The sequence below is a fragment of the Micromonospora sp. ZG13 genome (assembly GCF_059359355.1).
Genome location: NZ_JCADBQ010000012.1, coordinates 112,816 through 170,486, shown reverse-complemented (window position 1 = coordinate 170,486; position 57,671 = coordinate 112,816). Strand labels below are relative to the sequence as shown.

General features: G+C 73.7%; 47 protein-coding genes and 2 tRNA genes (2 of these 49 only partly in view). 36 read left to right on the top strand and 13 right to left on the bottom strand.

What is annotated here, in order from left to right:
- Nucleotides 1-193: the 3' end of a pyruvate, phosphate dikinase gene (ppdK, locus tag AC5L34_RS22795; RefSeq protein ID WP_494826873.1), read on the top strand. The gene continues 2,543 nt to the left of window position 1, outside the view; the window shows 193 of its 2,736 coding nt (coding positions 2,544-2,736); its start codon lies beyond the left edge, outside the window; its stop codon occupies nt 191-193.
- Nucleotides 194-324: 131 nt separating this feature from the next.
- On the opposite strand, the gene AC5L34_RS22790 is transcribed toward ppdK, so the two are convergent.
- Nucleotides 325-810 (bottom strand): roadblock/LC7 domain-containing protein, encoded by a 486-nt coding sequence (locus AC5L34_RS22790; protein WP_441175124.1) that lies wholly within the window; start codon nt 808-810, stop codon nt 325-327.
- A 194-nt stretch (nt 811-1,004) separates the two neighbouring features.
- On the opposite strand from AC5L34_RS22790, the gene AC5L34_RS22785 reads away from it, so the two are divergent.
- From AC5L34_RS22785 to AC5L34_RS22760, 6 genes are all read left to right on the top strand, one after another.
- A complete protein-coding gene (locus tag AC5L34_RS22785; protein WP_494826871.1) occupies nt 1,005-1,358 on the top strand; it encodes a VOC family protein in 354 nt (117 codons plus the stop codon).
- Nucleotides 1,348-2,625, top strand: a complete 1,278-nt coding sequence (locus AC5L34_RS22780; protein ID WP_494826869.1) for a deoxyguanosinetriphosphate triphosphohydrolase — start codon at nt 1,348-1,350, stop codon at nt 2,623-2,625. Before AC5L34_RS22785 ends, AC5L34_RS22780 begins: the two co-directional genes overlap by 11 nt.
- Nucleotides 2,626-2,667: 42 nt before the next feature.
- Nucleotides 2,668-3,504: a siderophore-interacting protein gene (locus AC5L34_RS22775; protein ID WP_441175121.1), complete on the top strand. Its 837-nt coding sequence runs from the start codon at nt 2,668-2,670 to the stop codon at nt 3,502-3,504.
- A 111-nt stretch (nt 3,505-3,615) separates the two neighbouring features.
- Nucleotides 3,616-5,250, top strand: coding sequence for a BCCT family transporter (locus tag AC5L34_RS22770; RefSeq protein ID WP_494826867.1), 1,635 nt, complete (start codon nt 3,616-3,618; stop codon nt 5,248-5,250).
- Between the two features lie 113 nt (nt 5,251-5,363).
- Nucleotides 5,364-7,256, top strand: coding sequence for a DNA primase (dnaG, locus tag AC5L34_RS22765; protein ID WP_494826881.1), 1,893 nt, complete (start codon nt 5,364-5,366; stop codon nt 7,254-7,256).
- A complete protein-coding gene (locus tag AC5L34_RS22760; protein WP_441175119.1) occupies nt 7,257-7,793 on the top strand; it encodes a hypothetical protein in 537 nt (178 codons plus the stop codon).
- Nucleotides 7,794-7,802: 9 nt separating this feature from the next.
- Here the strand turns inward: AC5L34_RS22760 and AC5L34_RS22755 are convergent, their stop codons facing one another.
- From AC5L34_RS22755 to AC5L34_RS22735, 5 genes are all read right to left on the bottom strand, one after another.
- Nucleotides 7,803-8,771 (bottom strand): TAXI family TRAP transporter solute-binding subunit, encoded by a 969-nt coding sequence (locus AC5L34_RS22755; RefSeq protein WP_357722256.1) that lies wholly within the window; start codon nt 8,769-8,771, stop codon nt 7,803-7,805.
- A complete protein-coding gene (locus tag AC5L34_RS22750) occupies nt 8,768-9,160 on the bottom strand; it encodes a roadblock/LC7 domain-containing protein (RefSeq protein ID WP_088998933.1) in 393 nt (130 codons plus the stop codon). Before AC5L34_RS22750 ends, AC5L34_RS22755 begins: the two co-directional genes overlap by 4 nt.
- Nucleotides 9,157-11,574 (bottom strand): sensor histidine kinase, encoded by a 2,418-nt coding sequence (locus AC5L34_RS22745; protein WP_494826866.1) that lies wholly within the window; start codon nt 11,572-11,574, stop codon nt 9,157-9,159. The genes AC5L34_RS22750 and AC5L34_RS22745 overlap by 4 nt, the downstream gene beginning before the upstream one ends.
- A 68-nt stretch (nt 11,575-11,642) precedes the next feature.
- Complete coding sequence (locus AC5L34_RS22740) at nt 11,643-12,662, bottom strand: TAXI family TRAP transporter solute-binding subunit (protein WP_441175117.1); 1,020 nt, start codon at nt 12,660-12,662, stop codon at nt 11,643-11,645.
- Nucleotides 12,659-14,827, bottom strand: coding sequence for a TRAP transporter permease (locus tag AC5L34_RS22735; protein ID WP_441175154.1), 2,169 nt, complete (start codon nt 14,825-14,827; stop codon nt 12,659-12,661). The genes AC5L34_RS22740 and AC5L34_RS22735 overlap by 4 nt, the downstream gene beginning before the upstream one ends.
- A gap of 488 nt (nt 14,828-15,315) precedes the next feature.
- On the opposite strand from AC5L34_RS22735, the gene AC5L34_RS22730 reads away from it, so the two are divergent.
- The 21 genes from AC5L34_RS22730 (at nt 15,316) to AC5L34_RS22630 (ending at nt 42,241) form a co-directional block, all read left to right on the top strand.
- Entirely contained in the window at nt 15,316-16,248 is a 933-nt protein-coding gene (locus AC5L34_RS22730) for an ABC transporter ATP-binding protein (RefSeq protein ID WP_363626684.1), read from the top strand.
- A gap of 93 nt (nt 16,249-16,341) precedes the next feature.
- Complete coding sequence (locus AC5L34_RS22725; protein ID WP_441175116.1) at nt 16,342-16,887, top strand: hypothetical protein; 546 nt, start codon at nt 16,342-16,344, stop codon at nt 16,885-16,887.
- Between the two features lie 103 nt (nt 16,888-16,990).
- Nucleotides 16,991-17,791: an ABC transporter permease gene (locus AC5L34_RS22720; RefSeq protein WP_441175153.1), complete on the top strand. Its 801-nt coding sequence runs from the start codon at nt 16,991-16,993 to the stop codon at nt 17,789-17,791.
- A 10-nt stretch (nt 17,792-17,801) separates the two neighbouring features.
- Nucleotides 17,802-18,611 (top strand): ABC transporter permease, encoded by an 810-nt coding sequence (locus AC5L34_RS22715; protein ID WP_441175115.1) that lies wholly within the window; start codon nt 17,802-17,804, stop codon nt 18,609-18,611.
- A 132-nt stretch (nt 18,612-18,743) separates the two neighbouring features.
- Entirely contained in the window at nt 18,744-19,787 is a 1,044-nt protein-coding gene (locus AC5L34_RS22710) for a YihY/virulence factor BrkB family protein (RefSeq protein WP_441175152.1), read from the top strand.
- Between the two features lie 412 nt (nt 19,788-20,199).
- Nucleotides 20,200-21,378: an ROK family protein gene (locus tag AC5L34_RS22705; protein WP_363626681.1), complete on the top strand. Its 1,179-nt coding sequence runs from the start codon at nt 20,200-20,202 to the stop codon at nt 21,376-21,378.
- A 237-nt stretch (nt 21,379-21,615) separates the two neighbouring features.
- Entirely contained in the window at nt 21,616-23,127 is a 1,512-nt protein-coding gene (locus AC5L34_RS22700) for a sugar ABC transporter ATP-binding protein (RefSeq protein WP_441175151.1), read from the top strand.
- Nucleotides 23,124-24,248, top strand: a complete 1,125-nt coding sequence (locus AC5L34_RS22695; protein WP_363626680.1) for an ABC transporter permease — start codon at nt 23,124-23,126, stop codon at nt 24,246-24,248. Before AC5L34_RS22700 ends, AC5L34_RS22695 begins: the two co-directional genes overlap by 4 nt.
- 169 nt (nt 24,249-24,417) lie before the next feature.
- The gene (locus AC5L34_RS22690; protein ID WP_441175114.1) at nt 24,418-25,473 is read left to right on the top strand and encodes a substrate-binding domain-containing protein; all 1,056 of its coding nucleotides are present in this window, start codon (nt 24,418-24,420) and stop codon (nt 25,471-25,473) included.
- 53 nt (nt 25,474-25,526) lie between these two features.
- Nucleotides 25,527-26,750, top strand: a complete 1,224-nt coding sequence (locus AC5L34_RS22685) for a Gfo/Idh/MocA family protein (RefSeq protein WP_441175150.1) — start codon at nt 25,527-25,529, stop codon at nt 26,748-26,750.
- A gap of 485 nt (nt 26,751-27,235) precedes the next feature.
- Entirely contained in the window at nt 27,236-28,396 is a 1,161-nt protein-coding gene (locus tag AC5L34_RS22680; protein ID WP_441175113.1) for an inositol-3-phosphate synthase, read from the top strand.
- Entirely contained in the window at nt 28,380-29,300 is a 921-nt protein-coding gene (locus tag AC5L34_RS22675) for an SCO3242 family prenyltransferase (protein ID WP_441175112.1), read from the top strand. The genes AC5L34_RS22680 and AC5L34_RS22675 overlap by 17 nt, the downstream gene beginning before the upstream one ends.
- On the top strand, nt 29,297-30,244 hold the full coding sequence (locus AC5L34_RS22670; RefSeq protein ID WP_441175111.1) for a sugar phosphate isomerase/epimerase family protein: 948 nt from the start codon (nt 29,297-29,299) through the stop codon (nt 30,242-30,244). The genes AC5L34_RS22675 and AC5L34_RS22670 overlap by 4 nt, the downstream gene beginning before the upstream one ends.
- Nucleotides 30,245-30,279: 35 nt before the next feature.
- Nucleotides 30,280-30,882 (top strand): EboA domain-containing protein, encoded by a 603-nt coding sequence (locus AC5L34_RS22665; protein WP_441175110.1) that lies wholly within the window; start codon nt 30,280-30,282, stop codon nt 30,880-30,882.
- Nucleotides 30,882-31,751 carry a TatD family hydrolase gene (locus tag AC5L34_RS22660; RefSeq protein WP_441175109.1) on the top strand — a complete coding sequence of 290 codons (870 nt, stop codon included), beginning with the start codon at nt 30,882-30,884 and terminating at the stop codon, nt 31,749-31,751. Before AC5L34_RS22665 ends, AC5L34_RS22660 begins: the two co-directional genes overlap by 1 nt.
- Nucleotides 31,751-32,953, top strand: a complete 1,203-nt coding sequence (eboE, locus tag AC5L34_RS22655) for a metabolite traffic protein EboE (protein WP_441175108.1) — start codon at nt 31,751-31,753, stop codon at nt 32,951-32,953. The genes AC5L34_RS22660 and eboE overlap by 1 nt, the downstream gene beginning before the upstream one ends.
- Before the next feature lie 76 nt (nt 32,954-33,029).
- Nucleotides 33,030-34,505 carry an alkaline phosphatase family protein gene (locus AC5L34_RS22650; protein WP_441175107.1) on the top strand — a complete coding sequence of 492 codons (1,476 nt, stop codon included), beginning with the start codon at nt 33,030-33,032 and terminating at the stop codon, nt 34,503-34,505.
- Nucleotides 34,502-35,566, top strand: coding sequence for a polyprenyl synthetase family protein (locus AC5L34_RS22645; protein WP_441175106.1), 1,065 nt, complete (start codon nt 34,502-34,504; stop codon nt 35,564-35,566). The genes AC5L34_RS22650 and AC5L34_RS22645 overlap by 4 nt, the downstream gene beginning before the upstream one ends.
- Nucleotides 35,567-35,874: 308 nt before the next feature.
- Nucleotides 35,875-38,742: a PQQ-dependent sugar dehydrogenase gene (locus AC5L34_RS22640; RefSeq protein ID WP_441175105.1), complete on the top strand. Its 2,868-nt coding sequence runs from the start codon at nt 35,875-35,877 to the stop codon at nt 38,740-38,742.
- Nucleotides 38,743-38,818: 76 nt separating this feature from the next.
- Entirely contained in the window at nt 38,819-40,927 is a 2,109-nt protein-coding gene (locus AC5L34_RS22635) for a ThuA domain-containing protein (RefSeq protein ID WP_441175104.1), read from the top strand.
- Nucleotides 40,928-41,233: 306 nt separating this feature from the next.
- Complete coding sequence (locus AC5L34_RS22630; RefSeq protein WP_441175103.1) at nt 41,234-42,241, top strand: sugar phosphate isomerase/epimerase family protein; 1,008 nt, start codon at nt 41,234-41,236, stop codon at nt 42,239-42,241.
- Between the two features lie 151 nt (nt 42,242-42,392).
- On the opposite strand, the gene AC5L34_RS22625 is transcribed toward AC5L34_RS22630, so the two are convergent.
- Nucleotides 42,393-42,797: a hypothetical protein gene (locus AC5L34_RS22625; RefSeq protein WP_101412308.1), complete on the bottom strand. Its 405-nt coding sequence runs from the start codon at nt 42,795-42,797 to the stop codon at nt 42,393-42,395.
- A gap of 272 nt (nt 42,798-43,069) precedes the next feature.
- Between AC5L34_RS22625 and AC5L34_RS22620 the strand changes: the two genes are divergently transcribed.
- The 8 genes from AC5L34_RS22620 to AC5L34_RS22585 all read left to right on the top strand — a co-directional run bounded on the left by AC5L34_RS22620 (nt 43,070) and on the right by AC5L34_RS22585 (nt 52,093).
- Nucleotides 43,070-43,142: transfer RNA gene (locus AC5L34_RS22620), tRNA-Asn, on the top strand.
- Between the two features lie 182 nt (nt 43,143-43,324).
- Entirely contained in the window at nt 43,325-45,445 is a 2,121-nt protein-coding gene (locus AC5L34_RS22615; protein ID WP_494826860.1) for an MMPL family transporter, read from the top strand.
- On the top strand, nt 45,435-46,673 hold the full coding sequence (locus AC5L34_RS22610; RefSeq protein WP_441175101.1) for an NAD(P)/FAD-dependent oxidoreductase: 1,239 nt from the start codon (nt 45,435-45,437) through the stop codon (nt 46,671-46,673). The genes AC5L34_RS22615 and AC5L34_RS22610 overlap by 11 nt, the downstream gene beginning before the upstream one ends.
- A gap of 43 nt (nt 46,674-46,716) precedes the next feature.
- Nucleotides 46,717-47,670 (top strand): hypothetical protein, encoded by a 954-nt coding sequence (locus tag AC5L34_RS22605; RefSeq protein WP_441175100.1) that lies wholly within the window; start codon nt 46,717-46,719, stop codon nt 47,668-47,670.
- Nucleotides 47,667-49,358 carry a M16 family metallopeptidase gene (locus AC5L34_RS22600; RefSeq protein WP_494826858.1) on the top strand — a complete coding sequence of 564 codons (1,692 nt, stop codon included), beginning with the start codon at nt 47,667-47,669 and terminating at the stop codon, nt 49,356-49,358. The genes AC5L34_RS22605 and AC5L34_RS22600 overlap by 4 nt, the downstream gene beginning before the upstream one ends.
- Before the next feature lie 63 nt (nt 49,359-49,421).
- Nucleotides 49,422-49,498: transfer RNA gene (locus tag AC5L34_RS22595), tRNA-Ile, on the top strand.
- Between the two features lie 405 nt (nt 49,499-49,903).
- Complete coding sequence (locus AC5L34_RS22590) at nt 49,904-51,394, top strand: S1 family peptidase (RefSeq protein ID WP_494826857.1); 1,491 nt, start codon at nt 49,904-49,906, stop codon at nt 51,392-51,394.
- 243 nt (nt 51,395-51,637) lie between these two features.
- Nucleotides 51,638-52,093: a hypothetical protein gene (locus AC5L34_RS22585; protein ID WP_494826856.1), complete on the top strand. Its 456-nt coding sequence runs from the start codon at nt 51,638-51,640 to the stop codon at nt 52,091-52,093.
- Between the two features lie 72 nt (nt 52,094-52,165).
- On the opposite strand, the gene AC5L34_RS22580 is transcribed toward AC5L34_RS22585, so the two are convergent.
- The 6 genes from AC5L34_RS22580 to AC5L34_RS22555 form a co-directional block, all read right to left on the bottom strand.
- Complete coding sequence (locus tag AC5L34_RS22580; RefSeq protein ID WP_494826854.1) at nt 52,166-53,266, bottom strand: hypothetical protein; 1,101 nt, start codon at nt 53,264-53,266, stop codon at nt 52,166-52,168.
- Nucleotides 53,214-54,149 carry a hypothetical protein gene (locus tag AC5L34_RS22575; protein ID WP_494826852.1) on the bottom strand — a complete coding sequence of 312 codons (936 nt, stop codon included), beginning with the start codon at nt 54,147-54,149 and terminating at the stop codon, nt 53,214-53,216. The genes AC5L34_RS22580 and AC5L34_RS22575 overlap by 53 nt, the downstream gene beginning before the upstream one ends.
- Nucleotides 54,146-55,294, bottom strand: coding sequence for a 5'-methylthioadenosine/S-adenosylhomocysteine nucleosidase family protein (locus tag AC5L34_RS22570; RefSeq protein ID WP_494826850.1), 1,149 nt, complete (start codon nt 55,292-55,294; stop codon nt 54,146-54,148). The genes AC5L34_RS22575 and AC5L34_RS22570 overlap by 4 nt, the downstream gene beginning before the upstream one ends.
- Nucleotides 55,291-56,025: an NUDIX hydrolase gene (locus AC5L34_RS22565; protein WP_494826848.1), complete on the bottom strand. Its 735-nt coding sequence runs from the start codon at nt 56,023-56,025 to the stop codon at nt 55,291-55,293. The genes AC5L34_RS22570 and AC5L34_RS22565 overlap by 4 nt, the downstream gene beginning before the upstream one ends.
- Nucleotides 56,026-56,147: 122 nt before the next feature.
- On the bottom strand, nt 56,148-57,140 hold the full coding sequence (locus AC5L34_RS22560; RefSeq protein WP_494826847.1) for a hypothetical protein: 993 nt from the start codon (nt 57,138-57,140) through the stop codon (nt 56,148-56,150).
- Nucleotides 57,137-57,671, bottom strand: the final stretch of a protein-coding gene (locus AC5L34_RS22555) for a hypothetical protein (protein WP_441175090.1). Its footprint extends 851 nt past the window's final position; 535 of the gene's 1,386 nt are visible here — the last part of the coding sequence; the start codon falls outside the window, past its right edge — the gene reads right to left on this strand; its stop codon occupies nt 57,137-57,139. Before AC5L34_RS22555 ends, AC5L34_RS22560 begins: the two co-directional genes overlap by 4 nt.

The window sequence follows — 57,671 nt, the reverse complement described above, 5'->3', positions numbered from 1 at the left end:
GGAGGAGGGCCGGGCCGCCCGGCCGGAGCTGAAGCTCGGCGTCTGCGGCGAGCACGGCGGTGACCCGGAGTCGGTGCACTTCTTCCACGAGGTCGGCCTGGACTACGTGTCCTGCTCGCCCTTCCGGGTGCCCGTCGCCCGGCTGGAGGCCGGCCGCGCGGCCGTGGAGACGGACGGCTCCGACAGCCGCTGACGCGGCGGAGGCGACAGGCCGGCGGCGGACCCGGGGGAGCGGGTCCGCCGCCGCTGCCGTGCGGGCGGCCCGTGCCGGCACGACCGCACCGTGGGTCGGGGGCCGGTCGCGACCGGCCCCCGGAGGGTTGCTCAGACCGGCGGGCGACGCCAGGCGTGCGGGCTGACGCGCCGGGGAAGCCTGCCGCCCGAGGTGCGGGCCGCCAGCGCGGCGTGCGCCTCGCGTACCGGCGCCGCACCCACCCGGCGGCTGGTGTCCAGCACCGAGCCGGTGCGCCGGGCCACCGCCCGCGCGTCGGCGTGCAGCTCCTCCAGGTCGGCGCTGGCGTCGGCAACCAGCGTCAGCAGGGCGTTACGCCCGGCGGGGTAGGTGACGACGGCGCCGGCGGAGGTGCGTACCACCGATTCCCGGAACTCGCCGTGCCGCACCGTGTCGGCCACCCGGTGGCCGAGGCCGAAGCTGGCCGCCGCGAGCGCCGCCAGGTGGGTGGCGTCCGTCGCCGGCAGGTCGCTGGAGATCAGCAGGCCGTCGGTGCCGGCCAGCACCGTGCCCGCCACCTCGGGGCGGCGCAGGCGCAGCCCCGACAGTTCCGTTCCCATCATCGTGTCCGCGTCCACGGGTTTCTCCCCCACCGTCGGGCCCTCAGTCTGGTCACGTTCCGCGCTGGGAACGCTACCGGCGGCCATGCCGGATCGCGATCCCGTAACCGTCGGCGATCGGTCGACAACTCTCGACTGTTCGGAGGTTGCGCAGCCGTCGCCCGCGCGCCGGCGGCGAGCCGTACGCGGCGCGCGGGCGTAACCTGATCGGCATGAGCAGCGCCTGGGAGAGCCTGACCGTCGACGCCCGGGACCCCGCCCGGCTCGCCCGCTGGTGGGCCGAGGCGCTGGGCTACCAGGTGGTCACCGAGCAGCCGGACGAGGTGGAGATCCGCCGATCCGCCGACCGGTTGCCGGGCATCGTCTTCGTGCCGGTCGCCGACGACAAGACCACCAAGAACCGGTTGCACATCGACCTGCGCCCCGACGACCTGGAGGCCGAGGTCGAGCGGCTGGTCGACATGGGTGCCCGGCACGTCGACGTGGGCCAGGGCGAGGTGGACTGGACCGTGCTGGCCGATCCGGAGGGCAACGAGTTCTGCGTGCTGCGGCAGCGTGCGCGCTGAGCGTGGCGGGCCGGACGATCCGGACGTCGCCCGTCGGGTCGACGAGCCGCCGAAGGACACCGGGTACGGGCGGTCGGCGTACGAGCGGGACCGTGCCCGGGTGCTGCACTCGGCGGCCTTCCGGCGGCTCGCCGCGAAGACCCAGGTGCACACGGCCGGCACCGACGACTTCCTGCGTACCCGGCTGACCCACTCGCTGGAGGTCGCGCAGATCGCCCGCGAGATGGGGGCGCGGCTGGGCTGCGACCCGGACGTGGTGGACACCGCCGGGCTCGCCCACGACCTCGGCCACCCGCCGTTCGGGCACAACGGCGAGGACGCGCTCGACGAGCTGGCGGCCGGGTGCGGCGGCTTCGAGGGCAACGCGCAGACGCTGCGGGTGCTGACCCGGCTGGAGGCCAAGGTCCTCGCCCCGGACGGCAGCTCCGCCGGCCTCAACCTGACCCGCGCCTCGCTCGACGCGGTCAGCAAGTACCCGTGGCCGCGCCGGCCCGGCGTACGCAAGTTCGGCGTGTACGACGACGACCTCCCGCTCTTCGCCTGGCTGCGGGCCGGCGGGCCGGGTGACGACCGGCGCTGCCTGGAGGCGCAGGTGATGGACTGGGCCGACGACGTCGCGTACTCGGTGCACGACGTCGAGGACGGCATCCACGGCGGGTACGTGGCGCTGCGCCCGCTGCTGCACGACCCGCAGGAACGGGCCGCGCTCTGCGCCGACGTCGCCGCCACCTACTCCGGCGAGTCCCCGGCCGACCTCGGCGACGTGCTGCTGGAACTGCTCGACGACCCGGTGCTCGCCCCGCTGGCCGGCTACGACGGCAGCCACCGGGCGCAGGCGGCGCTGAAGGCGACCACCAGCGTGCTGACCGGCCGCTTCGTCTCGGCTGCGGTGGCGGCCACGCAGGAGCGCTACGGTCCCGGCCCGCACCGCCGCTACGCCGCCGACCTGGTGGTGCCCCGGCGCGTCCGGGCGCGGTGCGCCCTGCTCAAGGGCATCGCCCTGCGGTACGTGATGCGCCGCCCCGGCTCGGGCGAGCGCTACCGGCGGCAGCGGGAGGTCCTGGCCGAGCTGGTGCACGCCCTGGTCGCCCGGGCGCCGGACGGGCTGGATCCGGTCTTCGCCCCGCTCTGGTCGGCGGCGCCGGACGACGCGGCCCGGCAGCGGGTGGTGATCGATCAGGTCGCCTCGTTGACCGACCCGGCGGCCGTCGCCTGGCACGCGCGGTTGGTGCGCGGCGCGGGGGCCGATCGCCCGCCGAGCGGATGACGGGGATGGGCGGGGGAGCAAACTTAGGCTAACCTAACCGGCATGACGGAGCGCCCCATCAAGGTCACGACCGCCCGGGTGCTGCGCACCGGGCGGCCCACCCCCCATCTGGTCCGGCTGGTGCTCGGGGGTGAGGAGCTGGCCGGCCTGCCGGTGGGCGAGTTCACCGACCACTACATCAAGATCGTCTTCCCGGTGCCGGGGGTGGAGTACCCGAGCCCGATGGAGCTGAACGCGATCCGTCGTGACCTGCCCCGGGAGCAGTGGCCCCGGCTGCGCGCGTACACAGTGCGGGTCTGGGACGCGGCGAGCGGCGAAATGACCGTCGACATCGTGCACCACGGCGACGTCGGGGTGGGCGGGCCCTGGGCTGCCGCGCTGCGCCCCGGCGACCCGGTGCACTTCGTCGGCCCCGGTGGGGCGTACGCCCCCAGCCCGGACGCCGACTGGCACCTGCTGGTGGGCGACGAGAGCGCCCTGCCGGCGATCGCCGCCGCCCTGGAGCGGCTACCCGTAGGCGCCCCGGCCGCCGTCTTCGTCGAGGTCGCCGACCGGGCCGACGAGCAGCCGCTGGCCAGCCCCGGCGCCGTACGCCTGACCTGGCTGCACCGGGGCGACCGCCCGGTCGGGGAGGCCCTGGTCGCGGCCGTGCGCGCCCTGGAGTTCCCGCCCGGCGACGTGCACGCCTTCGTGCACGGCGAGGCCACCTTCGTCAAGGAGCTGCGCCGCCTGCTGCGCGTCGAGCGCGGTGTCTCCCGCGAGCGGCTCTCCATCTCCGGCTACTGGCGTCGGGGCCTGGACGACGAGGGCTGGCGTGCCAGCAAGTCCGACTGGAACCGTCAGGTGGAGGCCGAGGAGTCCGCCGCCGTACCGGCCTGAGCGACGCCGGAACCCTGCCCCGGCGCCGTCCCGGTCGCCCGGCAGCGGGTGTTTCGCCCGATGTCGCCCGGTTGCCACCCCCTGCCCCGCACGATGGGCAGGGGGTGGCGCATGAGCGGGCAGGTACGGGACCCGGCGCGGGCCGTGGGCCGGATCGACCGGACGGTGCTGGCGCTCAGCGTCGGCGGCGTACTGGCCGTGGTGGCATGGGGTGTGCTGGCCCGGACCTCCCTGGCCGAGTTCGGCACGTCGGGCCTGGCCTGGGTGATCGACACCTTCGGCTGGTTCTTCGTGGTCGCCGCCGACGCCTTCCTGGGGCTCGCGGTGGTCATCGCGGCGACGAGGTTCGGGCGCGTCCGGCTCGGCGCCGACGACGACGAGCCGGAGTTCAACACGCTGGCCTGGGTGGCCATGATGTTCAGCGCCGGGATGGGGATCGGCCTGGTCTTCTTCGCCGTCGCCGAACCCATCCAGCACTACGCGGCGCCCCCGCCGGCGACCGGTGTCGCACCGCAGACCGGCGCGGCCGGCGCCACGGCGATGCAGTACACCCTCTTCCACTGGACGCTGCACCCCTGGGGGATCTACGCGGTCGTGGCGCTCGCGCTGGCGTACTCGACCTTCCGCAAGGGCCGGGAGAACCGCATCTCGGCGGCCTTCCAACCCCTGCTCGGGCAGCGTGCCGACGGTGCGGCCGGCCGGGCGATCGACCTGCTGGCCGTGTTCGCCACCGTGTTCGGCTCGGCGACCAGCCTCGGCCTCGGCGCGCTCCAGGTCGCCGCCGGACTCGACCTGGTGGCGGGGATTCCGGACACGACCACGGTGGAGCTGGTGGTGATCGGCGCACTCACCCTGGCCTTCGTGATCTCCGCCTTCTCGGGACTGCACCGGGGCATCAAGTGGCTCTCCACCACCAACGTGCTGCTGGCGGTGCTGCTGATGCTCTTCGTCTTCGTGGTCGGGCCGACCATCTACACGCTGGAGGTGCTGCCGGCCTCGGTGGGCGACTACCTGAGCAACCTGGTCTTCATGTCCACTCGCACCGGCGCCTTCTCCGACCCGTCGTGGCTCGGCTCCTGGACGATCTTCTACTGGGCGTGGTGGATCTCCTGGGCGCCCTTCGTGGGCACCTTCATCGCCCGGATCTCCCGGGGCCGCACCGTCCGCCAGTTCCTCGTCGGCGTGCTGCTGGTGCCGAGCGGGGCCAGCGCGCTCTGGTTCGCGGTGCTCGGCGGCAGCGGGCTGCGCGCGCAGGCCACCGGCGCCCGGGACCTGGTGGCCGACGTCGGGGCGGGCACCGAGCAGGCGCTGTTCGGCCTGCTGGACGCGCTGCCGCTGGCGACGCTGACCAGCGTGCTGGCCATGGTGCTGATCGCGCTCTACTTCGTCACCAGCGCCGATTCGGCGTCGCTGGTGCTCGGCTCGCTGACCTCCCGGGGCGCCCTGCGCCCGCACCGCGTGCTGGTGGTGCTCTGGGGGGTGCTGATCGGCGCGGTCGCCGCCGTACTGCTGCTGGTGGGCGGGCTGGACGCGCTGCAACAGGCGACCATCCTCGTGGCCCTGCCGTTCGTCGTGGTGATGCTCGGCCTGGCCGTCGCGCTGGTCCGGGACATGGCCCGGGACCCGGCGGTGCACCCGCCGCCGCGGGTCCGTCGCTCCGGCCTGGCCGCGGCCGTGCGGGCCGCCCGGTCGTACGACGAGGAGGACCCGCCGCCGGTGCGCCGCTACCTGCGTCGCCCCCGCTGATCCGGGCCGGGAGGGCGGGACCGGTCCGGACGCGGGCGCGACCGCCGAGGTGGCGGCGGTCGTCGCCACACGCGGCGTCCCCCGGCGGCGCGGCGTCGGTGCGGCAGGGCAGGATGTACGCCGAGGGGGTGGCGGACATGGCTGGGCGGATCCGGGACGAGGACATCGCGCTGGTCCGGGAGCGCAGCTCGATCGCCGACGTCATCTCCGAGACGGTGACGCTGAAGTCGGCCGGCGCCGGCAACCTCAAGGGGTTGTGCCCGTTCCACGACGAGAAGAGCCCGTCGTTCAACGTCTCGCCCGCCCGCAACGTCTGGTACTGCTTCGGCTGCGGCGCCGGCGGCGACGCGATCAAGTTCCTGATGGACGCCGAGCACCTCAGCTTCGTCGAGTCGGTCGAGCGGCTCGCCGACCGCGCCGGCATCCAGCTGCGTTACGTCGAGAACGACTCCGCCGCACCGCGTCCGCGCCCGCAGCAGGGGCAGCGGCAGCGCCTCGTCGCCGCGCACGCCGCCGCCGTCGAGTTCTACCGCGCGCAGCTCACCACCGCCGGCGCGCGCCCGGCCCGCGAGTTCCTGGCGCGGCGCGGCTTCGACCGGGCCGCCGCCGAGCGCTACGGCTGCGGCTTCGCGCCCGACGCCTGGGACCTGCTCACCAAGCACCTGCGTCAGCGGGGCTTCACCCACGACGAGCTGGTCACCGGCGGGCTGTCCCGGCCGTCGCGCTCCGGCACGCTGATCGACCGGTTCCGCCGCCGCCTGATGTGGCCGATCCGCGACCTGGCCGGCGACGTCATCGGCTTCGGGGCGCGCAAGCTCTTCGACGACGACGACGGCCCGAAGTACCTGAACACCCCCGAGACCCCGATCTACAAGAAGTCGCACGTCCTCTACGGCATCGACCAGGCCAAGCGGGAGATCGCCAAGCAGGGCAAGGTGGTCGTGGTCGAGGGCTACACCGACGTGATGGCCTGCCACCTGGCCGGGGTCCCGACGGCCGTGGCGACCTGCGGCACGGCGTTCGGCGGGGACCACATCGGGGTGCTGCGCCGGCTGCTGATGGACACCGACGACGTGGCCGGCGAGATCATCTTCACCTTCGACGGGGACGCCGCCGGCCAGAAGGCGGCCCTGCGCGCGTTCGAGGACGACCAGCGCTTCGTCGGGCGTACGTTCATCGCGGTCAGCCCCGACAACATGGACCCGTGCGACCTGCGCCTGGCCAAGGGCGACCTGGCCGTCCGCGACCTGGTCGCCCGCCGCGAGCCGCTGGTCGACTTCGCGCTGCGGCACGTGATCAACCGCTTCGACCTCGACACCGTCGACGGCCGGGTGGAGGCGATGCGCCGGGCCGCCCCGCTGGTCGCCAAGCTCAAGGACCGGGAGAAGCGTCCGGAGTACGTGCGCAAGCTCGCCGGCGACCTCGGCATGGAGATCGAGCCGGTGCAGCGGGCCGTGCTCGCCGCCGCCTCGGCCGCGCCGGGCCGGGACGCCCCGCCCGCGCCCCGGCCCGCCCCGGCGGAGCCGGTCGTCGACAACCCGCAGTCGATGGTCGAGCGGGAGGCGCTGAAGCTCGCCCTCCAGGAGCCGGTGCTGGCCGGGCCGATGTTCGACGCGGTCGAGGCGTCGGAGTACCGGCACCCCGTGCACGTGGCGGTGCGGGCCGCCGTCGCGGCCGTCGGCGGCGCCGCCGCGGCGACCGGCGGCGCGGTCTGGATCGAGTCGGTCCGCGACGCGTGCGAGGACCTGGCCGCCCGCGCGCTCGTCGGCGAGCTGGCCGTGGAGCCCCTGCGCATCGACGGCGAGCCCGACCCGCGCTACGTCTCGATCACCATGGCCCGGGTGCAGTGGGGCTCCGTCACGAGCCGGATCAGGGACCTCAAGTCCCGGATCCAGCGGATCAACCCGGTCAACAACAAGGACGAGTACTTCGCCGCCTTCGGCGAGCTGCTGTCGCTGGAGCAGCACGCCCGGGCGTTGCGCGAGCAGGCCGCGGGAGGACTGTAGATGGGACTGTTCCGCCGCAAGCCGAAGCTGCCCCCGGCCGACCGTCCGCCGCTGGCCGCCGACGAGCGGGTGCTCGCCTGGGCCGCCGCCGGCAACGGTGAGGGCGACGGGGTGGTGGTCGCCAGCAACCAGGGGCTCTGGCTGCCCGGCCGGGCGCACCGGCTGGGCTGGCACGACGTCCTCAAGGCGGTCTGGTCCGGCCGGGAACTCACGGTGACGCCGGCCGAGCGGCTCGCCGAGCACGACGGCTACCTGGTCGTGGCCGACTGCCCGGCCGAGCGCTACCTGCTGCTCGACCCGGGTGAGCTGCCGCACCAGGTACGGGAGCGGGTCACCCGGTCGGTGGCGTACACGCGGCACCACCCGGTGCCCGGCGGCGCCGCCCGGGTCGCGGCGCGCCGGGTGCCGGGGGTGGACGGCCTCACCTGGACGGTCCGCCTCGACCCCGGCACCCCGACGGACGCCCCCGAGGTGCTCGCCGAGCTCGACCGCCTCGTGGCCGACGCCCGCGCCGCCACCGCGCCGGCGGACGTCTGAGCGGCGCGGTCACCCCCGCTGGTAGAACCGGGCCGCCCCGGGGTGCAGCGGGATCGGGTCGGTGCCCGAGGCGCTCTGCTGGGTGAAGTTGCCGGCCTCCGGGTGCACCTTGACCAGGTCGGCCTGGTAGGCGAAGAGCAGCCGGGTCAGGTCGTACGCCAGTTGGTCGGGCATGTCGGCGCTGACCAGGATCACGTTCGCCACCGTGACCGTCGGCGTGGCGCTCCTCGTCCGGTAGACCTCCTTCGGCAGCTCCGCCGTCGTGTAGACCGACCCGTGGCGTGCGGTGAGCGGCTCCATCAGGTCGGCGATCGGCAGCAGCGCGTACTTGCCGGGCGCGCTGGCCAGCAGGTCGGCGATGCCCGGCGTGGGCAGGCCGCCGGAGAAGAACATCGCGTCGAGCGTGCCGGCCCGCATCCGCTTCACGGTCTCCGGCAGGGAGAGCGTGGCCCGGACGACGTCCCGGTCCGGATCGAGACCGGCGGCCGTCAGCAGCCGCCCGGCGATGATGTCCGTGCCGGACTTCGGCGAGCCGGTGGAGACCCGCTTGCCACGCAGCCCCGACAGCTTGGTGATCTTCGCGTTGGCGCGCACGATCACGTGGGTGTAGTTGCTGTAGACCCGGGCCAGCGCCCGGACCTGCTGCGGCTGGCCCTCGAAGGCCCCGCGCCCGGCCACGGCGTCCGCTGCCGTGTCGGCGAGGCTGAAGGCGAGCTCCATGTCGCCGCTGGCGAGCCGGTTGATGTTCTCCACCGACGCGCCGGTCGGCTCGGCCCGCGCCTCGTAGCCGGGCAGGTGGCGGCTGATCACGTCCGCGTAGCCGCCGCCGAGCTGGTAGTAGACGCCGGTGGTGTTGCCGGTGGCGAGGAAGATCCGGCCGCCGTGCCAGGGCTGCGGCCCCGCCTCGGCCGCGCCGCAACCGGCGGCGAGTACGGCCGTCAGCAGGGCCGCCAGCAGCCGGAACGAGCGTCCGATCACGCCCGGACCGCCGGCTCCAGGGCCTCCGCCACCCGCTGGACCAGCATGGCGGTCTCGTAGCCGATCTGACCGAGGTCGCAGCCGGGCGCGGCGAGCACCCCGACGAGCGCGCGCTCGCCGACCGCCATCACCAGCATCACCCCGCCGTCCATGTCGACGATCTGCTGGCGTACCCGGCCGGCCGACATCAGCCGGGCGGCGCCGACGGTCAGGCTGGCCAGGCCGCTGATCACGGCGGAGAGCTGGTCCACCTGGTCGGGCGCGAGGTGGGGCGAGGCCGCCAGCCGCAGCCCGTCGCCGGAGACCGCGAGGGCGTGCGACACGTCCGGCACCTGTTCGGCGAAGTTGGCCAGGAGCCAGTCCAGGCCGGCGCTCTCGGATGGGGTCATGGGTTTCTCCTGGGGGGTGTCGTCTGGGTACGTCGGGTCGCGGCGGCGACTCCCTCCGCGAGCGAGGACAGCCGGGACCGTACGACCTCGGGGTCGAGCAGGTCACCCGCCGGCCGCGCCGGCGGGGCCTCGTGCAGCGGGGCCGGAAGCTGCCCGCCCCGGGTACGGCGGGGCAGCCCGGCCCCGGTGAGCGGGGGCGACGCGGGCGGGGCCGACGCGGGACGGGGCGTGGTCGTCGCGCCACCCGGCCCGCCCGGGCGCGCACCCAGCACCGGGAGCGTGATCGTCGGCGCGTGGTGGACGCTGGCCAGGTCGGGCACGACGGCCGGACCGCCCGTACCGGTCCGGGGCCGGAACCAGGCGGTCTGCGCGGGCACGACCGGCGCTGGCGCGGGCGTACGCACCTCCCGGACGGGCGGCACCTGCGCGCGCACCTCCTGGGCGACCGGCGTACGGGCCTCGGGGGCGGAGCGCGGGGCGACGTCCTCGATCCGGGTCAGCGCCGACTCCGGGATGTCCACCTGCGCGACGGTGCCCGCGCCGCTGTTGTGCAGCTGCACCCGTACCCCGTGTCGGGCCGCCAGGTGGGCCACCACGTGCAGGCCCATGCTGCCGGCGGAGGCGCTGGACAGCATCGCGGGGGAGAGCAGGCGCTCGTTGATCGCGGCGAGCCGGCTGTCGCTGATGCCGATGCCCTGGTCGTGTACGCGTAGCGTGAGGCCGTCGATCGTGCGCCGGCCGTCGACGTGCACCGGGGAGTTCGGCGGGGAGTAGACGGTGGCGTTCTCCAGCAGCTCGGCGAGGAGGTGGACCAGGTTGCCCACGGCGGCGCCGTGCACCGCGGCGGTCGGCACGTCGACCTCCACCCGGGGGTAGTCCTCGATCTCGGAGGCCGCCGCCCGGACCACGTCGGCGAGCAGGTGCGCGCCGTCGTGCGTACGGCCGGGCTCCCCGCCCGCGAGGACCAGGAGGTTCTCCCCGTTGCGCCGCATGCGGGCGGCGAGGTGGTCCAGCGCGAAGAGCCGGGCCAACGCGTCCGGGTCGGTCTCCTCGCGTTCGAACTCGTCGAGCAGCCGCAGCTGTCGGGTGATCAGGGTACGGATGCGCCGGGCCAGGGCCTCGGCCATCCGGGTCACGTCCATCCGCACCTCGGCCTGTTCGCCGGCCAGGCGCAGGGCGGCCCGGTTCACCGTGTCGAAGGCCTGCGCGACCTGGGCGATCTCGTCGCGGCCCTGCCCGATGCCGGCGGTCAGCCGGGTGGCCGCGCCGTCGGTCGGCGCGCCGTCGCCGGCCGCGATGGCGGTGATCCGTTCGGGCAGTTCCCGGTTCGCCATGGTGAGCGCCGCGACCCGCAGCCGGCGCAGCCGGCGGCTGGTGCGGACGGCCAGCAGCACGGCCGCGGTCAACGACGCCAGCGCGACGGCGGTGGTCGCGCCGCCGGTGATCAGGGCCCGTAGCTGGGCTTCCCGGGCCAGCCTGGCGGCGTTGCGGTCGAGTTCCTCGGAGAGTTCCCGGCCGAGCAGGTTGTAGCGCCGGATGGCGCCGCTCTGGGCCACGTACCAGGCGTCGCCGTCGGTCTTCAGCCCGGCGGGCTCGGCCTCCACGTTGAGCGCGCTGTCGCGCATCCGGCGGGCGGTGGAGACGTCGGTGCCGGCGACCAGCCGGGTGTACGCGTCCGCCGCCGGCCGGCTGGCGATCCGGGAGAACTCGGCCTGCCGCTGCTCCTGCGCGCCCCGCAACTGGCCGAGGCGGACCAGTTCGCCGTCCACCAGCGCCCCCCGCACGAAGACGGTACGCAGCAGGTCGCGTTCCACGGCAGCGAGGTGCTCCTGGGCGGCGACGGCGGCGACCTCGCGCGCCCCGTTGGCCAACTCCCGGTCGCGCAGCTGGGCCGGCAGCGCGTCGGCGACGGCGAGCAGCGACTCGACCAGCGATAGGTAGGTCGGGTCGGCGGTGGTGCCGCCCAGGGCGGACCCGCGGGCCGTTTCGAGCTGGCCGAGCTGCGCGTCGGCGCCGTCGAGCACCTGGCGCAGGTCGGGGGCGGCACGGCGGGCGTCCCGGCTGGAGCCGCGGTACCGCTCGACGGACGCGTCGACCCGCCGGCGCTGCGCGTCGACGAGAGGGCGTCCGCTGCTGCCGCCCCGCTGGCGCAGGGCCGCCGTCTCGCCGAGTTCCCGTTCCAGCTCGTGCACCAGGCGCACGGTGGCCGTCGCGGTGCCGGCGAGCACCCGGGCGCGGTCCGCGTCGTCGGTGGCGGCCATGGCGATGGCGGTCTGGGTGGACCCCAGCACGACCAGACCGATCGTGGCCACCAGGATGGGCGCGAGCAGCTGGGTGCGTACCGACCACAGGCGGTCGGTGTGGTCGACGGGCCGGTGGTGCCGGCGCACCCGGCCGGGGGTGGGGAGCGACACTCGTGCCCTCCGGGGTGGGGGGTCGGGGGTGCCGGGCCCGGGCGCGAGGCCCGGACCCGGCACGGGGATCAGCGTGCGCCGAGGTCCTGCAACGCCTTGTCCGCGCCGCGGTGCAGCGGTACGGGGGCGGTCTTGCGGGCGTTGTCGAGGCTGATGCCCTTGGCGGCCGGGTTCGCCTGCGCCAGGGCGTCCTTCTTGTCGAACACCGTCCGGGTGATCGCGCAGGCCACGTTCGCGTTGAGGTCCTTGCGGACCAGCAGCACGTTCGGCACCACGATGGTCGGGGTGTCCGCGGCGGTCTTGTAGATGTCCGCGCCGATGGTCCCGGTCTGGTACGCCGGGTTGAGCTCGGCCATCTTGGGCAGCAGCGGGGTGATGTCGATGAACTTCACCTTGTCCCCGGCGGTGGTGAACAGGTCGGTCAGGCCGCCCGTGGGCACCCCGCCCGACCAGAAGAGCCCGTCGACGCTGCCGTCCTTGACCCCCTCGACGCTCTTGGTGAGGTCGAGCCGCTGCGCCTGGACGTCCTTGGCGGGGTCGAGGCCGGCGGCCTCCAGCAGCCGGTTGGCGATGACCTCGGTGCCGGACTTGGGCGAGCCGGTGGAGATCTTCTTGCCCTTCATGTCGGCGACCGAGTTGATCCCCGAGTCGGCCCGGACGACGACCTGCGTGTAGTTGTCGTAGATCCGGGCGAGCGCCTCGACCGGCTGCGGGGACGTGAAGCTGCCCTTGCCCTGCACCGCGTTGACCGCCGTGTCGAACAGCGAGAAGGCGACGTCGTACTGGCCGGCGACGAGCTGCTCGACGTTCTGCACCGAGGCGCCGGTCTCGGCGGCGGTGCCGGTCAGCTTGCCCTCGGTCGCCCCGGAGAGCTGACTGGCCAGCGCGTTGCCGACCACGTAGTAGACGCCCGTGGCGTTGCCGGTGGCGATGCCGACGCGGGTGCTGTCGGTGACCTTGCAGGTGACCTCGCTGGCGGCGTCGTCCTTGGTCGCGCCGTCCTGACGGCCTCCGCAACCGGCGGTGCCCGCCGCGACGAGGGCCAGCGCGCCAACCCCCGCGGCGAGCCGCACGTTGATCCGTCTCACTGTTTTTCCTCCCCATGGTTCACCGTTGGTACTGCTGACGGCCCGCCGTTCCGGCCGGCGGATCCGCGTCTGACGAGCACACCCGCCACCATGACGGCCGCCAGTACGGCGCCGATCGCGACGGGCACGGGTTCGAGCCAGAGCAGCGTCAGCCCGGCGAGCGCGCCGAGGATCCGCTCCGGCGTGCCGGCGGGGCCGACGCCGGGCAGCCAGCCGCCTGCCGCCACCGCCAGCACGGCGACGCTGAGGGCGGCGACCGTCGCGGCGACGGCGATCCGCTGCGCGCCCCCGATGCCGAGCAGCCCGAGGCCGGTCGGGGTGACCACGAAGGCGAGCGGGATGAGGTAGGCCGGCAGGGCGTACCGCAGGGTCTGCCACATGGTGGGCACCAGCCGGCCGCCGGTCACCGCGGCGGCGGCGACCGCGGCGAGTGCAGTCGGCGGGGACGCCTCGGACAGGACCGCGAAGTAGAAGACGAACATGGCGGCGGCGGGAGCGGTGACGCCCAGGTCCAGCAGGGCCGGGCCGATGATCACCCAGCCGATCACGAACGACGCGGTGACCGGCACGGCCAGCCCGAGCAGGGTGAGGGCGACGGCGGCGAACAGTGCGGTGAGCGCCAGCACCACGGCCGGCTCGGAGCTGACGGCCCGGGCGTTGTCGATGAGCAGCGCCGCCGCCTGGGGGCCGAGGCCGGTCTTGGTGGTGGTGGCGGTGATGATGCCCGCGGCGGCGCAGACCGCGCTCACCGCGAGCACCCCGCGCACCCCGGCGCTCAGCGCGGCGAGCAGGCGGGCCGGGGTGAGCCGGTGCCGACGGTCGAGGAAGGACAGCACGGCGGCCAGGATGGTGGCCAGCACCACGGCCTTCGTGGCGGAGAAGCCGACGGCGAGCAGCCCGACGATCGCGAAGAGCGAGAGGAAGTGGTAGCCGAAGCGGGCCAGCAGCCGGCCGGCGGAGGTCGTCTCGATCACCACCGGTCGCACGCCCGAACGCCGGGCGTCGATCTCGACCGAGAGGAGGATGCCGAGGTAGTAGAGCACGGTGGGGACGGTGGCCCAGCCGAGCACCTGGAGGTAGGACACGCCCAGGTACTCGGCGATGATGAAGGCCGCCGCGCCGAGGGTGGGCGGGGAGAGGATCGCCCCGACGCCGGCCGCGGCGAGCATGCCGCCCGCCCGCTCCGGCGGGTAGCCGGCCCGCCGCAGGACGGGCCAGGTGACCGCGCCGATGCTGACGGTGGTCGCCGCGCCGGAACCCGAGACGGTGCCGAGCAGGAAGCCGGAGGCGACGGCGGTGCGCCCGGCGGCCGTCCGCGAGCGCCGGAAGGCGGCGGCGGAGAGCTCCACGAAGAACCGGCCGGCCCCCGAGAGGTCCAGCACCGCGCCGTAGATGGTGAACAGCACGATGTACGTCGCCGCGACGTCGAGCGGGGTGCCGTAGAAGCCGCTGTCGGAGTTGTAGAGGCCGTCGACGATCTGCCCGAAGTCGAGGCCCGCGTGGGCCACCTGCCACGACTGGGGCAGCAGCCCGCCGTAGTAGCCGTAGGCGAGGAAGACCACGCAGACGGCCGGCAGGATCCAGCCGGTGGTGCGCCGGCACGCCTCCAGCAGCAGGAGCAGCACGACGGTGCCCATCGCCACGTCCAGACCGACCAGCAGGCCCTGCCGGTCGAGGAAGGCGTCGTACCCGCCGCCGCCGGAGCCCAGGCCGACGGGCAGCACCGGGTAGAGGCAGGCGACCAGCGCCGCGCCGGCCAGGACCCAGTCCGGCAGGGTGGGACCCCGGCGCTTGGGGCGCTCCGCCGGGGCCGCGTCGTCCGGGCCGGTCGCGCCGGTGCGGCGCAGCCGCCGGGGCAGGCGCAGATCCGCGGGGTACGCCAGGAAGACCATCGGCAGGACGCCGGCCAGGAAGATGATCAGATAGAACTTGCTCCCCTGCGGCAGCGGATTGAACACCTGCCAGAGGGCGAGCAGCGCGATCGCCAATGTCGTTCCGGTGACCAGTACGCCGATCGGTCCGGAGAGTTCCCGCCCGGGCTTTTCGTCCTCGAACTGCGCGGCGAGTTCCCGTGGATCGGGCGCCGGGCCGTGGGGGTCGATCCGATCGCCCGCCTCGGGCGGCAACGGGACCGGACCGTCGTCCGGGGTGGACCCGGTGCCCATGGTGGACGGCTGCGGGGCGGACTCGCCGGATGAACGCACTGGTGGCACGAGGGGGCACGATACGCGAATTACATACCGGGCGGAACATTGCTGATCGTGATTGCGGTCAGTAATAAATTCGGACCTCGATCACACAGAGAGACCACATTCGAGTACGGATTTGCGGCAGGCCGTACGCCATATTTAGTAACAATGCGGCAAGCCGGCGGCGGGTTTGTATCCGATCCGTCCACTCTGGTCCGGTAGCCGCACGTACCGGTCCCCACCTCGCCCCGCCGTCGCCGCACGTTTGGTGGCCGTACGGATCGATGACGCAGGGTAGTTTTCGTCGCTCTCCGTTGCCGGATGGGCCCTGACCAGGGCGCCTGTACCCCTACCGCCACGGCCCCACCCTTACCCCTACCGCCCGGCGACGGACCCGCCCGGAACCGGTGGGGTGCCGCAGCCGTCCGGTGGGAGGTGTCGGAGCCGGAGGTTATGGTCGGGCGATGACGACGGCTCCACCACTCATCCAGGCGCGGGCGCTGGTGAAGCGGTTCGGCGACTTCACCGCCGTCGACGGCATCGACGTCGAGGTGCGGGCCGGCGAGGCGTTCGGCTTTCTCGGGCCCAATGGCGCCGGCAAGTCCTCGACCATGCGGATGATCGGGTGCACGTCGCCACCCAGCGGCGGCGAGCTGCGCATCCTCGGCATGGATCCGGTGCGCGACGGGCCGGCGATCCGGGCCCGCCTCGGTGTCTGCCCCCAGCTCGACAACCTCGATCCCGAGCTGACCGTCCAGGAGAACCTCACCACCTACGCGCGCTACTTCGGCATCTCCCGCCGGGTGGCCCGGGCGCGGGCCGCCGAGCTGCTCGACTTCGTCCAGCTCACCGAGCGGGCCGACAGCAAGGTCGAGCCCCTCTCCGGCGGCATGAAGCGGCGGCTGACCATCGCCCGCGCGCTGGTCAACGAGCCCGAGATCGTCCTGCTCGACGAGCCGACGACGGGCCTCGACCCGCAGGCCCGGCACCTGGTCTGGGAGCGGCTGTTCCGGCTCAAGCAGCAGGGCGTCACGCTCGTCCTCACCACGCACTACATGGACGAGGCGGAGCAGCTCTGCGACCGGCTGGTCGTCATGGACGGCGGGCGGATCGTCGCCGAGGGCTCGCCCCGGGCGCTGATCGACCGGCACTCCACCCGGGAGGTGGTCGAGCTGCGGTTCGCCGCCGAGTCCCAGGAGGCGTTCGCCGGCAAGCTCGACGGGCTGGGCGAGCGTGTCGAGGTGCTGCCCGACCGGATCCTGCTCTACGTACCCGACGGAGACGCGGCTGTCGCCGAGGTCGGCGAGCGGGGGCTGCACCCGGCCAACGTACTGGTCCGGCGCAGCAGCCTGGAGGACGTCTTCCTCCACCTCACCGGCCGCACCCTGGTCGACTGACAGAGCCTTGGGCGGGTGCGGCGGCGCTGGCCGTTACGTAGCATCGGCGGGCCGGCGGCACGTCGCCCGCCCGGCGACGCACACGGGGGTGTCATGTCGAGGTTGGAGTTCCAGTCGCGCCGCCAGGCCGGGCTCGCCGCGCTCTACCTGGGCGTGTTCGCGACCATCTGGTTCAGCGTGCCGGCCGCCCAACAGCCGCTGCGCGCCCTGCTGGTGGTCGCGAGCGGGGCGGCGCTGGTCACGGCGGTGGTCGGGGCCGTCGTCGTGGCCCGCAGCCGGGCAACCGCCGTCGACGTCGCCCGCGACCGCGCCGCCGACCGTCGTTACCTGCTGATCGTCCTCGCCGAGTTCGCCGCCGCCGGGCTGGGTGCCGTCCTGCTCGCTCTCGTCGGGTGGTCGGAGTTCATCCCGGTGCTGGTCTGCGCCGTGGTGGGGCTGCACTTCTTCCCCCTCGTGCCGGTGCTGCGCGACCCGGTGCTGCGGCTGCTCGGCGCGGCGATGTGCGTCGTCGCGCTGGCCGGGCTGGTCACCGCGCTCGCCACGGCGGTGTCGGCGGGGCTCGTGGTGGGCACGGGCGCTGGCCTGCTGCTGCTCGCCTACGCGGTGCTGGTGCTGCTGCGCGCGGCCCGGCAGCCCTGACGGGGCGACGGAGTCGCCGGCCTGTCGTACCCGCGAGGCTGTCGTACCCGCGAGGTAGGAAGACCGTGGTGGACGCGGAGCGAGACGGGGTGGTCGCGTGAGCGTGGCGCAGTCGGCGCGGGAACGGGCGCGCCCGAGGTTGCCGCGGGTGCCGGCGCTGGCGGTGCTGGCGCACCATCTCGTCGGCTACCGGCGCACCTGGCGAGCGGGTCTGTTCTCGTCGTTCCTGCTACCGGTGCTGACCGTCCTCGGCTTCGGCGTCGGCGTCGGCGCCTACGTCGACCAGGGCATCGACGGGGTGAGCTACCTCGACTGGATCGTGCCCGGCCTGATCGCGTCGACGGCGTTGCAGACGGCCGTCAGCGAGTCGACGTGGCCCGTGTTCGGCAACTTCCAGTGGGTCAAGACCTACTTCGCGCAGGGCGCGGCGCCGCTGCGGGTGGGCGACATCCTCGGCGGGCACCTGGCCTTCGTGGTGTTCCGGGTGGTCACCACCGTCGCGGCGTTCCTGCTGGTGACGGCCCTGCTCGGGGCGCTGCGCTCGCCGTGGGCGCTCGTCGCGCTGCCGGTGACGGCGCTGCTCGGGCTGGCGGTCGCCGCGCCTACCTTCGCGTACGCGTCGGTGGTCTCCGTCGACAGTTGGCTCGCGATGCTGCTCCGCTTCGCGGTGATCCCGATGACGCTCTTCGCCGGCGTGTTCTTCCCTGTCGAGTCGCTGCCCCTGGCGCTGCGCTGGCTGGCGTACGCGACTCCCCTCTGGCACGGCGTCGACCTGTGCCGGGCGGCGGCGCTCGGCGTCGCCCCGCAGTGGTCGGTCGTCGGCCACCTGCTCTACCTCGCGGCCTGGGCGGTCGGCGGCTGGCTGCTGGCCCGGCACGCGTTCCGTCGCAGGCTGGTCGTCTAGGAGGGTGGCAGTGGTCGGTCTCGTCCTGCCCAGGCTGGTCGCCGTCTCCGCCGCGTCCCGCCGCTCGGTCTCCGTGGCCGAGCGCAACGTCGCGGCCCTGAAGGCCGTCTACTGGCTGCTGCTCGTCTCCGGGTTCGTGGAGCCGCTGCTCTACCTGCTCTCCATCGGTGTCGGGGTCGGCAGGCTGGTCGGCGACCTCACCCTGCCGGGCGGCGAGGTCGTCACCTACGCGGCGTTCGTCGCGCCGGCCATGCTCGCGTCGTCGGCCATGTCCGGCGCGCTGTCGGAGACGACCTTCAACTTCTTCGGCAAGATGAAGCAGATGAAGCTGTACGACGGGGTGATCGCCACCCCGGTGCAGCCGTTCGAGATCGCGCTGGGGGAGCTGCTCTGGGCGATGCTGCGCGGCAGCGCGTACTCGGCCGCCTTCCTGGTGGTGATGGTGGTGATGGACCTGACCACCGCCGCTCGGGCACTGGTCGCCTTCCCGGCGGCCGTGCTGGTCGGCTTCGCGTTCGGCGCGCTGGGCATGGCGATCACCACCTTCATGCGTAGCTGGCACGACTTCGACCTGATGTCGGCGGCCCAGTTCACCCTCTTCCTCTTCTCCGGCACGTTCGTCCCCGCCGAGTCCTACCCGGCCGCGCTGCGCTGGGCGGTCGAGGTGACGCCGCTCTACCGCGCGGTGCACCTGATCCGCGGCGTCTCGGTGGGCGCGGCCGGCTGGGAGTGGGTGCTCGACGTGCTCTACCTGCTCGTGGCGATGGTCCTCGGGCTGCTGATCGCCTCGCGGCGGATGGGCAGGTTGCTCTACGGCTAGGGGTTAACGGCGGCGGCTGCCTGGGCATGTCGAGGGGACTGACGCCGAGCACGAGGAGGGGCGATGGCCTCCGACGAGTCTTCCGCCCGCGGGCGCGACCGCGACGATCCCGGGGCGGTGGCCGCCGGCCGGATGGCCGACCGCCGGACGGGCCACCCCGACCGGGGGTCCGACGCGCGTACCGAGCGACACCGCCCGGGGCGCGGCCCGGTGGGGCCCGACGAGGGTCCCGACAGCCCGACCGAGCTGCCGGGCGCCGGGTGGAAGGCCGCGCTGCGCCGCACCGCACGGGAGTTCCAGGACGACAGCCTGACCGACTGGGCGGCGGCCCTGACGTACTACGGCGTGCTCTCCATCTTCCCCGGCCTGCTGGTGCTGGTGTCGATCCTCGGCCTGCTGGGTCCGGGCGCGACGCAGGGCGTCAAGGACACCGTCAACCAGGCGGTTCCGCAGGGCGAGATCCGGCAGATCGTCGAGGGGGCGATCGACCAGGCGCAGCAGAGCGGCGGTTTCGCCGGTTTCGCCGCGATCCTGGGTCTGCTGGCCGCCTTCTGGTCGGCGTCGGGTTACGTCGCCGCGTTCATGCGCGCCTCCAACACCATCTACGACGTGCCGGAGGGGCGCCCGATCTGGAAGACCCTGCCGATCCGCGTCGGGGTGACCGCGGTGATCGGCGTGATGCTGCTGGCCAGCGCCGTGATCGTGGTCTTCACCGGCGGCCTCGCCGAGCAGGTGGGGGAGGCGATCGGGCTGGGCTCGACGGCGGTGACCATGTGGAACATCGCCAAGTGGCCGGTGCTGCTGCTCCTGGTGAGCCTGATGTTCGCGATCCTCTACTGGGCGTCGCCGAACGCGCGACACGGTGGCTTCCGCTGGGTCAGCCCCGGTGGCGTACTGGCCGTGGTGATCTGGCTGGTGATCTCGGGCCTGTTCGCGCTCTACGTCAGCAACTTCGGCTCGTACAACAAGACGTACGGGGCGCTCGCCGGTGTGATCATCTTCCTGATCTGGCTGTGGCTGAGCAACATCGCGATCCTCCTCGGCGCGGAGTTCGACGCCGAGCTGGAGCGCAGCCGCGCCATCGAGGCGGGCCACTCCCCGGACAAGGAGCCGTACGTCGAGCTGCGCGACGACCGCAAGCTCAAGAAGAAGCGCAACGCGGCCAACCGCAGCTGACGCTCCGCCCGCAACCGCAACCGTCTCCCGCCGCCCCGCCACCAGTCCGGTGCCGGGGCGGCGGCACGTCCCGCGCCACTGGCACGGCGTGCTGGCCCACCCACCGCCCCACCCGCCCACCCGCCCGCCTCCTGTCGTGGGCGTGCCGCCCACCCGCCGCCTCCTCCGAGGTGATCCCCGGGTGATCAGGACGCGGTGGGCCTTACCCGCCGGCTTTTAGGTACATGGCGTCCTGATCACCGTCGGTAGGGGCCGCTTTTCTTGATCCACCCGAAGCTTTTGCTCGTATGGACAAAAGTTTGCGTCAGATCGGCCGAAGCTCTGGACACGTGACACGGAACACTCCTACTGTGTCGGGCACGACACCTCGGCAGTACGTCGATGTGCACGAGCCCGCGAAGAGGTGAGTCCGGTGCGGACGGTCGACCCCCTGCACGTACGGCTGCTGCGCCTGCTCCGTGACGAGGGTGCGGTGTCCCGGGCCGAGCTGGGCGACCGGCTCCAGATGCCCCGTCCCCGGTTGCTGGCGGAGCTGGAACGGCTCGTCGGCCTCGGCTACGTGGCCGAGGCGGGGCTGGCAGCCTCCCGGGGCGGCCGCCGCTCCACCCTCGTCGAGCTGAGCCCGCGCCTGCGCTTCGCCGCCGTCGACCTCGGCGCCAGCTCCATCGACGTCGAGGTGGTCAACGGTCGGCTGGAGCCGGTCGCCGCGTACGCCGAGGCGGCCGACATCCGCACCGGCCCGAAGGTGATCCTCCAGCGGGTCAACGAGCTGCTGCACAAGGCCCGGGTGGACGGCGCCTACGAGCGGCTCGACGCCGTCGGCATCGGCGTGCCCGGCCCGGTCAGCTTCCGTGACGGCGTGCCGGTCTCCCCGCCGATCATGCCGGGGTGGGACCGGTTCCCGGTGCGCGAGCTGCTCACCCGTGAGCACGGCTGCCCGGCGGTGGTCGACAACGACGTCAACATCATGGCGATCGGGGAGCGGCACGGCGGGGTCGCGCACTCCGTGGACGACTTCCTCTTCGTGAAGATCGGCACCGGAATAGGGTGCGGGATCTACCTCAGCGGCGAGGTCTACCGGGGCACCGACGGCTGCGCCGGCGACATCGGCCACATCCAGGTCGACGCGCACGGCCCGATGTGCTCCTGCGGCAACGTCGGCTGCCTCGAAGCGCTGTTCAGCGGGGCCGCGCTCGCCAAGGACGCGACCGCCGCCGCGCGCAGCGGGGCCTCGCCCGCGCTGGCCGAACGGCTGGCCGCACGCGGCGCGGTGACCGCCCTGGACGTCGCCGGGGGCGCGGTCGAGGGGGACGTGACCTGCATCCAGCTGATCCGCGACGGGGGTCGGCGGGTCGGTGGGGTCCTGGCCGGGCTGGTCAGCTTCACCAACCCGTCGATGATCGTGATCGGCGGCGGGCTCGCCCAGCTCGGGCACATCCTCCTCGCCGAGATCCGCAGCGTGGTCTACCGCCGGTCCCTGCCGCTGGCCACCGGCAACCTGCCCGTCGTCCTGTCCGAACTCGGCCCACGGGCCGGCGTGGCCGGCGCGGCCGTGCTCGCCAGCGACGTCGCCTTCGGGGAGGCGTCGTGAGCGTGAGGAGTGAGCCGGGCCTGCGAGCCCCGCAGTCGCGAACAGGGAAGGCGTCGTGAGCGTGAGGAGTGAGCCGGGCCTGCGAGCCCCGCAGTCGCGAACAGGGGAGGCGTCGTGAGCGAGCGCGAGGAGGAGACCGTGGCCCGAACCGAGGAGACGCCCGCCGCCGGGTCGGCGCCGCTGGCCCCCGCCGGCGCCCCGCTGGTCGAGGCGCCCGCCGGCACCGTCGCGGGCGAGGTGGTGCTGCGCCTCACCGACGTGGTCAAGACCTTCCCGGGCGTACGGGCCCTGGACGGGGTGCAGCTGGAGGTGCGCGCGGGCGAGGTGCACTGCCTGCTCGGGCAGAACGGCGCCGGCAAGTCCACCCTGATCAAGGTGCTGGCCGGGGTGCACCGGCCCGACTCGGGGCTCGTCGAGTGGCGGGGCAGCCCGGTCACCTTCGCCAACCCGCAGGCCGCCATGCGCGCCGGCATCGCCACGATCTACCAGGAACTCGACCTGGTCGAGGACCTCTCGGTGGCGGAGAACGCCTTCCTCGGCCACGAGCCGCGTCGGCTCGGCTTCGTCCGGCGGGGCGCCATGGCCGGGCGTACGCGGCAGATCCTCGGTCGGCTCGGCCACGCCGAGATCCCGCCCGGGCGGATGGTGCGCGCGCTGCCCGCCGCCGGCAAGCAGATCGTCAGCATGGCCCGCGCGCTCTCCCACGAGGCCCGGCTGATCATCATGGACGAGCCGAGCGCCGTGCTGGCCCACGACGAGGTGGGCAACCTGTTCCGGATCATCCGGGAGCTGACCGCGCAGGGCATCGCCGTCATCTACATCTCGCACCGGCTGGAGGAGATCCGCGAGATCGGCGACCGGGTCACCGTACTCAAGGACGGCCGGACCACCGCGGCGAACCTGCCGGCCCGCGACACCCCGACCCGCGACCTGGTCAGCCGGATGACGGGCCGCACCATCGAGTACGTCTTCCCGGACCGCCCGACCGGCGCGGCCGACGGCGCGCAGCTGCTCACGGTCGAGGGGCTGACCCGGGCCGGCGAGTTCGCCGACGTCTCGCTCGACGTCCGGGCCGGCGAGATCGTCGGGATCGCCGGGCTGGTCGGCTCGGGCCGTTCCGAGCTGCTGGAGACCATCTACGGCGCGCGCCGCGCCGAGGCCGGCTCGGTGCGGATGGCCGGCCGGGCACTGCGCCCCGGCAGCGTCGGTGCGGCGGTGCGCTCCGGCATGGGGATGGCCCCCGAGGAACGCAAGAGCCAGGCGCTGCTGCTGGGCGAGCCGATCTACCGCAACGTGACCCTGGCGACCTTCGCCCGCTACGCCCGCGCCGGGTTCACCGACGCGGGGCGGGAACGGGCGGAGGCGGACCGGATCGCCGAGAGCCTGGAGCTGCGCCCCCGCGACGTACGCCGGCCGGTGCGCACCCTCTCGGGCGGCAACCAGCAGAAGGTGGTGGTCGGCCGCTGGCTGCTCGGCGACACCCGGCTGCTGCTGCTCGACGAGCCGACCCGGGGCGTCGACGTCGGCGCGCGGGCGGAGCTCTACCAGGTGATCCGGGGGCTGGCCGCGCGCGGCGTCGGGGTGCTGCTGGTCTCCAGCGAGGTCCCCGAGGTGCTCGGCCTGGCCGACCGGGTGCTGGTGATGCGGGAGGGGCGGGTCGTCCACGAGGCCCCGGCCCGCGAACTCGATGAGAACACCGTGCTCGACCTCGTCATGGCGGGGTCCCTGATGGAAGGCGCGCCGGCATGACCGAGGGTCCTACTCCCACCGTGGCGCCGCAGCCCGCGGCGCACCTGCCGGCGCAGTCGCCGCCGGTGCATCCCGCGCAGACCGGGGCGGCCGTCGACAAGGTGGCGGCACCAGGTCGGATCTCCTGGTGGCGGGGCGACGGCGGCGAGGGCGCCCGCCGCAACCTCGGCCTGATCGGGGTGCTGGTCGTGCTCGTCGTGATCGGCGCCCTCACCCGCTCCGACCTGTACTCGAATCCGGACTGGGTGTGGGACAACGTCCTGAGCATCCTCAAGCTGGCGGCCGTGGTCGGCGTGGTCACCGTGGGCATGACCTTCGTGATCATTGGCGGGGGCATCGACCTCTCCGTCGGCGCGATCGTCGCGCTGGCCGGCGTCTGGTGCACCACGGTGGCCACCCAGAGCTACGGCGCCGGCGGCATGATCTTCAGCGCGCTCACCGTCGGGCTGGCGGTCGGCCTGGTCAACGGGCTGCTCATCTCGTACGGCCGGCTGGTGCCGTTCATCGCCACGCTCGCCATGCTGGTGGCCGCCCGGGGCCTGGCGGCCGAGATCTCCGACAAGCAGACCCAGGTGTCGGAGAACGGCTTCATCAACGGGCTCGCCAGCAACAGCCTGCTCGGCATCCCGCTGCTGGTCTACATCCTCGCCGCCGTGGTGGCCGCCGGCTGGGTGCTGCTCAACCGCACCACCTTCGGCCGGCGTACGGTCGCCGTCGGCGGCAACCCGGAGGCCGCCCGGCTCGCCGGCATCAACGTCCGGCGGCACACCGTGCTGCTCTACGCGCTCTCCGGCCTCTGCTGCGGGATCGCCGCCATCATGCTCACCGCCCAGGCCAACTCGGCGCAGGCGGCGATGGCGAACCTCTACGAGCTGGACGCGATCGCCGCCGCGATCATCGGCGGCACGCTGCTCAGCGGCGGGCGGGGCACCATCATCGGCTCCCTGCTCGGGGTGGTCATCTTCGCCACCATCACCAACCTCTTCGCCATCAACGGCCTCTCCACCGAGGCCCAGAACATGGTCAAGGGCGGCATCATCGTCGCCGCCGTCCTGGTCCAGCAGGTCCAGTTCCGCAGCCTCACCCAGTTCCTGGGCCGCAACCGGCTCACCACCACCTGACCCGTACCGCAGCACACCGGGCCGCACCGCACCGACCCGCTCCGCACCCGACCCGCATCCGCACTCCCGCGACATCCGGGCCACCCGAACGACGGTGGCCGGGCCCCGTACGCCCTCTTCCGTCCCGCACCGCCAGTTTCCTCCACCACCGTCAACCCAGGAGGTCGTCATGACCCAGCACAGTCGCGACATGTCACGCCGCCGACTGCTCTTCGGCGGGGCCGCCGTCGGCGCCGGCGTGCTGCTCGCCGGCTGCACCAGCAACGAGACCAAGCCGACCGAGGCGCAGACCAAGGCGGCGGCCGCGCCGGGCGGCAACAACGAGCCCGGCAAGCGGGTCGTCATCGGCTTCTCCGCGCCGGCTGCGGACCACGGCTGGATCGCCGCCATCACCAACAACGCCAAGGCACAGGCCGGGACGTACTCCGACGTGGAGTTCAAGTCGGTCGAGGCCGGCGCGGACGCGGCGGCCCAGCGGGCGGCGCTGTCCACGCTGATCTCGCAGAAGCCGGACGTGATCGTGCTGCTGCCGCACGACGGTAAGGAGCTCAACGCGTTCGGCCTGGAGGCGATGAAGGCCGGCGTGCCGGTGGTCAACCTGGACCGGGCGTTCCCCGACGCGCGGGCCTACCGGCTGCAGATCAAGGGCGACAACTACGGCATGGGGGTGGCCGCCGCCACCTACATGATCGAGCAGTTCAAGGCCAAGGGCATCAGCAACCCCGTGATCGGCGAGATCGCCGGCATGGACGAGCTGGAGCTGACCCAGGAGCGGTCGAAGGGCTTCGTCGACACCCTGACGGCGAGCGGCTTCAAGGTCGCCAACCGCCGGGCCGCCCGGTTCACGGCCGACTCCGGGCAGCAGGAGGCGGCGCAGCTGCTCCAGGCGCTGCCGAAGATCGACGCGCTCTGGAACCACGACGACGACCAGGGCATCGGCGTGCTGGCGGCGGTCAACCAGAGCGGCCGCAAGGAGTTCTTCATGGTCGGTGGCGCCGGCTCGAAGAAGGCGATGGAGGACATCCAGGCCGACAACACGGTGCTCAAGGCGACCGTGACCTACAGCCCCTCGATGGCCTCCTCGGCCATCTCCCTGGCCCGCCTGATCGGCCAGGGCAGGGGCATGTCCGACCTGGTGGAACTCCAGGTGCCCAAGGAGATCATCCTCGCCTCGGAGACGATCACCAAGGAGAACGCGGGCGACTACCTCAAGCTCGGGTTCTGATACACGGGGGGAGACCCACCTTGTCCACGACAGACAGAGAACTGCGGGTCGGCATGGTCGGCTACGCGTTCATGGGCGCCGCGCACTCGCAGGCGTGGCGCACCGTGAACCGGGTGTTCGACCTGCCGGCGCGGGCCCGGATGGCGCTGATCTGCGGCCGGGACACCGCGAAGGTGGCCGACGCCGCCGGCCGGCTCGGCTGGGACGCGCACACCACCGACTGGCGCGAGCTGGTCGCCTCCGACGACATCGACGTGGTCGACGTCTGCACGCCGGGGGACAGCCACGCCGAGATCGCCCTCGCCGCGCTGGCCGCCGGCAAGCACGTGCTGTGCGAGAAGCCGCTGGCCAACACGATCTCCGAGGCCCGGGCGATGGCCGCCGCGGCGGTCACCGCGCAGGCCGCCGGGGTGCGGTCGATGTGTGGCTTCAACTACCGGCGGGTGCCGGCGGTCGCGATGATGCGCCAGCTCGTCGCCGACGGGCGGCTCGGGGTGATCCGGCACGTCCGGGCGACGTACCTGCAGGACTGGATCGTGGACCCGCAGTTCCCCCTGGTCTGGCGGTTGCAGCGGGACCGGGCCGGCTCCGGTGCGCTCGGCGACATCGGCGCGCACATCATCGACCTGACCCAGTACGTCACCGGCCGGCGGATCACCGGGGTCAGCGCGATTACCGAGACGTTCGTCAAGGAGCGGCCGCTACCGGCCGGGTCGAGCGGGCTGGCGGCGATGGTGGACGGGGCGGCGGTGGACGGGCTGACGGCGGCCGACGCGAACGGCGCCGACGGCCACCGCCCGGCCACCGGGATGGTCACCGTCGACGACGCGGCGGTCTTCGTGGCCCGGCTCGACGGCGGCGTGCTGGCCACGTACGAGGCGAGCCGCTTCGCCACGGGACGCAAGAACGCCCTCCGGGTGGAGATCAACGGCTCGCTGGGCACGGTGGCCTTCGACCTGGAACGCCTCAACGAGCTGGAGTTCTACGACGCGACGCGACCCGCCGCCGAGCAGGGCTTCAGCCGCATCCTGGTGACCGAGGGGGAGCACCCGTACATGTCCGCGTGGTGGCCGCCCGGGCACATCATCGGCTACGAGCACTCCTTCACCCACCAGGCGCGGGACTTCATCGAGGCGGTCGCCACCGGCGTCGACCCGGCCCCCTCCTTCGTGGACGGGTTGCAGGTCCAGCTCGTGCTGGACGCGGTGACCCGGTCGGCGGAGCTGGGCTCCTCGTGGACGGAGGTGGAGCCGGCCCTGGCCACGGTGGCCGCCTGAGCCGACTCCGGTGCCGACCGGCGAGGGACCGGCCGCGGTTGCGCCCCGCGGCCGGGACGAGGTCGGAGCCGGAGGGCGTGCGGCCGGGCCGGCGTGGCCCGGTGCCGCACGAGCAGAACGGTCGTCCGGTGCGGCCGGACCGGGATTCCCCGGTCGCACCGGAGGACCGTCACCACCCGGCGACGCCGCCGGGCCGTGTCACCCCACGACGTCCGGTCGGTGCGCGCCGTCGTCCCGGCCGGCGGACGCGGGGGAGGCAGGGACGGGACGCCGACCGGCCCTGCCTGCCAGCCCCGTCCGTCCGCGCCCGCACCGGGAGCCGGGCCGGGGTCGTCGCCGCCGACGTCGACACCGGACCGGCGGGCTCCACCCGGGGCGGCCGGCGGACGGGGCCCATCCGCATAGATGCGTATCTTTCTGAACAAACTTCTGATATCTATGTAACTCAATGCACGGCTGGTTCCTCCTGATCGGGAAGGAGCACCATGCGTACGGGTGTCTGGCTGGTGGGAGCGCGCGGCTCGGTCGCGACCACCAGCATCGTGGGGGCGCTCGCCCTGCGGTCCGGGCTCACCGGCCCGACCGGCTGCGTCACCGAGCTGCCCGACCTGCGTGGGCCCGCCCTGCCGGCCTTCACCGACCTGGTCTTCGGCGGGCACGACGTCGTCACCACCCCGCTGGCGAAGCGGGCCGAGGCCCTGGCCGCCGCCGGCGTGCTGCCCGGCCGGCTGGTCGCCGCCCTGCCCGACGAGCTGGCCGCCGTCGAACGCGCGCTGCGCCCGGCCCCCGCAGGCGGTACCCAGGCGGACCGGGCCGCCGCGACCGTACGCGACCTGACCGACTTCCGCCGCCGGCACCGGCTCGACCGGGTCGTGGTGGTCAACGTCTCGGCCACCGAACCGGCCGCCCTGCCGCACCCGGGCCACGCCGACCCGGACGCGCTGGCCGCCGCGCTCGCCGGTGGCGACGAGGTGCTGCCACCCAGCTCCCTCTACGCGTACGCGGCGGTGCGCGCCGGCTGCCCGTACGTCGACTTCACCCCGTCCACCGGGCTGCGGCTGCCGGCCCTGACGGCGCTCGCCGCCGAGTGCGGCCTCCCGTACGCCGGGCACGACGGCAAGACGGGGGAGACCCTGGTCAAGTCCGTGCTCGCGCCGATGTTCGCGATGCGGCACCTCGCGGTGCGCTCCTGGTCCGGGGTCAACCTGCTCGGCGGCGGCGACGGCGCCACCCTCGCCGACCCGGCGGCCAACGCGGCCAAGGTGGAGAGCAAGCAGCGGGTGCTCGGCGAGACCCTCGGCCACCTGCCTCAGGGCGGCACCCGGATCGAGTACGTCGAGGCGCTGGGCGACTTCAAGACCGCGTGGGACCTGGTCACCTTCGCCGGCTTCCTCGGCACCGGGATGCGGATGGAGTTCACCTGGCACGGCTGCGACTCCGCGCTGGCCGCGCCCCTCGTGCTCGATCTGGCCCGGCTCACCGCCGCCGCGCACGCCGCCGGCCACGCCGGCCCGCTGGTGGACCTCGCCTTCTTCTTCAAGGACCCGCTCGGCGCGCCCACGCACTCGCTGGCCGAGCAGTGGACCCGGCTGTGCGACTTCGCCCGCCGGCTGCACGCGGGGGACACCGATGCCACGCCTCGCTGACCTCGCCGAACTCGTCCGGGCACCGGCCGCGCTGTCGGTACCCGGGGACGTCGTCGCCGGCGCGGCGGCCGCCGGCACGCTCGGCCGGCGTACGCCCGCGCTGGCCGCCGCGTCCGTCCTGCTCTACTGGGCGGGGATGGCGGCCAACGACTGGGCCGACCGCCGACTCGACGCCGTCGAACGCCCCGAGCGGCCCATCCCCAGCGGCCGGGTGGCCCCCGCAGCCGCGCTCGGCCTCGCCGCCGGGCTCACCGCCGCCGGGGTCGCGCTCGCCACCGCCGCCGGGGGCAGGCGCGCCGCGGCGGTCGCCGTCCCGCTCGCCGCCACCGTCTGGGGGTACGACCTGGCGGCGAAGTCGACCCCCGCCGGCCCGGCCGTGATGGCCGCCTGCCGGGGGCTGGACGTGCTGCTGGGTGCCACCGGCGGACGGGTGCTGCGGGCGGTGCCGGCGGCGCTCACCGTGGCCGCGCACACCGTCACCGTCACCGCGCTCTCCCGCCGCGAGGTAACCGGCGCCGACGCCGCGCTGCCGCTGCGTACCCTCGCCGGCACCGCCCTGGTCGCCGCGAGCGCCGCCGTGCCGCGCGCCGTCCCGCCGGTGCGGGACCGCCGTCCCGGCGCAGGCACCGAACCGCCCGGCCGCGCCCTCCAGCGGGGCCCGGCCGCCGCGCTGTCCGCCCTGCTGGCCGGCTGGTACGCGGCCCGCTACGGCGCGGCCCAAGTTGCGGTGGCGGCCGACCCCACCGCCGGCCGGGTACGGGCGGCGGTGGGCGCCGGGATCACCGGACTGCCCGCGTTGCAGGGCGCGCTGACCGCCCGCGCCGGGGCGGGGCTGCTCGGGGCGGCGGTGGCGGTGGCCGCGCCGCTGGGCGGCCGGCTCGCCCGGAAGGTCTCGCCGACGTGACCGCCCCGACCCGTTCCGCGCCGACTCCCCGCAGCCCGGCGCCGGCCGGCGCGGCCGGCGGGCTCCGCTTCGGCTACGGGACCAACGGGTTCGCGAACCACCGGCTGGCCGACGCGCTCGCCGTCGTCGCCGACCTGGGCTACCGGGGCGTGGCGCTCACCCTGGACCACGACCACCTCGACCCGTTCGCGCCCGCGCTGGCCCGGCGGGTGTCGGCCGTCGCCCGTCGGCTCTCGGCGCTCGACCTCGCCGTGGTCGTCGAGACCGGCGCCCGCTACCTGCTCGACCCGTGGCACAAGCACGCCCCGACGCTGCTGCACGACGACCCGGCGCGGCGGATCGAGTTCCTGCGCCGGGCCGTACGGATCGGCGCCGACCTGGGCGCGGAGGCCGTCTCCCTCTGGGCCGGCGTCCGGCCGGAGAACGTCGAGCCGGCGACCGCCTGGGACCGGCTGGTCGCCGGCTGCGCGACGGTGGTGGACGCCGCCGAGGCGGCCGGTACGACCCTCGGCTTCGAGCCGGAGCCGGGCATGCTGGTCGAGGACATCGCCGGCTGGCGCCGGCTGCGCGGCGCGCTCGGCGACCCGGCCCGCTTCGGCATCACCCTCGACATCGGGCACTGCCGCTGCCTGGAGCCGCTACCGGTCCCCGAGTGCGTACGCGAGGTGGGCGCGCACCTGGTCAACGTGCAGATCGACGACATGCGCCGGGGCGTGCACGAGCACCTGGAGTTCGGCGCCGGCGAGATCGACTTCCCGCCGGTGCTGCGTGCCCTCGGCGACGTCGGCTACCGGGGCCTGGTCGCCGTGGAACTGCCCCGGCACTCGCACGCCGCCCCCGCCGTCGCGGCCCGCTCGCTCGACTTCCTGCGCGCCGCCGCGAGGGAAGCGGCGCGACCGCAACCGGATGCGGCCGTGAGGGAGGCGGCGCGACGGCGGCGGTGACCGGTCCACGGCGGAGGCACGAGAGAGGAGACGGTATGACACCGGATGCACTGCGGGCCGCGCTGCGGGGCGTACCCGATCCCGACTGGCTCGACGCGGCGCTGCGACGGGTGGCGGCCGAACCGGCGGCGATCGACCGGTTCTTCCCGGCCGCCGGGCGACGCTGCGGCCGGACGCCGCTGCCCGACGCGCCCGGCTGGAGCGCCGACGAGGCGGCCCGGGCCCTGCTGCTGGCCGCGCTGCCCGACGAGCACGCCGCGTACGCGCGGACCCGCTACCTGCACGGCGACGCCGCCGAGAAGCGGGCGGTGCTGAAGGCCCTGCCGCTGCTGCCGGTCGGCGCGGCGGGCGTGCCGCTGCTGCACGACGCGATCCGCACCAACGACACCCGGCTGCTGACCGCCGCCCTCGGCCCGTACGCCCGGCACCTCGACCCGGCCGCCTGGCGGCAGGCGGTGCTCAAGTGCGTCTTCACCGGCGTGCCGCTGGCGGTGGTGCACGACCTCGACGCCCGCGCGGACGGCGAACTCGCGGCGATGCTCGGGGCGCTGGACGCCGAGCGGCGGGCCGCCGGGCGCGGCCTGCCGGCGGACGCGACCGACCTGCTCACCCGGCTGCGCGCGAACCAGGAGGCGTGATGCGCATCTTCGACCCGCACGTCCACATGACCTCGCGGACGACCGACGACTACGAGCGGATGGCCGCCGCCGGCGTACGGGCGGTGGTGGAGCCGGCGTTCTGGCTCGGGCAGCCCCGCACCAGCCCCGCCTCCTTCGCCGACTACTTCGACTCGCTGATCGGCTGGGAGCCGTTCCGGGCCGGGCAGTTCGGGGTGCGCCACCACGCCACCGTTGCGCTGAACCCGAAGGAGGCCAACGACCCGCGCTGTCGCCCGGTGCTCGACCTGCTGCCGCGCTACCTGGAGAAGGACGCCGTGGTGGCGGTCGGCGAGATCGGCTACGACTCGATGACCCCGCAGGAGGACGAGGCGTTCGCCGCCCAGCTCGCCCTGGCCGTGGCGCACGACCTGCCGGCCCTGGTGCACACCCCGCACCGGGACAAGGCGCGTGGCGTCGAGCGCAGCCTCGCGGTGGTGGCCGAATCGGGGATCGAGCCGGGCCGGGTGGTGCTCGACCACCTCAACGAGGTGACGGTGGGCCTGGTCCGCGACACCGGCTGCTGGCTGGGCTTCTCCATCTATCCCGACACCAAGATGTCGCCGCCGCGCATGGTGGAGCTGCTGCGGGCGTACGGGACGGAGCGGATGCTGGTCAACTCGGCGGCCGACTGGGGGCGCTCCGACCCGCTGCTGACCCGGGCCACCGGGGAGGCGATGCTGCTGGCCGGTTTCACCGACGACGACGTGGACCGGGTGCTGTGGCGCAACCCGGTCGAGTTCTACGGCCAGTCGGGGCGGCTCGACCTGACGGACCTGGACGCCGCCGTCGACGCCGGCACGGGCACGGGCACGTGGGCCGGCAACTCGATCCTGCGCGGCGGCAGCTGATGCGGCTGCGGCACCCCGGCGGCGGCACCGTCCACCTCGGCTACTGCACCAACGTGCACCCCGCCGAGGACCTCGCCGGCATCCTGCGCCAGTTGGACACCCACGCCGTGCCCGTACGCGAGGCGCTCGGCGCCGACCTGCTCGGCCTCGGGCTGTGGCTGGCCGCCCCGGTCGCCGCCGAGTTGGCCGCCGACCCGGCCGCCCGTCGCCGGCTGCGCGCCGAGCTGACCGTCCGGGGGCTGGAGGTGGTCACCCTCAACGGCTTCCCGTACGCGGCCTTCCAGGCACCCGTCGTCAAGGGCGACGTCTACCACCCGGACTGGACCACCCCCGCGCGGCTCGCGTACACCCTGGACCTGGCCCGGGTGCTCGCCGACCTGCTGCCCGACGACGCGGCCCGGGGCTCGGTCTCCACCCTGCCGCTGGCCTGGCGGCAACCCTGGGACGCCGCCCGCGCGGACGCCGCCCGTCGACGGCTCGACGAGCTGGCGGCCGGTCTGGCGGCCGTCGAGCGGGAGACCGGCCGGCCGGTGCGGGTGGGCTTCGAGCCGGAGCCCGGCTGCGTGGTGGAGAGCACCGGCCAGGCCGTCGCGGCCCTGTCCGGGCTCGACACCGAGCGGCTCGGCGTCTGCCTGGACCTCGCCCACCTCGCCTGCGCGTGGGAGGAGCCCGCCGACGCGCTGCGCCGGCTGCGTACGGCTGGCCTGCCGGTGGTGAAGGTGCAGGTGTCGGCCGCCATCGAGGCGCCCGCCGGGGCGACGGCGGAGCTGCACCGCTGGGTGGAGCCGCGCTTCCTGCACCAGACCCGCGCCGCCGGCTGCGCGGGCGCGGCGGACCCGGCCCACCCGGCCCACGCCGCCGACGACCTGGACGCCGCCCTGGCCGCGCGGCTGCCCGGGCCGTGGCGGGTGCACTACCACGTGCCGCTGCACGCTCCGCCCGAGCCGCCGCTCGGCTCCACCCTGCCGGTGCTGCGCGCCGCGCTGGCCGCGCTCTACGCCGGGCCCGCGCCGGGCTGCGACCACCTCGACGTCGAGACGTACACCTGGGGGGTGCTGCCGGCCGCGCGGCGCCCGCGCACCGCCGCGGAGCTGGCCGTCGGCATCGCCGCGGAGCTGGCCTTCGCCCGCGCGGAGCTGGTCGCCCTCGGTCTCGCGCCGGCGGGCCGCGCGGTCCCGGCGACGGCGGAGGTACGGCGATGAGCGAGCGTCAGCGAGCGAGTCATCGACACTGGGCTGGGGTGGCTCATGGCGGCGCCGAGCGGAGCGAGGTGACGACATGAGCCGGCGGCTGGTGGTGCTGGACGTGGTGGGGCTGACCCCTCGGCTGCTGGCGCACATGCCCCGGTTGCGCGCGGTCGCCGACGCCGGCTTCCGCGCCGAACTGGGCACGGTGCTGCCCGCGCTGACCTGCCCGGTGCAGTCGACGTTCCTCACCGGGGCGCTCCCGGCCGGGCACGGCGTCGTCGGCAACGGGTGGTACTTCCGCGACCTCGGCGAGGTGCTGCTCTGGCGGCAGCACCACGCCCTGGTCGGCGGCGAGAAGCTGTGGCAGGCGGCCCGCCGGGTCGAGCCGGGCTTCACGGTCGCCAACGTCTGCTGGTGGTACGCGATGGGCGCCGACGTGGACTGGACGGTCACCCCCCGCCCCGTCTACCGCGCCGACGGGCGCAAGGAGCCGGACTGCTACACCGACCCGCCGGAGCTGCACGACGCCCTCACCGACCGGCTGGGCACCTTCCCGCTGTTCAGCTACTGGGGGCCGGGCGCCGGGCTGGCGTCGTCGGCGTGGATCTGCCGGGCCGCCGAGCTGATCCTCGCCGACCACGCGCCGGACCTGACCCTGGTCTACGTCCCGCACCTCGACTACGACCTGCAACGCTTCGGCCCCTCGTCGCCCCGGGCCGCCGCCGCGGCGGCCGAGCTGGACGGCGTGCTCGGGCCGCTGCTGGACGCCGCCCGCGCCCGCGACGCCACCGTGGTGGTGCTCTCCGAGTACGGCATCACCGACGTGTCCCGCCCGGTCGACGTCAACCGGGCGCTGCGCGCCGAGGGGCTGCTGCGGGTGCACACCCAGGCCGGCATGGAGTACCTCGACCCGTGGACCTCGCGGGCCTTCGCGGTGGCCGACCACCAGGTGGCGCACGTCTACGTCCGCGACCCGGCCGACGTGCCGGCGGTGGCGTCGCTCTGCGCCGCGCTGCCGGGGGTGGGCGAGGTGCTCGACGCCGGCGGCCGGGCCGCGTACGGGCTGGACCACCCGCGCGCCGGGGAACTGGTCCTCGTCGCCGAGCCGGACGCCTGGTTCACCTACTACTACTGGCTCGACGACGCCCGCGCGCCCGACTTCGCCCGGCTGGTGGAGATTCATCGCAAGCCGGGTTACGACCCCGCCGAACTCTTCTTCGACCCGGCCGCACCGTTGGCGGCGAAGCGGCGGGCCGCCGTGGCGCTGGCCCGCAGGAAGCTCGGGATGCGCTACCTGATGAGCGTGGTGGGGCTGGACGCCGGCGCCCGCGCCGTGCGGGGGTCGCACGGGCGGCTGCCCGCCGACCCGGCCGACGGGCCGGTGCTGCTCTGCTCCGATGCGTCCGCCGCCCGGGACCGGGTCGCCGCGACCGAGGTCAAGGCGCTGCTGCTGGAGCTGGCGGGGCTGGCGTCCCCGCCGGCCCCCGGCGCGGTCCCGCCGCCGCGCCGTGTCGCGCCCCCGCCGGCCACCCCGGTGGCGGGTCGGCGGCCCGGGGAGGGGCCGTGACCGCCGACGCCGCGACCGACACGAGCGGGCTGCGGGCGCGCTTCGACGCCGCGCTCGCCGCGTTCCTCGACCGGCAGGGCCGGGACTGGCCGGACGGCGCGCCCCGGGGCGTCTTCACCGCGCTGCACCGGTTCGTGCTGGCCGGCGGCAAGCGGCTGCGCCCGCTCTTCTGCTACTGGGGCTGGCGGGGCGCGCACGGCGTCGACGGCGCCCCGATCGTGGCGGCCGCCGCCGCGCTGGAGCTGTTCCACGCGTTCGCGCTGATCCACGACGACATCCTCGACGGCAGCGACCGCCGCCGGGGCGGGCCGTCGGTGCACCGGCTCTTCGCCGACCTGCACGCCCGCTCGTCCTGGCGCGGCGACCCCGAGGCGTACGGGCGCAACACCGCGCTGCTCTGCGGCGACCTCTGCGCCGCCTGGTCCGACCAGATGTTCCACGAGTGCGGCCTGGACGTGGGCCGGGTGCACCGGGGGTACGCGGTCTTCGCGCTGATGCGTACCGAGGTGATCGCGGGGGAGTACCTGGACCTGGTCTCGGGGGTGGGCGACGGGTCGGTGGCGAGCGCGCTGACCGTGGTCCGGATGAAGGCGGCCCGCTACACGGTCACCAGGCCGTTGCAGATCGGCGCGACGCTGGCCGGGGCCGGGCCGGAGCGGGTCGCCGCGCTGGCCGGGTTCGGCGACCCGTTGGGCGACGCGTTCCAGCTGCGCGACGACGTACTGGGGGTCTTCGGCGACCCGACGGTCACCGGCAAGTCGGTCCTGGACGACCTGCGGGAGGGCAAGCCGACGGTGATGATGGCGCTGGCCCGTGGTGCCGCGGACCGGGCGCAGGCCGCGCGGCTGCGGGAGCTGTTCGGCAACCCGGAGCTGGACGGCGACGGCGCCGCCGAGCTGCGGAAGATCATCGAAGCCACCGGGGCCCGTGAGCGGATCGAGGGGATGATCCGGGTACGCGCCGAGGCCGCGCTCGCGGCGCTGGCGTCCGCCCCGGTGACCGCCGAGGCCCGCGCCGCCCTGGCCGGGCTCGCCGCCCAGGCCGTCGACCGGCCCTGCTGAGTCGCCGCGCGCCGACGACTTTCCGTGAGATCGACGAAAGTTAGTGCCGAATCGGCGGAAGGTATGGACACATCGATGCGCGCCGCTTAATGTCGGGCCATCACGAATGTGTTTCGTCGAGGTGAACCGGCGGCGCGGGAACCCATCGACTGGTGACCTCCGATCGATGGGGTCCGCCCCCATCCCTCGCAGGTCACGGCCGGCCGGGCACGGCACCCGGCGGGCCGAGCGCATCCCCCGCTACGGCATCCGGCGCGACGGCGCGCGCCCGCCCTGGCAGTCACTCGTCAGGAAGGGACGGCACACCCATGTCCACCCAGGACGCCCCCATCCACCGGCTCCGCCGACGGCTCAGCGCCGCCTCGGCGCTGCTGCTGGCCGCCACCGCGGGCACGGTCGCCCTCGGCGCCGGCCCGGCCACGCTGGGCGGCCCCACCCCGGCCGAGGCCCACCCCGTCGTCGGCACCGACTTCCAGCAGGTCACGCTCGCCAAGGGCGTCGCCGAGGTCGGCGAGCCCATGACGATCGCGGTGCTGCCGGACCGGTCGGTCCTGCACACCGCCCGCAACGGCACGGTCCGGCGTACGGACTCCGCCGGCACCACCTCCGTGATCGGCACGGTGCCCGTCTACACCCACGACGAGGAGGGGTTGCAGGGCATCGGGGCCGACCCCAACTTCGCCACCAACCGGCACATCTACCTCTACTACGCCCCGCCGCTGGCCACCCCCGCCGGGGACGCGCCCGCGACCGGCAGCGACTTCTCGGCCTGGCAGGGCGTCAACCGGCTCTCCCGGTTCACCCTCAACGCCGACTTCACGATGAACACCGGCAGCAAGGTCGACATCCTCGACGTGCCCGCCGACCGGGGCATGTGCTGCCACGTCGGCGGCGACATCGACTTCGACGCCGCCGGCAACCTCTACCTCTCCACCGGCGACGACACCAACCCGTTCGACTCGGCCGGGTACGCGCCCATCGACGAGCGCACCAACCGCAACCCCGCGTACGACGCGCAGCGCAGCGCGGCCAACACCAACGACCTGCGCGGCAAGATCCTGCGGATCAAGGTGAACGCCAACGGCACGTACTCGATCCCGGCCGGCAACATGTTCGTCGACTCGGACGCGCGGACCCGACCCGAGATCTACGCGATGGGCTTCCGCAACCCGTTCCGGATGAGCGTCGACCGGGCCACCGGCATCGTCTACGTCGGCGACTACGGCCCGGACGCCGGCACCACCAGCGCCCGGGGCCCCAGCGGCCAGGTGGAGTTCAACCGGATCACCGGGCCCGGCAACTACGGCTGGCCGTACTGCACGGGCACCAACACGGCCACCGAGACGTACGCCGAGTGGGACTTCGCCGCCGGGACCGCCGGGGCGAAGTACAACTGCTCCGGCGGGCCGACCAACAACTCGTTCCGCAACACGGGCCTGCCCACCCTGCCCGGCGCGAAGCCGGCCTGGATCCGGTACGCCGGCGACGCCGGCACCCCGCCGGAGTTCGGCGGTGGCTCCGAGTCGCCGATGGGCGGCCCGGTCTACCGCTACGACGCCGCGCTCAACTCCACCACCAAGTTCCCGCAGTCCTTCGACGGGCAGTTCTTCGCCGGCGAACTCGGCCGGGGCTGGGTGAAGCCGATCCACCTCAACGCCGACGGCTCCCCGGGTGGCATCGACACGTTCCCGTGGAACGGCAAGCAGGTCATGGACATGGCGTTCGGGCCCGAGGGCGCGCTCTACGTCCTCGACTACGGCACCGGGTACTTCAACGGCGACGCCAACTCGGCGCTCTACCGCTACGACTACATCGCCGGCGGCAACCGGGCGCCGACCGCCGTCGCCGCGGCCGACAAGACCTCCGGCGCGGCCCCGCTGACCGTGAACTTCTCCTCGGCCGGGTCCAGCGACCCGGAGGGCGGGGCGCTCACGTACTCCTGGGCGTTCGGCGACGGCACCAGCTCGACGGCGGCCAACCCCAGCAAGACGTACACCGCCAACGGCACCTACCAGGTCACGCTGACCGTACGCGACCCCCAGGGCGCCACCGGCACGGCGAACGTGCAGATCGGCGTCGGCAACACCGCCCCCACGGTCACCATCAACAGCCCGGCCAACGGCAAGCTGTTCAGCTACGGCGACACCGTGCCGTTCAGCATCACCGTGACCGACCCCGAGGACGCCGCCATCGACTGCTCCAAGGTCAAGATGACGTACGTGCTGGGCCACGACAACCACGGCCACCAGATCACCTCGAAGAACGGCTGCTCGGGCTCGATCACCATCCCCGTGGACGGTGAGCACGACGACGCGGCGAACATCTTCGCCGTCTTCGACGCCGAGTACACCGACGCCGGCGGGCTGACCACGCACAAGCAGCACACCCTCCAGCCGCGCAAGCGCCAGGCGGAGCACTTCAAGACCTCCTCCGGCGTCGGGACCTTCGACAAGGCCACCGCCGAGGGCGGCAGGACCGTCGGCGACATCCACAACGGCGACTGGATCGCGTTCGAGCCGTACCGGATCGACAACGCGACCTCGTTCAGCGCCCGGGTCTCCTCGGCCGGCGCCGGCGGCACCCTCCAGGTGCGGGTCGGCTCGCCCACCGGCACCGTGCTCGGCTCCGCCACCGTCCCGGTCACCGGCGCCTGGGACACGTTCACCACCGTCAGCGGCAGCATCTCCGGTGCGCCGGCCAGCACCGGGACCCTCTACCTCACGTTCGCCGGCGCGGGCACCGGCGCGCTCTACGACGTGGACACGTTCGCCTTCACCACCGGCGCGGCGGGGGTCCGCACCGGCCCGGTCGTCGGGCTCGGCGGCAAGTGCCTGGACGTCCGCAACGCGGCCACGGCCGACGGCACCCAGATCCAGATCTACGGCTGCAACGGCACCGCCGCGCAGACGTGGACGGTGACGCCGAACTCGACGGTGAAGGCGCTGGGCAAGTGCCTGGACATCTCCGGCGGCGGGTCCGCCGACGGCACGAAGATCCAGCTGTACGGCTGCAACGGCACCGGCGCGCAGAACTGGTCGGCCCAGGCGGACGGGACGCTGAAGAACCCGCAGACCGGCAAGTGCCTGGACGTCTCCGGCAACAACCCGGCCGACGGGCAGGCCGTGCACCTGTGGACCTGCCACACCGGCGCCAACCAGAAGTGGACCCTGCCCTGACCTGAGGCGGGGAGGGGCCGCCGTGCCCCTCCCCGCTTCGGCGGGCCCTCGACAGCCCCGGCAATTGGAGAGCGACATGCGCAGACTCCTCCGACCCATCCTCGGCGCGGCCACCGCCGTCCTCGCCGTCCTCGCCTGCACCACCCCGGCCACCCCCGCCAGCGCCGCCGACGCCCCGTACGACGTGCTGGTCTTCTCCAAGACGGCCGGCTTCCGGCACGACTCCATCGCGGTCGGCACGCAGGCGATCCGCGACCTCGGCGCGGCCAACAACTTCACCGTCACCGCCACCGAGGACGCCGCCCAGTTCACGACCGCCAACCTGTCCCGCTTCGAGGCGGTGGTCTTCCTCAACACCACGGGCGACGTGCTCGACGCCACCCAGCAGAGCGCCTTCGAGTCGTACATCGGCGCCGGCGGTGGGTACGTCGGCGTGCACGCCGCCGCCGACACGGAGTACGGCTGGTCCTTCTACGGCAACCTGGTCGGGGCGTACTTCGCCTCGCACCCGCACATCCAACAGGCGAACGTCAAGGCGGAGAACCGGGCGCACGCGGCGACCGCGCACCTGCCGCAGACCTGGACCCGCACCGACGAGTGGTACAACTACCAGACCAACGCCCGCTCCACGGCCCGGGTGCTGGCCACCCTCGACGAGTCCTCCTACTCGGGCGGCTCGATGGGCGCCGACCACCCGCACTCCTGGTGCAAGACCTACAGCGGGGGCCGGTCCTTCTACACCGGCGGCGGGCACACCCAGGCGTCGTACGCCGAGCCGGCCTTCCGCGCCCACCTGCTCGGCGGCATCCGGTACGCGGCCGGCCGGGCCAAGGCCGACTGCCGGCCCGAGAGCGGGTACACGCCGCTCTACAACGGCTCCACCACCGGCTGGTCGCAGGCCGGGCCGGGCAGCTTCAGCAACGCCGACGCCACCCTCACCTCGGTCGGCGGGATGGGGCTGTACTGGTACAGCGCGAAGCAGTTCACCAACTACTCGCTGAAGCTGGACTGGCGCCTCGCCGGCGACGACAACTCCGGCGTCTTCATCGGCTTCCCGGCCTCCAGCGACCCCTGGTCGGCGGTGAACAACGGCTACGAGATCCAGATCGACGCCACCGACGCGGCCGACCGCACCACCGGCGCGGTCTACACCTTCAAGTCCGCCGACATCGCCGCCCGGGACGCGGCGCTCAACCCGCCGGGGGAGTGGAACACCTACGAGCTGCTCGTCGAGGGCGAACGCCTCCAGGTCTTCCTCAACGGGGTGAAGATCAACGACTTCACCAACACCGACCCGGTCCGCTCGCTCGCCGGCCACATCGGGCTCCAGAACCACGGCACCGGCGACGACGCGTCGTTCCGCAACATCCGGATCAAGGAACTCGGCGTCAACCCGCCGGGCGGGAACACCACCGTCCAGGCGGAGGCGTTCAGCTCGGCCGGCGGGGTCGCCCCGTTCGCCAAGGCCGGCGCCAACGGCGGCCAGACCCTCGGCCACATCGACCCGGGCGACTGGGCCGCGTACGCCGGGCTCGACCTGACCGGGGTGACGTCGCTGCGGGCGCGGGTCGTCTCCGGCGGTCCGGGCGGCACCCTCCAGGTGCGTACCGGGTCCACGACCGGCACCGTGCTCGGCTCGGTCGCCGTGCCGAACACGGGCAGTTGGACAACCTTCGCCGACGTCACGACCGCCCTGTCCGGGGTGCCGTCCGGCACCCGGGACCTCTACCTGACCTTCACCGGCTCGGGCACGGGGCTCTTCGACGTGGACGACTTCACCCTGGTCAGGTCCGGCGGCAGCGGCGGCGTCGGGCCGATCCGGGGCCTGGGCGGCAAGTGCCTGGACGTGCGCAACGGCGCCACGGCCGACGGCACCCAGATCCAGATCCAGACCTGCAACGGCTCCGCCGCGCAGACGTGGACGGTGACGCCGAACTCGACGGTGAAGGCGCTGGGCAAGTGCCTGGACGTCTCGGGCGGCGCCTCGGCGGACGGGACGAAGATCCAGTTGTGGACGTGCAACGGTACGGGCGCGCAGAACTGGTCGGCCCAGGCGGACGGGACGCTGAAGAACCCGCAGTCGGGCAAGTGCCTGGACGTCTCGGGCAACAACCCGGCCGACGGGCAGGCCGTGCACCTGTGGACCTGCCACACCGGCGCCAACCAGAAGTGGACCCTGCCCTGATCCGCTGACCCTCCCGCCCCTCCCCGCGATCCCGCGGTCCGGCCCGGCACGGTGTGCGTACCGGGGACGGAGAGCCGCAGGACCGCGGGGAAGGGCGGGGGCTTTCGTGGGGGGCCCGGCGGTCCTAGAGTGGGGGCGGCGACCGTCGCGGTTGCCGGTGACCGGCGGGAGGCGCAACCCGCCCGGGTCCAGGTGCGCAGGCACCCACCGGCGATCCGCAGCGGCCCGTCGCGTACGGCCCGGCCGGTCACCCTCGCCCCGGTCCCGCACCCACGGAATCCCCCATCACCACAGGGGAGAAGCACCATGGCGCGACCCATCACGCTCTTCACCGGCCAGTGGGCCGACCTTCCGTTCGACGAGGTCTGCCGGCTCGCCGCCGAGTGGGGCTACGACGGGCTGGAGATCGCCTGCTGGGGCGACCACTTCGAGGTCGACAAGGCGCTCGCGGACGACTCGTACGTCGAGCGGAAGCGGGAGACCCTCGCGAAGCACAACCTGAAGGTCTTCGCGATCTCCAACCACCTGGTCGGCCAGGCCGTCTGCGACCACCCGATCGACGAGCGGCACCAGGGCATCCTGCCCGCCCGGATCTGGGGCGACGGCGAACCCGAGGGCGTACGCCGCCGCGCCGCCGAGGAGATCAAGGACACCGCGCGGGCGGCCGCGAAGCTGGGGGTGGACACCGTCGTCGGCTTCACCGGGTCGTCGATCTGGCACACGCTGGCGATGTTCCCGCCGGTGCCGCCGTCGATGATCGAGCGCGGCTACCAGGACTTCGCCGACCGGTGGAACCCGATCCTCGACGTCTTCGACGAGGTGGGCGTGCGCTTCGCCCACGAGGTGCACCCGAGCGAGATCGCGTACGACTACTGGACGACGAAGCGGGCGCTGGAGGCGGTCGGACACCGGCCCGCGTTCGGGCTGAACTGGGACCCGTCGCACTTCGTCTGGCAGGAACTGGACCCGGTGAACTTCATCTTCGACTTCGCCGACCGGATCTACCACGTCGACTGCAAGGACGCGAAGGTGCGTACGGGCGACGGGCGGCGGGGCCGGCTCGCCTCGCACCTGCCGTGGGCGGACATGCGGCGCGGCTGGGACTTCGTCTCCACCGGCCACGGCGACGTGCCCTGGGAGGACTGCTTCCGGGCGTTGAACGCGATCGGCTACGCCGGCCCGATCTCGATCGAGTGGGAGGACGCCGGGATGGACCGCCTCGTCGGTGCCCCGGAGGCGTTGCAGTTCGTCCGCCGGCTCGCCTTCGACGCCCCGGCCGCTGCCTTCGACGCCGCGTTCAGCAGCAAGGACTGACCGCTCCGGGCCTACCCGGGCGGGCCGACGTCGAGGGTCCCGCACCCGGGCGGGCTTCCGTCAGCGGGCGCGCACGGGGGCGGCCGGCGGCAGCGGGCAACACCCGAGCGGGCCGGTCGCCCGAAGGCGTCCGGCCCGCTCGAAGGTGCGATCAGAGGGTGCTGCCGTTGGTGCCCGAGCTGGACGGCTTGCTACGGGGCGTGGTGGTGGCCGACGTCGACCCGGGGGTCGCGCTCGTGCTCGACGACCCGGAGGCGCTCTTCGCGCCGACCGTGGCCGGCGTGCCGGCGAACGCGTCGTCGGCGGCGGTCAGCTCCTGCTTCTGGCCGTTGCTGCTCAGCTTCTCGCCCAGCTTCGACTGGCCGAGCTTGTCCTTGCCCTCACTGTAGAGGCGGGTCGCCTGGGCCTGCGCGACACCGGCCGCCTCCTGGACGGTCGGGTGGTCGAGCACCTTGCGGCCCCGGATCACCAGCTCCTCGTACTTCTCCCGACCGGCACGGGCGCCCAGGACGAATCCCGCAGCCAGCCCGCCAAGGAACATCATCTTTCCGCGCATGGCGGCTCCTTCCGTACCTGACGCGCCGTCGTCCGGCGGGCTACCCCACCGGAGGCGACCAAATCGCGCCTGCCTTCTCTGTCCGCAGCTAACTACCCATCCTGCTCTCCGCTCATACCTCCTTGTGCCGGGATGACGATTTGTCTCGGTTTATTATCGTCTGGCCCGGGGGATGGTTCCGGGGGTAACCCCCTGGACCAACACCCCCCGGAATCCTGTACTCTTGTCCCCGTCGCACGGCGCAGCGAGATCGGTGCCGGAAGACGCAACGGTCCCCCGTAGCTCAATTGGCAGAGCAGCCGGCTGTTAACCGGCAGGTTTTTGGTTCGAGTCCAAACGGGGGAGCTTCCACACCTGACGCCCGTCGGCCACGCCGGCGGGCGTTCGCCGTTCCCGCCCCCGTGACCCGTTCCCGCCCCCGTGGCCCCGTTTCCGTCACCCCGGGCCCGCTCGCCCGGCAGGATGGTCGATGTCGACTTAGACTCCCGCTGCGTCGATTGATGCGTCGATTCATGGGGTGGGTAGGGATGCCCGGAAGAGGTGGCCACGGCAGGATCACGCTCGTCGCCGTGGTGGTCGTGCTGGCGTGGCTGGTCGTCGGGGCGGTCGCCGGTCCGTACGCCGGCAGGCTCAGCGAGGTCGCCACCAACGACAACGTCTCCTTCCTGCCCGCCGAGGCCGAGGCCACCCGGGCACAGGAGCTGTCCGCCCGGTTCGTCGAGCGACCGACCACCCCCGCCCTCGTGGTCTACGAACGTGCCGACGGCCTCACCGACGCCGACGCGCAGCGGGTGGCCGCCGACGCCGCCCGGTTCGCCCGGGTGCCCGGCGTCGTCGGCCCGCTGCCGCCGCCGATCCCCAGCGAGGACGGGCAGGCGCTCCAGGTGGTCGTACCCATCGACGACGCCGACGGCGAGCGGATCGGCACGGTCGTCGAGGAACTGCGCGCGATCGCCGGCGACGACCGCGACGGGCTCGGCGTGGACGTGGCCGGCCCCGCCGGCCTGCTCGCCGACCTGATCGAGGTCTTCTCCGCCATCGACGGCACCCTGCTGATCGTCACCCTCTGCGTGGTGCTGGTCATCCTGCTCGTCGTCTACCGCAGCCCCGTTCTGTGGATCTTCCCGCTGCTCTCCGCCGGGATGTCCTTCGCGCTGGCGGCGGTCTTCGTCCACCTGCTCGCCGACGCCGACGTGATCAAGCTCAACGGGCAGGCGCAGGGCATCCTCACCGTGCTCGTCTTCGGTGCCGGCACCGACTACGCGCTGCTGCTGGTCGCCCGCTACCGGGAGGAACTGCACCGGCACGAGCGCCCCTGGGACGCGATGCGGGCGGCCTGGCGAGGCGCCGCGCCGGCCATCGTCGCCTCCGGCGGCACGGTCATCGTGAGCCTGCTCTGCCTGCTGCTGTCCAGCCTGAACTCCAACCGGGCGCTCGGCCCCGTCGCGGCCATCGGCATCGGCGCCACCCTGCTGGTCATGCTGACCTTCCTGCCCGCCCTGCTGGTGCTGGGCAGGCGGTGGGCGTTCTGGCCGCGCCGCCCCCCGTACGACCGGGCCGACCCCCGGACCGAGCACGGCATCTGGAGCCGGATCGCCGGCTTCGTCGCCCGGCGGGCGCGACCCGTCTGGCTGCTCACCACCCTCGCCATGGCCGCGCTCGCGCTCGGCCTGACGCAGCTCGGCGCGACCACGCTCGGCCAGTCCGACCTCTTCACCGGGCGCACCGACTCGGTCGCCGGGCAGGAGGTGATCGCCCGGCACTACCCGGCCGGCACCGGCAGCCCCGCCACCATCTTCACCACCCGCGACACCGCCCGGGAGGTCGCCCGGGTGGCCCGGGGCGTGCCGGGGATCGCCGCCGTACGACCCGTCACCGCCGACCGGACCGGCCCGCCCGACCCGAACGCGCCACCCGCCGTCGTCGACGACACCGTGCAGTTGGAGGCGACGCTCGCCGACCCGCCCGACAGCGACGGCGCCGAGCGGGCCGTCCGCGCGCTGCGGGCGGCGGTGCACGGCGTACCCGGCTCCGACGCCGTCGTCGGCGGCTTCACCGCGATCAACGTGGACACCTCCGCCGCCTCGACGCGGGACCGCAACGTGATCATTCCCGTCGTGCTGGTGGTGATCGCGATCATCCTGGCCCTGCTGCTGCGGGCGCTCCTGGCGCCGCTCCTGCTGATCGCCACCGTCCTGCTGAGCTTCGCCGCCACGCTCGGCCTCTGCGCGCTGGTCTTCCGGTACGTCCTCGACTTTCCCGGCGTGGACGCCTCGTTCCCCCTCTTCGCCTTCGTCTTCCTGGTCGCCCTCGGCATCGACTACAACATCTTCCTGATGAGCCGCGTCCGCGAGGAGTCCGTCCGGCGGGGCACCCGGGCCGGCGTGCTCGCCGGGCTCGCCGTCACCGGCGGCGTGATCACCTCCGCCGGCATCGTGCTCGCCGCGACCTTCTCCGCGCTGGCCGTACTGCCGCTGGTGGTGCTGGTCGAGCTGGGCGTCGCGGTCGCGGTCGGGGTGCTGCTCGACACCATCGTCGTCCGCTCGCTGCTGGTGCCCGCGCTGGCGTACGACATCGGGCCGAAGATCTGGTGGCCGGGCCGGCTGTCCCGGACGAACGGAGAGCGGGAGGCGCGACATGCTCGCTGAGACCGACGTGATCGTGGTCGGCGGCGGCCTGGCCGGGCTCGCCGCGGCCCGGCGGCTGCACCGCGCCGGCGTGCCGTGGCGGCTGCTGGAGGCCGGCGACCGGCTCGGCGGCCGGGTCGCCACCGACGCGGTCGACGGCTACCTGCTCGACCGCGGCTTCCAGGTGCTCAACACGGCCTACCCCCGGCTCGGCGCCCTGCTCGACGTCGACCGGCTGCGCCTGGGCCTCTTCACCTCCGGCGTGCTGGTGCGCAAGGGCGACCGGCTGACCCGCCTCGTGAACCCGCTGCGCGAACCGACCGGCGCCCCCGGCACCGCGCTGGCCGGCGTGGGCTCGCTGCTCGACCGGCTGCGCTTCGCCGCGCTCGCCACGGGCTGCGCCACCCTGCCGAAGGGGCGGCTGCTCGCCGCCCCGGAGACCACCACCGAGACGGCGCTGCGCCGCGCCGGCCTCTCCGACGCGATCGTCGAGGAACTGCTGCGGCCGTTCCTCTCCGGCGTCCTCGTCGACCGGGAGCTGGAGACGTCCAGCCACGTGCTGGCGATGGTGCTGCGCTCCTTCGCCCGGGGCCGCATCGGCCTGCCGGCCGAGGGGATGGCCGCGCTGCCCCGCGCCGTCGCCGACCCGCTCCCGGCGGAACTGATCGACCTGGACACCCCGGTCGCCGAGGTGGCGCCCGGGCGGGTCCGCACCCAGGCCGGCGACATCCGCTGCCGCGCCGTCGTGGTCGCCGTGGACCCGCCGGCGGCGGCCACGCTGCTGCCGGACCTGCCGACCGTACGCATGCACAGCTACACGACCTACTACCACGGCACGCAGGAGCCACCGCTGGACGAGCCGATCCTGCTCGTCGACGGCGACCGGCGGGAGATCGTCGCCAACACGGTGGTCGTCAGCCGGGCCGCGCCCACGTACGCGCCCGCCGGGTGGCACCTGGTCGCCACGTCGGTCGTCGGTCCGTCGGCCCCGCCCGAGGCGACCGTACGGGTGGAACTCACCCGCCTCTACGGCCGCTCCACGGCGGACTGGACCCACCTCGGCACGGTGTCCATCCCCGACGCGCTGCCCGCCGCGCCGCCGCCGCAGGGCCGGCTGCGCAAGCCGGTGGCGCTGGGGGAGGGCCTGTTCGTGGCCGGGGACCACCGCGACAGCCCCTCCATCCAGGGCGCCCTGACCAGCGGCTGGCGCGCCGCCGGGGCCGTCCTGTCGGAGCTGCGTACCGGCTGAACGGTGGGTCACGACCCGTTGAAGATCACTTATGCTCCTCGCCATGCCCGCACCCCTTCCGCCGCCCGACCTCGACGCCGCGGCGGCGTACCCCCAGGTCGGTCAGGTGCGCGCCGCCCTCGCGGCGCGCGACTGGCCGGCCCTGAGCGCGCTCGTCGACGGGCAGGACCCGCACGGCCGGACCCTCCTCGTCGGCGAGGCCGGCGAGGCCGAGGACATCGAGGGATTCCTCCGGGACGTGCTGGCGCAGCGGCCCGACGACGCGCTCGCCGGCGCCCTGCTCGGGTCGCACCTGATCCGCGCCGGCTGGCGGATCCGCTCGTCCCACCGGGCCCAGCACGTCAGCCGGGAGCAGTTCGCCCAGTTCCACGCCCACCTGCGGCGCGCCGAGCAGGTGCTGATCGACGTCACCGCCCGGCACCCGGACGACGCGGCGGCGTGGACGCAGCGGATCACCAACGCGCGGGGACTGGAGCTCGGCCAGGCCGAGGCCCGCCGCCGCTACGACCAGCTCGCCAAGCACCACCCCCACCACCTGCCGGCCCAGGCGTCGCTGCTGCAACAGTTCTGTCCCAAGTGGAGCGGAACCTGGGAGCGGGCGCACGGCTTCGCCCGGGCGTGCGCCGACGCCGCCCCGCCCGGCGCCCCGAACGCGGTGCTGGTGGTCGAGGCCCACCTGGAGGAGGCGCTCGACCACGACAACCTCGGCAAGGCGAGCGCCCACCTGCGCGGCGCGCACGTGCGGCACGAGATCCACCAGGCGGCGCAGCGGTCGGTCTGGCACCCCGGGTTCCGCAACGGCTGGGGCTGGGTCTGGGTGCGCAGCGTCTTCGCGATGGCCTTCTGCCTCCTGGAGGAGTACCCGGCGGCGGCGCAGCAGTTCGCGGCCCTGGGACCGCTCGGCGACGAGGCGATGTTCGGCTACATCGACGGCGACCCCGCCAAGCAGTTCCAGAAGTTCCGCGACAAGGCGTACGCGAAGGGCGGGCAGTCGTGATCCAGGAACTGGACGTGGACGGGGTGCCCACGCTGCTCGCCCCCACCGGCGGGCCGATGCGCGCCGGGCTGACCTTCCGGGTCGGCACCGCCGACGAGACGCTCGCCCGCAGCGGCATCACCCACCTGCTGGAACACCTCGCCCTGGCCCCCCTCGGGCTGGCCGACTACCACGTCAACGGTGCCACCGCGCCGGTGTTCACCACGTTCCACATGCAGGGCTCCGCACAGGACATCGCCACCTTCCTCACCTCGGTCTGCGCCAACCTGACCGAGCTGCCGACCGGCCGGCTGGAGGTGGAGAAGGAGATCCTGCGTACCGAGCACAGCAGCCGGGGCACGGCCGCCGTCGACGACATCCCGCTGTGGCGCCACGGCGCCCGCGACTTCGGCATCACCAGCTACCCCGAATGGGGGCTGGGCGCGCTCACCGCCGACGACCTGCGACAGTGGGCGGCCCGCTGGTTCACCCGGGAGAACGCGGTGCTCTGGATCGCCGGGAAGTCCGTGCCCGCCGGGTTGCGGCTGGCACTGCCGTCGGGCGTACGGCAGCCGGTGCCGGCGGCGTCGTCCGCGTTGCCGCAGACACCCGCGTACTTCGTCAGCGGCTCGCGGGCCGTGGTGCTGGACGCCGTCGTGCGGCGCCGGACCGCCGCGAGCGTCTTCGCCGGGGTGCTGGAGCGCGAGCTCTACCGGGCGCTGCGCCAGGACGGCGGCCTCTCCTACCAGACCACGGCGGGCTACGAGCCGCGCGGCGACGGCCACGCGACGCTGCGGGCGCTGGCCGACTCGCTGCCGGAGAAGCAGGACGCCGTGCTCGGCGGCTTCGTCGACACGCTCGCCAAGCTGCGCGTCGGCCGGATCGAGCAGGCCGACCTCGACGCCGTCGTGGCGAAGCGGGAGGACTTCCTCGGCACCGCCGAGGTGGACGCGGCACGGCTGCCGTCGTACGCCTTCAACGTGCTCACCGGCGAGCGCAACCTCACGGTCGACGAGCACCGCGCCGAGCTGAAGGCCGTCGACGTCGACGACGTGCACGAGGTGGCCCGCGAGGCGCTGGCCGGCGCACTCCTGATGGTGCCCGAGGGGCACCGGGCCGACTGGGCCGGCTTCGCCGCGGCGCCCACCCGCTCGGCCGACACGGTCCCCGGCACCCCCTACCAGGAGAAGGAGGGCGACGGCGAACTGCACGTCGGCGTCGACGGGGTGAGCTGGCTCGGCCACGGCGGCCCGCTCACCGTCCGGTACGCCGAGTGCGCCCTCATGCTCGCCTGGCCCGACGGTGCCCGGCAGCTCATCGGCGACGACGCCATCTCGATGCGGATCGAACCGACCATGTTCGACCTGCACCCCGGCGCGATCCGGGTGATCGACTCCCAGGTGCCGGCCGAACGGCAGGTGGCGATGCCGGCCCGCGACCCGGACCGCATCCCGCAGCCACGGGCCGCCGCCGGCGCCGAGCGGCGGGAGCCGGCGAAGCGCTCCTGGTGGGAGATCCCGCTGATGGTCGTCAGTGGCCTCGCCGCGCTGGCGATCGGCGGCGCGAACGCCCTGCTGACCCTCGGCATGTTCATCACCGAGACCGCCGAGAGCGACGAGGGCTGGCTGTGGGGCGTCATCACCGTGGGATGGCTGCTCACTGTTATCCTCGCGTTGCCCATCGTGCTGCTGCGCCGGCGACGCCGATGAGCGACGGCGTCGTTTCGTACTGGCCGGTGATCCACCGGGCGGGATAGGATCCGGCGCGGTAACGGGGCGGTAGCTCAGCCGGTTAGAGCAGGGGACTCATAATCCCTCGGTCGCGGGTTCGAGTCCCGCCCGCCCCACCAGGCAAAACACCCGTGCGAAGTCGCGCCGGCCAGTGGAGGGCGCAGAAGGTCGCACGTCGACGATTTGCTTGATCGACCGAGCCATCTGCGCGGCCTGCTGCCTGCCCCGGTGACCACCGTCGCCCGCCCGCCGGGTCTGCCGGCGGTGTGCGTCCGGAAGTGCTCGACGATCACCTGCGCGTGCTGGGCTCTGAGGGCGGGCGGCGCCAGCAGGTTCGTCCGGCGGCGCCAGCCCGCTTTCCGATACGGGGCGTGGCCGCAAGGGTGCGCATAGTGCCAGGTGCGGCGGTATGAGCCGAAGGTTATCTATCGGCATCGGTGAATCGTGTTCTAGGTTACGGCCACCTGTTGGTGCCCGTAACGCTCCGATCGCACCCGCAGCTCCGCAACCCGAGGGAGATCTGGATGAAACGAGTCCTTGCCGGCGCGGCGACAGCCGTGCTGTTGCCAGCCGGGCTGGCTGCCATCGTCATCGCCGGGCCCGCCAGCGCGAAGCCCACCGTTTCGACACCGGTCGTGCCGTCCGGGGAGGCCGCCTCGCCCGAGATGCTCGCCGCCATGCAACGTGACCTGGGTCTGACCGCCGCAGCGGCCCGCGCCAGGATCGCCTCCGACGCCGCCGCCAGCCGTACCGAACTGGCGTTGCGTAAGCGCCTGGGCTCCACCTTCGCCGGTGCCTGGTTGGCGCCGGACGCGAAGTCGCTGGTCGTTGCCGTCACCGACAGCGCCAAGGCCGCCGAGGTGACCGCCGCCGGCGCCACCCCCAGGCTGGTGGACCGCAGCGGCAAGAAGCTCGACGCGGCCAAGGCCGCCCTGGACGCCGCGGCCGCCAAGGCGCCCCCGGCCTCGGTGCCCGGCTGGTACGTCGACGTCAAGTCCAACACCGTCGTGGTGCAGGCACGCGGCGGTACTGCCGCTGCCAAGTCCTTCATCAAGGCCAGCGGTGTCGATGCCACGGCGGTGCGGGTGGTCAGCACCACCGAACAGCCCCGGCTGCTCTACGACGTACGCGGTGGCGACGCCTACTACATCGGCGGTGGCCGCTGCTCGGTCGGCTTCTCCGTCAACGGCGGCTTCGTCACCGCCGGGCACTGCGGCAACACCGGTGCCGCCACGACCGGCTTCAACCGTGCCGCCCAGGGCACCTTCCAGGGCTCCTCGTTCCCCGGCAACGACTACGCCTGGGTGGCGGTCAACTCCAACTGGACCCCGCAGCCGTGGGTCAACAACTACGCCGGCGGCAACGTGACCGTCGCCGGCTCCACCGTGGCCGCGATCGGCTCGGCCATCTGCCGCTCCGGCTCGACCACCGGCTGGCGCTGCGGCACCGTGCAGGCCTACAACCAGACCGTCAACTACGCGGAGGGCTCCGTCTCCGGCCTGACCCGCACCAACGCGTGCGCCGAGCCGGGTGACTCCGGCGGGTCCTGGCTCAGCGGCCAGCAGGCGCAGGGCGTGACCTCCGGCGGTTCCGGCAACTGCACCTCCGGCGGCACCACCTACTTCCAGCCGGTCAACGAGATCCTCTCCGCGTACGGCCGGACGCTGGTGACCAGCGGCGGCGGCAACCCGCCGCCGCCGACCGGCTGCAGCGGTTACGAGTTCTCCGCGACCGGGTCGCTGTCCAGCGGCGGGAACGCCTACCAGCCGAACGGCAGCTACTACTACTCGTCGACCTCCGGCACCCACCGCGGCTGCCTCGACGGCCCGACCGGCACCGACTTCGACCTCTACCTGCAGAAGTGGAACGGTAGCGGCTGGAGCGCGGTGGCGCAGGGTGCCACGGCTGCCGCCGACGAGACCGTCTCCTACAACGGCACGGCCGGCTACTACCGCTGGCGGGTACACGCCTACAGCGGTTCCGGCAGCTACGCCCTCGGCTACAGCAACCCCTGACCGAACGACGGAACGCCCGCATCGCACTCCGCGATGCGGGCGTTCCGCAGGTTCCGCCGGAGAACGTACGCCGGCTCGTAGCTCAGAGTCGCGCCGACGCGCATGCCCGGCTCGCCGCACTCACCGCGGTCGTCGGCACCTGAGCGGTGACGGAGCGTGGCCCTGCCGGGTTCCGCCTGGCCTCCCCGGCGAACAAGAGGCAGCCTGGGGCGGCCCGCCAGCCCGCCAGCGACAATGGCGGGCATGACCGATCACGCCAGAACGGTGCGCAGCTTCACCGGGGTGTACCACGCCGACGGCGGCATTCGCGGCGAGCTGTCCTACGTCGTGGGGAAGCTGCTGGGCAGGGCACACTGTGGACTGTGTGACATCACCCATGGACCGCTGCACCGCAAGCGGCAGTGGGACGATTTCGTGGCCCGTCTCGGCGTGTCCTTCCGTCTGGTGCACCTCGACGAACGCGACTCCGCTATCAGCGATCTCAGCCAAGGCCATACTCCCTGTGTCGTCGCCCACACAGACGCCGGCCCGGTCCTCGTGATGAACCCCCGTCAGGTCGACGCCGCGAACGGCGATGTCGAGACGTTCGCCGACCTGCTGCGGCATGCGCTCACGCAGCACGCGCTCGATCTGCCGGCGCTGAGTGCCCGGACGCGGATCGTTTCCGACGGCGGCAGCGACCCTCGTCAGAACCTCTGATCCGGCGACGGCCCGGTGCCGGTGCCGGTGGGCAGCGCCTCACACGCCAGGGCCGGGTCCCGGCGCACCACGTCAGTCGATCAGGCCGGACAGGGTTGCCGCCAACTCGTCCAGCCGGTCCTTCGTACGTCCGTGCTGGTGGTGGATCCACTGCTTGCCCTCTGCGGCGATCCCCTCCAACATGTCGAGGGTGTGCGCGAGCCCCGATGCGTCGAGGGTCACCTCGGACAGCGTCCGGAGGTCCTCGCCGGGTTGAATCCCCTCGTCCATCGACTCGGTGACCCGGACGTCGATCGGGGCGCCGTTGACCAGCGTCAGCTCGAACGTCTGGTGCCGGGCGGCGGCCCCGTGGATGCGTACGGCGGCCACCGCGTCGAAGCGGTAGTTGAGGCGCTGGGTGCCGCGCCAACCGCCCCCCTCGAAGTCGAGGTCGATGTCGACCTGCCGCACTCCGTCGCCGGTGAGCAGGAAGAGCAGCAGTCGGTATCTCGAGTAGCGCCACGGCCCCCGAGGGAAGCGCGCCCGCTTGTAGGAGCTGGCGGGTGCCTCGATGAAAGCGTGGGCGATCACCTGGCTCGGCCGGAGCCGGTAGTGCCGCATGGCTTCGTCGACGAGGAGCTTACGGTCGCACTCGAGCCAGAAGGCCATCTCCGCGTCGGAGGGCTTGCGGGACAACGTCTTCTGCCAACGCTCGTACGCGGACTGCCGCGCCGCCCGTTGGTGCGCGTACTCGATCTCGTCGGCTCGCACCCGTCGCCGCTCGGTCGTGACGCGGAGCCAGGCCCGCGTCCCGATCACTCCGGTTACGACGGCTACCAGCATGGACACCGTGCCACCGAACGGCGCGACCGCGACGGCCGCCGGCACCACCCGCAGGCTTCCGGCGACGATGGTGATGAGTGCCACCAGGCAGAGGGCTCTGGTCGCGACGGGGGTGCGCAGCTCGGCCCGGTACGCCGTCAGCGTGTCCTTCTCCCAGCCCTGCCGCACGTCACTGACCAGGTGACGGACCAGCCAGGCGATCCGGTCAGCGTCGATCCGCTGTTCGCGGTAGGCATCGACAAGCTCGTCGCGCAGGTGTCTGCGAATCCCCGCCGTGCCCTTCAGCCACTCGGAGCGTTCAGTGCCCCGGGGGACGTACCGCCCGAAGTACCTGTCGAACAGGCGGTCCACCTTGCGGGCGAAGCCCCCCGCCGGCGGCGTCCGGCGTTGCCGTGGTGGGGCGAGACCGTTCGTCCTTTGCCCGCAGCCGCTCCCGCCGGAAGTGCCAGTCCGCACCGCCGACCAGGAGTGTGACGGTCGCCGCCACGACGACGAGGTACGCGAGCAGCGCAGACGGCTCGCCGCGCCGCAGCAGCCACCCGGCGTTGCCGACGGCGAGTACGCACAGCGTGCCGGCGGCGCCGAGTCGGAGCCACTCGGCCATGGAGATCGAGGCCGGCCGCACCTCGGGCCCTCGGGGCCCGGCGGGGACGGGCTGAAAGAACAGGGACACCCTGGCGGCCCTGTCCCGAGCCATCCGCCCCGCCCTGGCCCGCTCGACCGAGCGCTGCCACAGTTGGTCCTCCAGGGGGCCTTCGAGCAGCACCCCGAGGTGGTCGAGGATCTTGTCGCGTTGGCGCGGCTTGAGCTCGTCGAGTTCCTTCACCACCAGTTCGGTGTCGGCGGTGTTGACCGAGTTGAGCAGCCGCAGGACCGACCGCAGACCGGCCGTCCACTCGCCCCGGCCGTCCACGCGGGTGATGCGGGCACAGATGGCGGAGAGCGTGGCGAGGTCCTCGGCGCCCAGCTGCCGCAGCGTGCGCCCGCTCAGCAGGGCGAGCAGCCAGTGGAAGCGCACCTCGTCGGTCTCGTACCCGCGCGCCACGGCCTCCTCGATGAGCTCGCGGGCCCGGGCCGGCATCCGGGCGTCGAGGTACTTCACGCCGGTGCGGAACCTCTCCTTCGGTGAGGCGTCCGGCGGCAGTTGGTAGTGGACGTCGCCGTGGATGGCCTGGGCCTGTACCCCGACGTGGGCGTCGCCCTGCGCCACGTTCGTCACGGCCGGCGTCGTCACGACAGCTCCCCGGCCGCCGTGATGACCGCGGCCAGCGCGGCGGCCAGCTCCGCCACGTCCGCCACCAGGCCGCGCAGCCGTTTGAGCGAGAGAATCAGGGCGCTCCTGTTCTTCGGGGTGTCTTCCTTGAGGCAGTGCTCGGCGGAGTCCAGCTCGTTCTCGGCCGCCGCGTAGGTGGCACCGTCGAGCTGACCGTCCTGACGGGCCTGTTCCAGCAGGTCACGCAGCTCGCCGATCGCCGTCGCGAGATCGGCCGGTGGTTCCGGCTCCCAACCCACGGTGACGTTGCCGTGGATCTGCCCGGCCTGGACGCCCACCCGGGCGTTGCCGCTGGCGACGTTCCTGTTGGTGATGCCCATCTGCGCCTGCCTGTTCCTCTTCGCCGTTTCCCGTTGGTCGGTCGCGTCGTCGGCGACCAGTTCCTGCGCCAGCGCCGTCGCGAACGCGGCCGCGTGGGCCACCGCCCGGGGCTGCCAGTTCTCCCCGTCCGTGGCCGTCTTGGTGCCGTCGGCCCGGTCGCTGATGCCACGCACCACGACCACGGGCAGCGCCCGGTTGAGGTGACCCGCCTGTGCCACGCCGGCGGCCTCCATCTCGATGGCCACGGCGTCGTTGTAGTGCTGCCGCACCCACCGGGCCTGCTCGGAGACCGCCGAATCCTGCACGATCTCGCCCGCCGCGATCGGCGCGAAGTGCACGCGCGGCGCGGCGTCGCCAGGCAGACCCCGGAACCACTCGTCGCTGCGCGCCAGGTGTTGCGCGATCTGACCCGCGCCGTGCGGAATCTCCCACGCCTTCGGCCGGGCCTTGAGGCCGTCGTCCTCGCTCGTGCCGCCGTGATAGGCGTAGACCTGGGACGCCACCACCACGTCGCCCAGCCGGATGTTCGGCCAGAGAGCGCCCGCGACGCCGACGAAGATGACCGCGGCGGGGGAGAACTCGGCCATGGCACGCTCGGCCAGCACCGCCGAGGGATGGTTGCCCTTGCCCACCAGGCCCAGCGCCACCCGGCAGCCGCCGAGCCGGCCGACCTCGAAGCGCGTGCCGGCGGGATGGCGGTGCACCCGCAGGTCGGTCAGCCTGCTGCGGACCGCGTCGTACTCCAGGTTCAGGGCCGTGAGAATCACGACGGGACTGCTGTTCATGCCTCTGCCGTCTCCTTGTCCGTCGGGTGCGTCGGCCGGGTCATGGGGGGATGCAGCGCCTCGCGCGGGCCCGGCCGGAACAACCGTGCGGGGCGTCCGGTGTCCGTCTTCCTCGTCGTGCCGGCGGGCACGATGAAGCCGTCGACGCTCTGGACCTTGCGGTAGAAGTTCCGGGGATCGAGGCCGACGCCCCACACCGCCTCGTAGACGTCCCGCAACTCCGAGATGGTGAACGTCGGGCCGCAGAAGGCTGTCGCCAGCGCCGAGTACTCGAGCTTCGCGCGGGCGCGCTCGACGCCGTCCGCGACGATCCGGCGGTGGTCGAAGGCGAGCCGGGCCCCGGGCGACAGGGCGCGATCGGTGGGGGTCCAGCACGCGTCGGAGGCGTCGGTGCCGGCGGTCGGCTCGGGCAACCGGGGCGCCACGGCCAGGTAGGCCACGGAGACGACGCGGCCCCGGGGGTCGCGTCCCGGCGTGCCGTAGACGCCCAACTGTTCGAGGTGCAACTGGTCCGCCGACAGGCCGGCCTCCTCGGCCAGTTCCCGGTGGGCCGCCGCCGGCAGGTCCTCCTCCACGTGTTGCAGAAAGCCGCCGGGAAGGGCCAGGTCACCCCGGTACGGCTCCACGCCGCGCTGCACGAGCAGCACCTGGAGCCGGGAGTCGCGCAGGGTGAGGATGACGAGGTCCACCGCGAGGAGGACGGTGGGCGCAACCCAACGATCGTCCGACATGGATCTCACTCTAGACTTAATGTCACTCTGACAGAAACGGCGGACAGGTGTCGGCTTTCAGCAGCAGCCGATGCCCGACGGCAGGGGCGCGCCCCGCCCGTTCACTTCCCGGCGACGGGCGGTCAGCCGCCGGAGGGCGGGGCGCTGCGGCTGCGGGCGCCCTTCGGGCGGGCTCCGTTCCCGGCCGGCGATTCCGTCAGCGTCGACGCCCGCCGGCTCAACGCGTCGACCCGCTCGACGAGTCCGCGTACGGCGTCCTCGTCGGCCGCGTCCACGGCCGCGACGCGGTCGAGCAGCGCCGCGTAGTCCGACGTCAGCGCCAGGTATTTCCTGCCGAACGCCTCCTCGGCGCCGCTGACGTAGGCCTGGCGTTGCGCCCGGGCGTACCGCTGGTCGAGGTCGATGATCTGCTGGGCCAGCACGGCCGCGGCGGCGCCGAGCGCGCCGCGGGCGTCGGCGTTCTCGTCGCGGCGGCGGCGACGGGCGTCCGCGAGTCGGCCCGCGCGGCGGCCACCGACGTAGAGCACCGTCGCCCCGGCGACGACGGCCACGATCGCGGCGCCGGCGAGCAGGAAGCGGGGCAGCGACGGGCTGATCGTCCGCGCGCCGTCGGGGACGGTGCCGGCCTTCACCAGCAGGTCGTAGTTGACGGTGACGACCTTCAGCGCCTCCAGGGGGCGGTCGACGAAGGTGTCGACACCCCGGCTGATGGTCATCTCCGCCACGAAGGCCCGGCCGAAGTTCCCGTCGTCGCGCCCCGGCAGCAGCGCGCAGCCGTAGGTGTCGTACTCGTCGGAGTCGCGGCTCATCACCAGCACGACGGTCCCGTCGGCGGCGCGCTCGACCTGGCGGCAGCCCTGCCTGAGGTCGGCGCCCGGCTCCAGCATCAGCACGACCAGCCGGCGGTTGCCGATGATCCGTTCGGCCGCCGCGCGGTCCAGCTCGACGCCCGGTGCGACGTACACGGACGAGGCGCGCACGTGCCGGGCGACCGGACCGTCCAGCACCCCGCCGGTCCACAACGCCCAGCCGGCCAGCACCAGGCAGGCCAGGACTGCGATGCCGAAGGGCGTGCCGAACAGGTCACCGAGCCGACGTCGTACGGACGGGTTCATGACAGCCTGCCCCGGAGGTAGAGGTCCGGGCGGTAGCTGGTGATCCCCAGCGTCCGGGCGGCGTCGTCCAACTCCTCGGACGCCTCGTTGAGCAACGTACGCGCGTGGCGGTCCGGCAGCTCCTCGTCCAGCGCGGCGCGGGCCGCCTGGAGCTTGACGACGCCCCGGGTCAGCGCCGGGTTGCTATGCGCGTCGGTGAGCAGGGACATCTCGACGGCGAGCGCGGTGAGACCCGCCAACCGCGCGGGGGTGCCGCCCCGCCCCGGGTCGCCCCGCCGGACGCCGGCCCCGTCCGGCCGGCGCAGCGACCGGACCGAGAGGATCAGGAACGCCGCCACGCAGCCCGCGAAGATCCACGGCAGGGCCGGCAGCGCCACCCGCAGCGGATCGATCGGCCGGTACGGCAGCGGACGGTCGAACAGCCCCGAGTAGCGCAGGTCGGTGACCCGGTTCAGCCAGGCCGTCAGCACGTTGCCCTGCGGGTAGTCGTAGCGGCTCAGCCGGCCGGCGAACTGGCCGTAGAAACTCGCC

What these genes read in the sequence shown, in the direction of transcription:
- AC5L34_RS22785 (WP_494826871.1), top strand. Translation starts at nt 1,005, where the DNA reads ATGAGCAGCGCCTGGGAGAGCCTGACCGTCGACGCCCGGGACCCCGCC.
- AC5L34_RS22775 (WP_441175121.1), top strand. Translation starts at nt 2,668, where the DNA reads ATGACGGAGCGCCCCATCAAGGTCACGACCGCCCGGGTGCTGCGCACC.
- AC5L34_RS22770 (WP_494826867.1), top strand. Translation starts at nt 3,616, where the DNA reads ATGAGCGGGCAGGTACGGGACCCGGCGCGGGCCGTGGGCCGGATCGAC.
- dnaG (WP_494826881.1), top strand. Translation starts at nt 5,364, where the DNA reads ATGTACGCCGAGGGGGTGGCGGACATGGCTGGGCGGATCCGGGACGAG.
- AC5L34_RS22760 (WP_441175119.1), top strand. Translation starts at nt 7,257, where the DNA reads ATGGGACTGTTCCGCCGCAAGCCGAAGCTGCCCCCGGCCGACCGTCCG.
- AC5L34_RS22750 (WP_088998933.1), bottom strand. Translation starts at nt 9,160, where the DNA reads ATGACCCCATCCGAGAGCGCCGGCCTGGACTGGCTCCTGGCCAACTTC.
- AC5L34_RS22735 (WP_441175154.1), bottom strand. Translation starts at nt 14,827, where the DNA reads ATGGGCACCGGGTCCACCCCGGACGACGGTCCGGTCCCGTTGCCGCCC.
- AC5L34_RS22730 (WP_363626684.1), top strand. Translation starts at nt 15,316, where the DNA reads ATGACGACGGCTCCACCACTCATCCAGGCGCGGGCGCTGGTGAAGCGG.
- AC5L34_RS22725 (WP_441175116.1), top strand. Translation starts at nt 16,342, where the DNA reads ATGTCGAGGTTGGAGTTCCAGTCGCGCCGCCAGGCCGGGCTCGCCGCG.
- AC5L34_RS22710 (WP_441175152.1), top strand. Translation starts at nt 18,744, where the DNA reads ATGGCCGACCGCCGGACGGGCCACCCCGACCGGGGGTCCGACGCGCGT.
- AC5L34_RS22695 (WP_363626680.1), top strand. Translation starts at nt 23,124, where the DNA reads ATGACCGAGGGTCCTACTCCCACCGTGGCGCCGCAGCCCGCGGCGCAC.
- AC5L34_RS22690 (WP_441175114.1), top strand. Translation starts at nt 24,418, where the DNA reads ATGACCCAGCACAGTCGCGACATGTCACGCCGCCGACTGCTCTTCGGC.
- AC5L34_RS22685 (WP_441175150.1), top strand. Translation starts at nt 25,527, where the DNA reads ATGGTCGGCTACGCGTTCATGGGCGCCGCGCACTCGCAGGCGTGGCGC.
- AC5L34_RS22680 (WP_441175113.1), top strand. Translation starts at nt 27,236, where the DNA reads ATGCGTACGGGTGTCTGGCTGGTGGGAGCGCGCGGCTCGGTCGCGACC.
- AC5L34_RS22675 (WP_441175112.1), top strand. Translation starts at nt 28,380, where the DNA reads ATGCCACGCCTCGCTGACCTCGCCGAACTCGTCCGGGCACCGGCCGCG.
- AC5L34_RS22665 (WP_441175110.1), top strand. Translation starts at nt 30,280, where the DNA reads ATGACACCGGATGCACTGCGGGCCGCGCTGCGGGGCGTACCCGATCCC.
- AC5L34_RS22660 (WP_441175109.1), top strand. Translation starts at nt 30,882, where the DNA reads ATGCGCATCTTCGACCCGCACGTCCACATGACCTCGCGGACGACCGAC.
- eboE (WP_441175108.1), top strand. Translation starts at nt 31,751, where the DNA reads ATGCGGCTGCGGCACCCCGGCGGCGGCACCGTCCACCTCGGCTACTGC.
- AC5L34_RS22650 (WP_441175107.1), top strand. Translation starts at nt 33,030, where the DNA reads ATGAGCCGGCGGCTGGTGGTGCTGGACGTGGTGGGGCTGACCCCTCGG.
- AC5L34_RS22640 (WP_441175105.1), top strand. Translation starts at nt 35,875, where the DNA reads ATGTCCACCCAGGACGCCCCCATCCACCGGCTCCGCCGACGGCTCAGC.
- AC5L34_RS22635 (WP_441175104.1), top strand. Translation starts at nt 38,819, where the DNA reads ATGCGCAGACTCCTCCGACCCATCCTCGGCGCGGCCACCGCCGTCCTC.
- AC5L34_RS22630 (WP_441175103.1), top strand. Translation starts at nt 41,234, where the DNA reads ATGGCGCGACCCATCACGCTCTTCACCGGCCAGTGGGCCGACCTTCCG.
- AC5L34_RS22625 (WP_101412308.1), bottom strand. Translation starts at nt 42,797, where the DNA reads ATGCGCGGAAAGATGATGTTCCTTGGCGGGCTGGCTGCGGGATTCGTC.
- AC5L34_RS22615 (WP_494826860.1), top strand. Translation starts at nt 43,325, where the DNA reads ATGCCCGGAAGAGGTGGCCACGGCAGGATCACGCTCGTCGCCGTGGTG.
- AC5L34_RS22610 (WP_441175101.1), top strand. Translation starts at nt 45,435, where the DNA reads ATGCTCGCTGAGACCGACGTGATCGTGGTCGGCGGCGGCCTGGCCGGG.
- AC5L34_RS22605 (WP_441175100.1), top strand. Translation starts at nt 46,717, where the DNA reads ATGCCCGCACCCCTTCCGCCGCCCGACCTCGACGCCGCGGCGGCGTAC.
- AC5L34_RS22590 (WP_494826857.1), top strand. Translation starts at nt 49,904, where the DNA reads ATGAAACGAGTCCTTGCCGGCGCGGCGACAGCCGTGCTGTTGCCAGCC.
- AC5L34_RS22585 (WP_494826856.1), top strand. Translation starts at nt 51,638, where the DNA reads ATGACCGATCACGCCAGAACGGTGCGCAGCTTCACCGGGGTGTACCAC.
- AC5L34_RS22570 (WP_494826850.1), bottom strand. Translation starts at nt 55,294, where the DNA reads ATGAACAGCAGTCCCGTCGTGATTCTCACGGCCCTGAACCTGGAGTAC.
- AC5L34_RS22565 (WP_494826848.1), bottom strand. Translation starts at nt 56,025, where the DNA reads ATGTCGGACGATCGTTGGGTTGCGCCCACCGTCCTCCTCGCGGTGGAC.
- AC5L34_RS22560 (WP_494826847.1), bottom strand. Translation starts at nt 57,140, where the DNA reads ATGAACCCGTCCGTACGACGTCGGCTCGGTGACCTGTTCGGCACGCCC.